The 57,671-nt window shown below is 31.8% G+C and carries 50 protein-coding genes, 2 pseudogenes and 1 riboswitch (1 of these 53 running past the window's edge); of the genes and pseudogenes, 24 read left to right on the plus strand and 28 right to left on the minus strand.

The window, feature by feature from the left end; genetic code table 11:
- Window positions 1-94 precede the first annotated feature (94 nt).
- From ACN0WB_RS08985 to ACN0WB_RS09005, 5 genes and pseudogenes are all read left to right on the plus strand, one after another.
- Window positions 95-514, plus strand: a complete 420-nt coding sequence (locus ACN0WB_RS08985; protein ID WP_417430965.1) for a hypothetical protein — start codon at window positions 95-97, stop codon at window positions 512-514.
- Between the two features lie 2 nt (window positions 515-516).
- On the plus strand, window positions 517-1,191 hold the full coding sequence (locus ACN0WB_RS08990) for a hypothetical protein (RefSeq protein ID WP_417430967.1): 675 nt from the start codon (window positions 517-519) through the stop codon (window positions 1,189-1,191).
- A 15-nt stretch (window positions 1,192-1,206) separates the two neighbouring features.
- Complete coding sequence (locus ACN0WB_RS08995) at window positions 1,207-2,475, plus strand: tyrosine-type recombinase/integrase (RefSeq protein ID WP_417430969.1); 1,269 nt, start codon at window positions 1,207-1,209, stop codon at window positions 2,473-2,475.
- A 211-nt stretch (window positions 2,476-2,686) separates the two neighbouring features.
- Window positions 2,687-3,043 (plus strand): hypothetical protein, encoded by a 357-nt coding sequence (locus ACN0WB_RS09000; protein ID WP_417430971.1) that lies wholly within the window; start codon window positions 2,687-2,689, stop codon window positions 3,041-3,043.
- A gap of 53 nt (window positions 3,044-3,096) precedes the next feature.
- Window positions 3,097-3,456 (plus strand): annotated as a pseudogene (locus tag ACN0WB_RS09005) (transposase); the annotation flags it as partial.
- A gap of 257 nt (window positions 3,457-3,713) precedes the next feature.
- Here ACN0WB_RS09005 and ACN0WB_RS09010 read toward each other — a convergent pair.
- The 5 genes from ACN0WB_RS09010 to ACN0WB_RS09030 form a co-directional block, all read right to left on the minus strand.
- Entirely contained in the window at window positions 3,714-4,079 is a 366-nt protein-coding gene (locus tag ACN0WB_RS09010; RefSeq protein WP_417430973.1) for a hypothetical protein, read from the minus strand.
- 173 nt (window positions 4,080-4,252) lie between these two features.
- Window positions 4,253-11,125: a polymorphic toxin type 23 domain-containing protein gene (locus ACN0WB_RS09015; RefSeq protein WP_417430975.1), complete on the minus strand. Its 6,873-nt coding sequence runs from the start codon at window positions 11,123-11,125 to the stop codon at window positions 4,253-4,255.
- 62 nt (window positions 11,126-11,187) lie between these two features.
- On the minus strand, window positions 11,188-11,655 hold the full coding sequence (locus tag ACN0WB_RS09020) for a T9SS type A sorting domain-containing protein (RefSeq protein ID WP_417430977.1): 468 nt from the start codon (window positions 11,653-11,655) through the stop codon (window positions 11,188-11,190).
- A 4-nt stretch (window positions 11,656-11,659) separates the two neighbouring features.
- Complete coding sequence (locus tag ACN0WB_RS09025) at window positions 11,660-12,712, minus strand: hypothetical protein (RefSeq protein WP_417430978.1); 1,053 nt, start codon at window positions 12,710-12,712, stop codon at window positions 11,660-11,662.
- A gap of 28 nt (window positions 12,713-12,740) precedes the next feature.
- On the minus strand, window positions 12,741-12,950 hold the full coding sequence (locus ACN0WB_RS09030) for a hypothetical protein (protein ID WP_417430980.1): 210 nt from the start codon (window positions 12,948-12,950) through the stop codon (window positions 12,741-12,743).
- Window positions 12,951-13,200: 250 nt separating this feature from the next.
- On the opposite strand from ACN0WB_RS09030, the gene ACN0WB_RS09035 reads away from it, so the two are divergent.
- The 5 genes from ACN0WB_RS09035 (at window position 13,201) to ACN0WB_RS09055 (ending at window position 14,709) form a co-directional block, all read left to right on the plus strand.
- The gene (locus ACN0WB_RS09035; protein WP_417430982.1) at window positions 13,201-13,464 is read left to right on the plus strand and encodes a hypothetical protein; all 264 of its coding nucleotides are present in this window, start codon (window positions 13,201-13,203) and stop codon (window positions 13,462-13,464) included.
- Window positions 13,452-13,574 carry a hypothetical protein gene (locus tag ACN0WB_RS09040; protein ID WP_417430984.1) on the plus strand — a complete coding sequence of 41 codons (123 nt, stop codon included), beginning with the start codon at window positions 13,452-13,454 and terminating at the stop codon, window positions 13,572-13,574. The genes ACN0WB_RS09035 and ACN0WB_RS09040 overlap by 13 nt, the downstream gene beginning before the upstream one ends.
- Window positions 13,575-13,599: 25 nt before the next feature.
- Entirely contained in the window at window positions 13,600-13,866 is a 267-nt protein-coding gene (locus ACN0WB_RS09045) for a transposase (RefSeq protein ID WP_417431177.1), read from the plus strand.
- A 139-nt stretch (window positions 13,867-14,005) separates the two neighbouring features.
- Entirely contained in the window at window positions 14,006-14,452 is a 447-nt protein-coding gene (locus ACN0WB_RS09050) for a DDE-type integrase/transposase/recombinase (RefSeq protein WP_417430986.1), read from the plus strand.
- 26 nt (window positions 14,453-14,478) lie between these two features.
- Window positions 14,479-14,709, plus strand: coding sequence for an integrase core domain-containing protein (locus ACN0WB_RS09055; protein ID WP_417431179.1), 231 nt, complete (start codon window positions 14,479-14,481; stop codon window positions 14,707-14,709).
- A 374-nt stretch (window positions 14,710-15,083) separates the two neighbouring features.
- Here the strand turns inward: ACN0WB_RS09055 and ACN0WB_RS09060 are convergent, their stop codons facing one another.
- Window positions 15,084-15,770, minus strand: coding sequence for a hypothetical protein (locus tag ACN0WB_RS09060; protein ID WP_417430988.1), 687 nt, complete (start codon window positions 15,768-15,770; stop codon window positions 15,084-15,086).
- 281 nt (window positions 15,771-16,051) lie between these two features.
- Between ACN0WB_RS09060 and ACN0WB_RS09065 the strand changes: the two genes are divergently transcribed.
- The 4 genes from ACN0WB_RS09065 to ACN0WB_RS09080 all read left to right on the plus strand — a co-directional run bounded on the left by ACN0WB_RS09065 (window position 16,052) and on the right by ACN0WB_RS09080 (window position 19,261).
- The gene (locus tag ACN0WB_RS09065) at window positions 16,052-16,819 is read left to right on the plus strand and encodes a phosphatase PAP2 family protein (protein WP_417430990.1); all 768 of its coding nucleotides are present in this window, start codon (window positions 16,052-16,054) and stop codon (window positions 16,817-16,819) included.
- 12 nt (window positions 16,820-16,831) lie between these two features.
- Window positions 16,832-17,272: a DUF2147 domain-containing protein gene (locus ACN0WB_RS09070; RefSeq protein WP_417430992.1), complete on the plus strand. Its 441-nt coding sequence runs from the start codon at window positions 16,832-16,834 to the stop codon at window positions 17,270-17,272.
- Window positions 17,273-17,415: 143 nt separating this feature from the next.
- Window positions 17,416-18,792, plus strand: a complete 1,377-nt coding sequence (locus ACN0WB_RS09075) for an alpha-amylase family glycosyl hydrolase (RefSeq protein WP_417430994.1) — start codon at window positions 17,416-17,418, stop codon at window positions 18,790-18,792.
- Between the two features lie 4 nt (window positions 18,793-18,796).
- Window positions 18,797-19,261 carry a hypothetical protein gene (locus ACN0WB_RS09080; RefSeq protein WP_417430996.1) on the plus strand — a complete coding sequence of 155 codons (465 nt, stop codon included), beginning with the start codon at window positions 18,797-18,799 and terminating at the stop codon, window positions 19,259-19,261.
- 4 nt (window positions 19,262-19,265) lie between these two features.
- On the opposite strand, the gene metF is transcribed toward ACN0WB_RS09080, so the two are convergent.
- From metF to ACN0WB_RS09100, 4 genes are all read right to left on the minus strand, one after another.
- Entirely contained in the window at window positions 19,266-20,222 is a 957-nt protein-coding gene (metF, locus tag ACN0WB_RS09085) for a methylenetetrahydrofolate reductase [NAD(P)H] (RefSeq protein ID WP_417430998.1), read from the minus strand.
- 175 nt (window positions 20,223-20,397) lie between these two features.
- A complete protein-coding gene (gene metH, locus ACN0WB_RS09090) occupies window positions 20,398-23,106 on the minus strand; it encodes a methionine synthase (protein WP_417431000.1) in 2,709 nt (902 codons plus the stop codon).
- Window positions 23,096-23,461 carry a four helix bundle protein gene (locus ACN0WB_RS09095; RefSeq protein WP_417431002.1) on the minus strand — a complete coding sequence of 122 codons (366 nt, stop codon included), beginning with the start codon at window positions 23,459-23,461 and terminating at the stop codon, window positions 23,096-23,098. The genes metH and ACN0WB_RS09095 overlap by 11 nt, the downstream gene beginning before the upstream one ends.
- A gap of 22 nt (window positions 23,462-23,483) precedes the next feature.
- Window positions 23,484-24,497 carry a homocysteine S-methyltransferase family protein gene (locus ACN0WB_RS09100; protein WP_417431004.1) on the minus strand — a complete coding sequence of 338 codons (1,014 nt, stop codon included), beginning with the start codon at window positions 24,495-24,497 and terminating at the stop codon, window positions 23,484-23,486.
- Between the two features lie 60 nt (window positions 24,498-24,557).
- A riboswitch (SAM riboswitch) is annotated at window positions 24,558-24,666 on the minus strand.
- Window positions 24,667-24,894: 228 nt separating this feature from the next.
- Between ACN0WB_RS09100 and ACN0WB_RS09105 the strand changes: the two genes are divergently transcribed.
- Complete coding sequence (locus tag ACN0WB_RS09105; protein WP_417431006.1) at window positions 24,895-27,552, plus strand: MGH1-like glycoside hydrolase domain-containing protein; 2,658 nt, start codon at window positions 24,895-24,897, stop codon at window positions 27,550-27,552.
- Window positions 27,553-27,582: 30 nt separating this feature from the next.
- On the opposite strand, the gene ACN0WB_RS09110 is transcribed toward ACN0WB_RS09105, so the two are convergent.
- The 6 genes from ACN0WB_RS09110 to ACN0WB_RS09135 form a co-directional block, all read right to left on the minus strand.
- Window positions 27,583-28,905 (minus strand): DUF58 domain-containing protein, encoded by a 1,323-nt coding sequence (locus ACN0WB_RS09110; protein ID WP_417431008.1) that lies wholly within the window; start codon window positions 28,903-28,905, stop codon window positions 27,583-27,585.
- 228 nt (window positions 28,906-29,133) lie between these two features.
- A complete protein-coding gene (locus ACN0WB_RS09115) occupies window positions 29,134-30,123 on the minus strand; it encodes an AAA family ATPase (RefSeq protein ID WP_417431010.1) in 990 nt (329 codons plus the stop codon).
- Window positions 30,124-30,311: 188 nt separating this feature from the next.
- Window positions 30,312-31,484, minus strand: coding sequence for a DUF4350 domain-containing protein (locus tag ACN0WB_RS09120; protein ID WP_417431012.1), 1,173 nt, complete (start codon window positions 31,482-31,484; stop codon window positions 30,312-30,314).
- Complete coding sequence (locus ACN0WB_RS09125; protein WP_417431014.1) at window positions 31,484-32,275, minus strand: DUF4129 domain-containing protein; 792 nt, start codon at window positions 32,273-32,275, stop codon at window positions 31,484-31,486. Before ACN0WB_RS09125 ends, ACN0WB_RS09120 begins: the two co-directional genes overlap by 1 nt.
- Complete coding sequence (locus tag ACN0WB_RS09130; RefSeq protein WP_417431016.1) at window positions 32,265-33,143, minus strand: DUF4013 domain-containing protein; 879 nt, start codon at window positions 33,141-33,143, stop codon at window positions 32,265-32,267. The genes ACN0WB_RS09125 and ACN0WB_RS09130 overlap by 11 nt, the downstream gene beginning before the upstream one ends.
- A gap of 49 nt (window positions 33,144-33,192) precedes the next feature.
- Window positions 33,193-34,197: a stage II sporulation protein M gene (locus tag ACN0WB_RS09135; protein WP_417431018.1), complete on the minus strand. Its 1,005-nt coding sequence runs from the start codon at window positions 34,195-34,197 to the stop codon at window positions 33,193-33,195.
- Between the two features lie 22 nt (window positions 34,198-34,219).
- On the opposite strand from ACN0WB_RS09135, the gene ACN0WB_RS09140 reads away from it, so the two are divergent.
- The gene (locus tag ACN0WB_RS09140) at window positions 34,220-34,972 is read left to right on the plus strand and encodes an RDD family protein (protein WP_417431020.1); all 753 of its coding nucleotides are present in this window, start codon (window positions 34,220-34,222) and stop codon (window positions 34,970-34,972) included.
- Window positions 34,973-35,116: 144 nt separating this feature from the next.
- On the opposite strand, the gene ACN0WB_RS09145 is transcribed toward ACN0WB_RS09140, so the two are convergent.
- A complete protein-coding gene (locus tag ACN0WB_RS09145; RefSeq protein WP_417431022.1) occupies window positions 35,117-36,091 on the minus strand; it encodes a deoxyhypusine synthase family protein in 975 nt (324 codons plus the stop codon).
- A gap of 327 nt (window positions 36,092-36,418) precedes the next feature.
- Here ACN0WB_RS09145 and ACN0WB_RS09150 point away from each other — a divergent pair, with 327 nt between their 5' ends.
- The 4 genes from ACN0WB_RS09150 (at window position 36,419) to ACN0WB_RS09165 (ending at window position 39,368) form a co-directional block, all read left to right on the plus strand.
- Complete coding sequence (locus tag ACN0WB_RS09150) at window positions 36,419-37,294, plus strand: hypothetical protein (RefSeq protein ID WP_417431024.1); 876 nt, start codon at window positions 36,419-36,421, stop codon at window positions 37,292-37,294.
- 574 nt (window positions 37,295-37,868) lie between these two features.
- Window positions 37,869-38,591, plus strand: a complete 723-nt coding sequence (locus ACN0WB_RS09155) for an SHOCT domain-containing protein (protein ID WP_417431026.1) — start codon at window positions 37,869-37,871, stop codon at window positions 38,589-38,591.
- A gap of 176 nt (window positions 38,592-38,767) precedes the next feature.
- Window positions 38,768-39,073 carry an MGMT family protein gene (locus ACN0WB_RS09160; RefSeq protein ID WP_417431028.1) on the plus strand — a complete coding sequence of 102 codons (306 nt, stop codon included), beginning with the start codon at window positions 38,768-38,770 and terminating at the stop codon, window positions 39,071-39,073.
- 163 nt (window positions 39,074-39,236) lie between these two features.
- Window positions 39,237-39,368 carry a hypothetical protein gene (locus ACN0WB_RS09165; protein WP_417431030.1) on the plus strand — a complete coding sequence of 44 codons (132 nt, stop codon included), beginning with the start codon at window positions 39,237-39,239 and terminating at the stop codon, window positions 39,366-39,368.
- A 72-nt stretch (window positions 39,369-39,440) separates the two neighbouring features.
- Here ACN0WB_RS09165 and arfB read toward each other — a convergent pair whose 3' ends face one another.
- The 5 genes from arfB to ACN0WB_RS09190 all read right to left on the minus strand — a co-directional run bounded on the left by arfB (window position 39,441) and on the right by ACN0WB_RS09190 (window position 47,487).
- Window positions 39,441-39,836 carry an alternative ribosome rescue aminoacyl-tRNA hydrolase ArfB gene (gene arfB, locus ACN0WB_RS09170; RefSeq protein WP_417431032.1) on the minus strand — a complete coding sequence of 132 codons (396 nt, stop codon included), beginning with the start codon at window positions 39,834-39,836 and terminating at the stop codon, window positions 39,441-39,443.
- On the minus strand, window positions 39,829-40,911 hold the full coding sequence (locus ACN0WB_RS09175; RefSeq protein WP_417431034.1) for a long-chain fatty acid--CoA ligase: 1,083 nt from the start codon (window positions 40,909-40,911) through the stop codon (window positions 39,829-39,831). The genes arfB and ACN0WB_RS09175 overlap by 8 nt, the downstream gene beginning before the upstream one ends.
- A 6-nt stretch (window positions 40,912-40,917) precedes the next feature.
- The gene (argS, locus tag ACN0WB_RS09180; RefSeq protein WP_417431036.1) at window positions 40,918-42,684 is read right to left on the minus strand and encodes an arginine--tRNA ligase; all 1,767 of its coding nucleotides are present in this window, start codon (window positions 42,682-42,684) and stop codon (window positions 40,918-40,920) included.
- 83 nt (window positions 42,685-42,767) lie between these two features.
- Window positions 42,768-44,429, minus strand: a complete 1,662-nt coding sequence (locus ACN0WB_RS09185) for a SusD/RagB family nutrient-binding outer membrane lipoprotein (protein WP_417431038.1) — start codon at window positions 44,427-44,429, stop codon at window positions 42,768-42,770.
- Window positions 44,430-44,472: 43 nt separating this feature from the next.
- Complete coding sequence (locus ACN0WB_RS09190; protein ID WP_417431040.1) at window positions 44,473-47,487, minus strand: SusC/RagA family TonB-linked outer membrane protein; 3,015 nt, start codon at window positions 47,485-47,487, stop codon at window positions 44,473-44,475.
- A gap of 134 nt (window positions 47,488-47,621) precedes the next feature.
- On the opposite strand from ACN0WB_RS09190, the gene ACN0WB_RS09195 reads away from it, so the two are divergent.
- The 3 genes from ACN0WB_RS09195 (at window position 47,622) to ACN0WB_RS09205 (ending at window position 49,430) form a co-directional block, all read left to right on the plus strand.
- The gene (locus ACN0WB_RS09195; RefSeq protein WP_417431042.1) at window positions 47,622-48,206 is read left to right on the plus strand and encodes a ribonuclease HII; all 585 of its coding nucleotides are present in this window, start codon (window positions 47,622-47,624) and stop codon (window positions 48,204-48,206) included.
- Window positions 48,207-48,274: 68 nt separating this feature from the next.
- Entirely contained in the window at window positions 48,275-48,769 is a 495-nt protein-coding gene (locus ACN0WB_RS09200; RefSeq protein ID WP_417431044.1) for an RNA polymerase sigma factor, read from the plus strand.
- On the plus strand, window positions 48,762-49,430 hold the full coding sequence (locus tag ACN0WB_RS09205; protein WP_417431046.1) for a beta-carotene 15,15'-monooxygenase: 669 nt from the start codon (window positions 48,762-48,764) through the stop codon (window positions 49,428-49,430). The genes ACN0WB_RS09200 and ACN0WB_RS09205 overlap by 8 nt, the downstream gene beginning before the upstream one ends.
- Window positions 49,431-49,456: 26 nt before the next feature.
- Here the strand turns inward: ACN0WB_RS09205 and rpoN are convergent, their stop codons facing one another.
- The 6 genes and pseudogenes from rpoN to ACN0WB_RS09235 all read right to left on the minus strand — a co-directional run bounded on the left by rpoN (window position 49,457) and on the right by ACN0WB_RS09235 (window position 55,329).
- The gene (gene rpoN / locus ACN0WB_RS09210) at window positions 49,457-50,932 is read right to left on the minus strand and encodes an RNA polymerase factor sigma-54 (protein ID WP_417431048.1); all 1,476 of its coding nucleotides are present in this window, start codon (window positions 50,930-50,932) and stop codon (window positions 49,457-49,459) included.
- Between the two features lie 46 nt (window positions 50,933-50,978).
- A complete protein-coding gene (asnS, locus tag ACN0WB_RS09215) occupies window positions 50,979-52,427 on the minus strand; it encodes an asparagine--tRNA ligase (protein ID WP_417431050.1) in 1,449 nt (482 codons plus the stop codon).
- A 225-nt stretch (window positions 52,428-52,652) separates the two neighbouring features.
- Window positions 52,653-53,195 (minus strand): ribosome maturation factor RimM, encoded by a 543-nt coding sequence (gene rimM / locus ACN0WB_RS09220; protein WP_417431052.1) that lies wholly within the window; start codon window positions 53,193-53,195, stop codon window positions 52,653-52,655.
- Between the two features lie 227 nt (window positions 53,196-53,422).
- Window positions 53,423-53,962: pseudogene (locus ACN0WB_RS09225) on the minus strand (30S ribosomal protein S16); the annotation flags it as partial.
- 327 nt (window positions 53,963-54,289) lie between these two features.
- Window positions 54,290-54,799 carry a nitroreductase family protein gene (locus ACN0WB_RS09230; protein ID WP_417431054.1) on the minus strand — a complete coding sequence of 170 codons (510 nt, stop codon included), beginning with the start codon at window positions 54,797-54,799 and terminating at the stop codon, window positions 54,290-54,292.
- Between the two features lie 83 nt (window positions 54,800-54,882).
- The gene (locus tag ACN0WB_RS09235) at window positions 54,883-55,329 is read right to left on the minus strand and encodes a hypothetical protein (protein ID WP_417431056.1); all 447 of its coding nucleotides are present in this window, start codon (window positions 55,327-55,329) and stop codon (window positions 54,883-54,885) included.
- A 342-nt stretch (window positions 55,330-55,671) separates the two neighbouring features.
- Here ACN0WB_RS09235 and ACN0WB_RS09240 point away from each other — a divergent pair, with 342 nt between their 5' ends.
- Window positions 55,672-57,671, plus strand: partial view of an alpha-amylase family glycosyl hydrolase gene (locus tag ACN0WB_RS09240; RefSeq protein WP_417431058.1) — the 5' portion only. The gene runs 841 nt beyond the window's last position; 2,000 of the gene's 2,841 nt are visible here — the first part of the coding sequence; its start codon is at window positions 55,672-55,674; the stop codon falls past the right edge of the window.

Raw genomic sequence — 57,671 nt, forward strand, 5'->3', positions numbered from 1 at the left:
AGCAAATATAGATATTATTCTATATTTACAAAAATAATAATGATATAATTCAATATTAAATAATATGACAATTACTGAAAGATTACAGAAGTACATGGTACACAGAAACTTAAATGCAAATAAAATGACAGTAGATGCTGGACTGTCTGTGGGATTAATTGGTCGAGCGATAAAAAACGATTCTGGTTTAAATTCTGAAACTATAGAGAAAATACTCATTACCTATACCGATTTAAATCCGGAATGGTTTGTTTCTGGAAATGGAGAAATGATCAGGACAAATAATCAAACGATAAACAGTAACGGTTCAACCAACAGTGTAAACAGTAATATAAATGGAAATATTAGTGGTAACGTAACGATCTCTCACAGCGAGTTTTCCAATATGATCGATTTGCAAAAAGGCTATCAGGAAATCCAGAAGGAATTTGCCGACAGATTAAAGACAAGTCAGGATCAATTAACCGAATGCATGAAGCAAGTTACGATAGTTTTAGAACTTTTAAAAAAATAATAATGAAGAAGATTATAATTTTAAGTTCACTTTTAATTGCGGGAAACTTTTTTGCTCAAAAGAAAAAATCAGCCATCAGCGATTGGAAGAATAAAGATTCTGAGATTGCGAATACAATTTTTTCTAAATCTGGACAAAAGTCAAAATCTTCTGATAACATAAAAAAGGATTTAATAGAATTGCAGAAAATTTTAAAAATTGAAATCATTAATGAAGGAGATTGGGAAAAACTAAATCAAATTTCTTGGTTTCGTTTTGTGAAAATTAATGACGGAAATTTTAACCAGATTATTAATTCTGAAAATTTAGATTTGGTGGCAAATTCTGATATCACAAATAATTGGAAAGATGAGAACGGCAATATTAGTTTTAGATCAATTTCAGAACCTCTGAAAATTTCACAAGAATACAATGGTAAAAAGAATGAAAAAGGACAATTAAATACACCTTTAACTGCAAATGAAATTTATGAAACATCCGCTCCTGTTTCATCCTTTTCCTTCCAAATTTACACCCATCGAAAAGATAACAATTCTACTATTTCCACTAATTTGACCAAAACAATAAATATTTACGAAAATAATATTTTGGTGAAAACCTTTACTTATTCCTATGAAGATTTAAAAAAAGTTGGAGGTATTTCGGTGAAAAATTTCAGTGTAGGTGAATTAAAATAATCTAAAGCAGACTAAATGGAAGTTAAATATCATGCTCAATTTTTACTGGATAAAGAAAAGGATAAACCGACAGCAAAAGTTCGCTTCCGAATAAAATGGAATGAAAAAGTTGTAGCATTTAATCTAGGCTATAGAGTTGATATTGAGAAATGGAGCGTGGAAACACAGCGTTGCAAAACGAATACTACTCACGGAGATAAAAAGGTATCAGCCAGCATTATAAACAAATCAATTCAAAAATTTGAAAAGGTTTGTGCGGATATATTTAACGATATTCAACTTAATAATCTTGATTTAGATAAGGATGGATTTAAGGATCAATTTAATGTGGGAATGGGTAAAATTTCAAAGAATCAAATTTCAAAAGAAAAAACATTCTTTGAAGTGTTCGATATGTTCACATTGGAAGAATCGAGAATGAATATCTGGACGCCTGCAACAGTCGCTAAATTTCAAACAGTAAAAAACCATTTAGTAAAATTCAATCCGGAATTAACCTTTGAGTTTTTTTCTGAAGAAGGTTTATTTAAATATCAATCCTTTTTACAAAAAAATTTAAAATTTAAGAATTCAACTGTTCTAAAACAATTTTCATTTTTAAGGTGGTTTTTACGATGGGCTACCAAAAAGAAAATAAACGTAATAAATGACTACGAGTTTTTTCGTCCCAAATTAAAAACAACCCAGAAGAAAATTATATTTCTAAATCAATTAGAATTAAAAAAATTAAGAGAATATAAAATACCGAAACAGAAAATCTATCTCGAAAGGGTTCGGGATGTATTTCTCTTTCAATGTTTTACAGGACTTCGATATTCTGATGTTGCCAATCTTCGAAAAACCGATGTAAAGAAAAGCACAATTGAAATTACAACTGTTAAAACTTCTGACAGTTTAATAATTGAATTGAATAAATTCAGCAAAGATTTATTGACTAAATATGCTAATTCTTCCCTATCTGAAAATAAAGCATTCCCTGTAATTACAAACCAAAAGATGAATGATTACTTAAAAGAACTGGCGGAATTGGCAGAAATAGACGAACCAATAAGGCAGACTTACTACAAAGGAAATCAACGAATTGATGAAGTGCTCCCAAAACATTCTTTACTTGGCACACACGCTGGAAGAAGAACTTTTATCTGTAACGCTTTATCATTAGGAATTTCACCACAGGTTGTTATGAAGTGGACTGGCCACAGTGATTACAAAGCGATGAAACCTTACATTGATATTGCCGATGAAACAAAAATAAATGCGATGGAGAAATTTAATATGCTTTAAAATTTTGAATATGAAAAATTTTGAATCACTAAAAACATAGCAAATATTGCAGAACCTGTCGCATTTTAAATTTATCTTGCGATATATTTTTGCAACTGAAAAAATGAGAGATTATTTAAAGTTTTAAGATTGTAGTACAAATGTTAGTTTGTGTCATTTTAATTGAAAATATTTTTTGCCCTAAGAACCGCATATTTGTAAAAAATTAAATTTGGGCATCTATACTATTTATCACAGCAATGTAAAACTCTGCTATTCTCTTGGGATTGAAAAACAAATTTTCCTTGAAAATTTTTTAGAAAAAATCCCTAAAACAACCTCCCATTATTGGAAAACAAAAAAAGCAGAAGATTTTTGTGGTTCGGAATATGAAGAAATATCTAATTGTAGTTTACAGAAACTCAAAATTATTGCAGAGATTAGAGCAAAACATTTGCTGAAAGTTTTCGTTTCTTTTTGCAGGCTTTACTTTTTTGTTTTAAATATTTTAGGCGTTAAAAATTTTCAAAATTTGGCTGTCTGTAAATTTGCTTCTTCTCATATCCTAAAATTAAGTGTTTTTTGTTAATAATTTTAGGGTAATAACTTGTCCAGTTTCTAGGGGGACTTACAGTTCCTGGTGTTGGGAAAATTACAGCATTGCTTTTAATATGTTTTACCAATGAGTTTACCATGTTTAAAACACCTAGAGAATTAGCTTGTTATTGTGGTGTTGTACCATTTGAACATACTTCTGGGAAAAGCGTAAGAGGTAAACCCAAAGTCCATTTTATGGCAAATAAGAAACTAAAGAAGCAACTTCATATGTGCGCATTATCAAACATTGCACACAATACAGAAATGAAAACCTATTTTGACAGAAAAGTTAAAGAAGGAAAAAATAAAATGTTGGTTTTAAACAACATAAGAAATAAAATTGTGCATAGAATTTGCGCTTGTGTTAGAGAAAATAAAATGTATGAGCTGAGAAACGTAGCCTAAATTTTATAACTTTACAAAGTCAAAGCGAAGCGGAAACAGGCTCTGTTGGGGAACAACCTGCGAGGAATAAACTTTGATGCCGACGAATAATAAAAGGAAGGTTAAATTCCTTCCTTTTACCTTTATTATTCAGAGGCTTTATATGCCTAAGAAAACCCCACAAAGTTTTTGCAGATTTATTTGGTTATGACATAGTAATCGGGTCTATACCAATTCTATAATTTCTGTAGCCAAAGCAAGGAGCGTCTAATATATTATTACCAATCGGGTTTATATTGCTTCCAATCTTCGGGAATTTTTTCGGATTTTTGATACACATAACAAATATACTCAGAGGGGTTAAATAACAAAGTATTTCCTTCTTCAAGTAAATACAGTTTATCTCCCTCTACTTTCAAACGATAAGTTCCTTTAAATAGATTCCCATTTTGGTCTGCAAATTGAGAATCAATTTTTATAATATTATTATTCAAATAAACAATTCCTCTTTTCCCAGAAATTTGAGGATTGGGATTTACCATTCCAAAACTGAAAAACCTAACTCGACCATTTTCATAAAACTGTATTTTTCTATCTACATCTGATCCAATATCTCTAATTTTATTAAAATTTTTATCTGCCATGTAGAAGTCAATTTTTTTATAAAAACAAGAGATGTCTATTGATTTGAAAATTATAGGGTTAAACTTATCAATATTTTTAAATTTTTTAGTCAGCACTTTTGTTCCATTTTCTAAGCGCTTTGCTTGTGCACATGAATGAATAAAAACAGAACTAAACAATATTATTATAATTCTTACCATGATGTAAATTTATTTCTTGTTTGATATTGAAAATATGACTTCATTCCTCCAGATAATACTTGGAAGCCAGGTTGTGGAGAAATCCATTGATGAGCTAAAACATTTTGAATAGGGTGTCTTACATGCCTATCAGAATCTATACCTATTCTATAATTTCCCCATCCAATATAAGCTGCCCCCAATCTATATCTTGGTCCAATTTCTTCTACTAATCCATATTTTAGTTTTGCTCCATATCCCCCATCTATATAATCACCCCAATTATTAGCTCTACCTAGTTCCATTCCTATCATTGTTGGGTAATCATGACCTAAGTTCTCATAATAGCTATTACTATATCTTTCTCCTGTAAATAAATTAAATCCAGCATGAAAGTCTCCAATATTTACAGTCATTGCGGCTGTTCTCCATCTGTCATTGTTATCTCCTAAATGAGTACCACTTGGTCCAGAAGCGAAAGGACTACCATCATTTTCATAGGTTAAAGAAAAATCTCCGCTTCCTAAACCTATAATTCCAGTTTGTTGAGGATGTAAACCACTCCATTTGTTGGTTCCCAAGCTCATACTAAAAGCTTTACTGCTATAACCAAGCATTGCAGATTTTCTGTATTCCCAACCACTTGCTCCACTTCCTGCATGTCCTCCATAATGCATTAAACCAAAACCTCCAGATATTGAAAAATCTCCTGCATGAAAAGTAGCACTAATATTTGCGCCAAATCCCCATCCATTTCCTATTGCTATACTTGGTGAAATACTGAAATCAAAATCTTCAATGCTAATGTTCATAGGTGGTATGACACAGGAAATTGCCGTATTAATGGCAGAATTTCCTACAAAATTCCACATTACCGAGGAAACTTTTCCGCTTGCTAATCCTGCGGTATTATAACTTATCCACCCCATTATTGCAAACTGAAAACCTGCCTTCACAGCACTCCATCCCCATTGACCTGTCATTATACCATGAGAAACATAGCCTATTACAAAACTAGCGGCCGCAACTATTAAATCATCGATTCCAAACCATTCTCCATTGGAATCACTATATATCAAAGGATTATTTAAGACATACCCGTACTTGTTATAGTTTTGGGTATTGGTAGGATCCTGTATGTTTTCATCTGCGTTTAAGAACCTGCGAAGTAAAGGATCATATAATCTACCATTCATATGGATGATGCCCACTTCGGCAAAATGCTCATGTGAGGTGTAACCACGGTCTATTAATAACGCCGTATTATCAATAATATTTTTATCGGTGATAATTGCACCGGTGCCTATTTTGAGGTGGGTGAAATTACCCCAGGCATCATAATGCCTTTGCTCTAAAGCATTGCCGTTTTCATCTGAGACCGCTAAGATACTGCCCAGATAATCCTTGTGCAGAAACTTATACGACCCCTTCGTCTCCGTGTAATTTTTAATAAAGACGATGTTGCTGTCATAAGGTGTACCTCCTATGTAAAGCAGATGCTTTTCTTTGCCCGTCACATTGTCCTTTAAGATCTCATAACTACCGTCTTCACTATAAAACTTTGTAAATTTTCCCTCCTGGTCGGCAGCAAAATTACCGCCATACGTTACACGCTGTCGCATAGCCGTAAGACCATACTGGAAGGCTACATCTCCTTTTATCCCATCTATAAATATCGGATCATTATTCTCGTTATAAGAAATAGTCTGGATAAGATCGTTATTATAATTTGCAGTTCCAGCCGCATTCAATACTACACTCGAAGGGCGATAAAGCGAAGTGGTGTTTTCAAACTTAATAGTTCCTACCTGGTCATTTGAAGTAATTCTTCCTTTTATATCATAAACGTTGTTAGACAATACACCAGTCTTGGGATTTGTCCAGTTGAGAAGCCTGTTATTATCATCATAGGTAAAAGACTCGGAAAGATTAAAATCCCCACCTCGCGTTCTGTGGGTAAGTTCATTTTTAATGGCGTTAAACGTGTAGCCCATTTGCAGAACCGTGTTGCCACCAACGGTTTTTGTGTGGGACGTGTTTATTAAAAAATAATTGGCATCATAAAGATTATTAATAGTAGTACCACCCAGTTTTGCGGATTTAACCAAACCTTTGGCGTTCGTCTCATCTAACTGCCATAATATTTTTCCTGAAGTTTTATCTTTTACTTGGTAAAGATCTCCACTCCAAGAAGAATAAACATTTTCTATAGTAACCTTGGTGAGGATACCGGAAGAATATAAACTTTTTTCGTAAGAAGAGACGCGCGCTTTATCATCATAGGTGATGCCTTTCTGCATAAAGTATTTGCCGTTGCTGCTCTCACCTGAAGAGATTGTTTTACCCTGGCTGTCAAAATTGATGTATGAACTGAAAGCCTCACCTTTAGAAGTTCCGGATTTACCAATGACCCTGCCTTTATCATCATAACTAAAAGCGATGACTTTATTGGTAGAAGTCCCGTCAGTGGAGGTTTCTTTTTGGGTGATTAATTGCCCTAAAGAATTATAAGTATATTCTTTGGTTCCTTTCGGACTTTTGATTTTTGAAATGGTTCCGAAGTAACCTTGGTAGGTATATTCGTACACACCGTTTGAGGGATCGTCAAATTTAATTTTATTACCCCAGGCGTCGTAAGTAGTCTTTACACTATTGGTGTCATACTTGGCTTCGGTCTGTTCGCCGGCGGCGTTATATGCAAAAGTAATGGTTCCGCCCTTGTCGGTGGTACTTACAACATTCCCAAGCGCATCCGTAGTTTTAGTATTGGTTCGGTTATAGCCATTCAATTCTTTTACAGAAGTGGTTTTACCCGAAACCGAAGTTTCCATTTTCTTTCCGTTAAAAGCGGTTGCTGTTGCCTTTCCGGGGTAAACAGTGTCATCATAGGCGATCACGTTCCAGCGTGGTGTTTCTGAACCTTCAAAATAAGGCTCTGAATCTTTGGTTTTTCTGCCCAAAATATCAAACTCAACCGATTTAGAAGTATAAACCCCTTGCACAAAGCCTTTGGTGGTAGATTTGTAATTTTGACCTAAATTATTGGTATAGGTTATTTTCTGATCATTGTCAGGTGAGTATTCGGTTACTTTAGTGTCACCATTCCCTAATTTTTCATAGGTATAAGAAGTGGTACCACTGAGATTATTTTTTGTTGTCAGTAATTTCCCCCAGGCATCATAAGTGTTTGTTAATTTATTTAATAGAGGATTGATTTGAGTTAGAACCTGGCCCCAATCATTATAGGTGATATTGGTTTCCAAACCAAGATTGTCTGTGGTCTTGGTAACAAATCTTCCCTGTGGCTCGTACGTGCTTTTGATAGTCTGTTTATTTGCATCGATACTATTACTTGATACTTTTTGGGTAATATTCCCGAAGCCATCGTAGGTGTACTTTTCCTGTAACCAGCCGGTATTATCCCTATTCCAGGTTTTTTGTGTATCTAAAAGGTTATTAGCATAGGTGTAATCTACTTTTGCAGATTTAGTATCTCCATAAGCCACCATTGTCTCAGTCTTAGACTGGGGACGACCCACAAAATAGTCTTTTCCAACTCCTGTTAGATTATGCGTGTAATCTAAAGTTGTTGTTTTTATACCATATCCACTATTAATATTTGAAATGGTCTTGTTTGGAAGATAATAACTACCGTACTCTACCGTGTCGGTAGTCGTATCGTTTGTGATAAAGTTTTTCGAAGTTGTAGATGTTGGAACAATTGCGGTAACAATTTTTGTTTTGTTGGCGTCTGAAATAGTTCCCGTCTGAACTACATTATTAAGTAGTTTATCCGTTTTGTAGGTGGTTGATTTAAATGATGTTAACTGTGTATTGTTAACAGATAGATCTGTTGGAAATATTTGGGATTCAATGTTAGTATGAATCGACCATTCTTTTACAGGAACGCCCTCATTTAGTGGGTCTATTTCTGCGCCACTCCATATCTTTGTATTCTCAAATCCTGCCGCATACCAAGAAGAACGGGCAGTCTGCCGGAAACCAATCATACCACGTCCTTGAAGATGCGTAATCATTCCACGATAACGGAAATCCTGTAATCTTATAAGTGGTGTACCATTAACCGTGATATTTTGCTGAAGTTGTGATACTGCAAAGGACTGAGAAACTTTATCCAATTCAACATAAGGATATTGCTCTTTTTTTACAGGTGCATAAAAATTAGGATTTACAGTTGGATCTAGTTCTTTATAATCTATTTGTGTATTGATGCCACCTTGCGTAACAGAGTTTATATTTTTGTCATTTGAAAGACTATAATGGTTATAACTAATAATTTTTCGGTCATTTGCATCGGTCAAAGAATTAGAAATAAAATTAATTTTAGAAACAGTATTATTTATTCTAAAATTACCATATACAGGTGTCATTTGTGTTCCACCTTTTAAATTTGTAAAAAGAGTTGTCATTTTATATGACCATCTGAATTGAGGATTAGTAGGATTATACTGAAATTCAGAATACTTCCAAAGTATTAAATTACTAAATCCGCTTCCTTGATAGTTATAACCAGCATAAAAATTTACAAAATCAGATTTTCCATCATTATCTAAATCAACCATACCCGGGTAAGTGTAATCTTGATAAGTATTTGAAGGGTTATCATTCTTGTAATAGGAAGCAAAACCTTGTAAAAATTCTGATAAACCTGCACCATTATTAAGATATATTGACCAACCTTGGTTGTAAACAGAACTCTGTGAACCTTTATTTAACGGTGCTAAAATTTCAATGTTTCTGTCTCCGTTCAAATCCCCAAATTGAATTGCGTCTGTATATCCTTTAACTAAAAAAGTGTTTTTTAATGCAACCACATAATTATTGTTACTTTTCTTTATTGAATATTGAAAAACATCATTTAATGGAGTTGAAACTGTTTGTTGTACAACTTCTCCAGTTAGCCCTTGTTTAGTGTAGAAACTGACCGATTCATTTGTTTCTTTTGCTTTAATTGAGATAATATCTTGTACACCATCATTATCAAAATCCAAAATAGAAGATTTTGCAAGAATATCTTTATCTGTTGGTGGTAAAATAGTATGTATGGTATTTGCAATTAAATCACTATTATCAATTACAATAGTTCTATAGCCGAGATTATTACAAAGCCATGTCGTTTTAAGTGGATCTTCAACTATTACTCGTTGATAACATTTGGCATCAGCGACAGAGAAGATAAGTTCTGAAAGCCCATCTGAATCTATATCAACTTCTTTAAAATCGATTGGTTGAGATTTTTTAGACTCTGATATATAATTATAACTTGGTGGCGTAATTGAATATAAGTTGTCATCAAAATTAATTTGGCTTGCATTAATTGTTTTTGTATATTCGAGTACCAAGGGATTAGTAGTAGTGTTCAAGACAGACGAATCACTTTTAATAGAATAATAGTTTAATTCTAAATTACCAGTTGTATGTGGATCAGAATTATTATTGCTTGTAATAATAAGACCTTGTTTAGGTTTAATATAATTATCAGCAGGCTTAATATTAAATGTTAATAAAGTTGAGGTTAAGTATGCGCTTGATGGTCCCAAATAAACATAAGGGGGAGCGGTATTATTAATTGCATCAAAATATATGTAATCGCCTTCAGGTTTTCCATTTTGTGCAGGTTGTCTTAATATAAAATCAATAAAACCATCCCCGTTGTAATCACCTGATGTTATGACATTTTGAAAATCTCCAAATGGTTTTTCGCTAGTGCTTGTAACTAAAGATTTTGTAGTAAATGTGATAGGATTTGCTGATTCATTCTGTGAGTTGAATTCCTGTACGCTTTTTACAAATTGATAGCTAAGTGTATTCGTGGTGTCATTATTAATATTTGGACTTTCATAATTAACCACATACTTTTTAAACTGTGCTCCATTTGTGCTAACAAGAACATTTTCCAGTAATTTGTCTTGAATAAATTCAACTCCATTTACAAAAGATTGTTCTTTTAAAATTCTTGCAGAATAATTAAATTCTATTTTATTGAAATTTTGACTTCCTGCGACAGTTTCATTTGCACCCCATTGCACATTTGAAATAACTGCTACATTATTACTTTGGGTATAGTTGTAAGTTATATAATTCCCCTGCGCATCTTTCCATTTTACAATATTATATTCAATGGGCGTTCTGGCTGTGCTTGCACCAGTAGTTGTTGCGCCATACCAAGCCTGCGATCCGTCTTCAAAGGTAACTTCCCAATATTCCGGACCCGTCCATAATTGACCGGTAATTGAACCTAAAGATTTTATTAAAACATTTGAATATTTTTCAGTTGTATAAGTTGCCCCAGATTTTCCGTAAGTTGCAGGGCTATCACTTTTTAGAATAAGTCTTTGTCCGTTAAAAGAATAATAATCTGAATAATCCAGATTTATTCCAGCAACCTCGCCATCCTTCTCAATGGTTTTTCCCATTCGAGAGATACTGGAAAGTCCCGATATACTCCAACCATAACCCGCAATTCCATTTCCCGACCCACTTGTGTACACCAAGTTAACCTGTGGTGCCACACTTTTTATTCCCGGTGGAAGGGCAATTGGTAAAGTGTACTGTAATTGGCCTCCACCCGTCACATCAATATTTCCCTGGGTATCGTGGAATTTATTCGTTGGCGTGTCGGTTGTGCCAGAAGGATTAGCACCTCCTGCTCCAGAATCAACCGGACTGCCTCCAGTATCAGTAGACGCACCTATTTTAGCAATAAAGGGATTTGATGTGGTAGAAACGGCTCTAAAACCTGGAGTTAAAATAACAGCCTGTGGATCCTGAACCGTTCGCGTAGTTGTTTCAGTCTGATTAAGAATGGTTTGGGCATTGCAAAGCAAAGAAAGTGCGGATGCAACGAGGAAGTATATTTTTTTCATACAGGATAATAAGTATGTTATTTTTTAATGCTCTTAAAAAGAAATAATTAGAGAATTCTAAATTATTGTTTGATGATATTTTTTGAAATCACGCGGCCGTCCGTCAGTTGAAATCTCACGATGTAAACCCCCATGTAATAACCGGTCATATCAATTTCGACTTTTCTGTTAAGTTCGGGTTTGTTTTCCCTTTGGAATGCCCAGTGTACTGTGCTATGCTCGTACAAACTTACATTTTGAATGAGGCCATCTACTTCCTCTGCCCATTCAATTGTCAAAATTGTTTTTACCGGGACTGGATAGATATTTACTTTGGAGAGAAAAAGATCATCTTCATTCACTTGCGGCGTTGCGCTTGTTTCAACAAGTGGCGTCTTATTCTCTCCATTCGTAATCCGGTTTGCATTGATATCTGTTCCCCTGTATTTCTGGTTTCCTGCTTCATCATATTTGAAGTAAACCTCAGTTTGTGAATAAGCCAATATCCCTATAAATAAGGTAAATATGCTAAGTGGTTTTGTTTTCATCATATTTTTATTTTGATAGAAGTTGCTGTAATTTTTGTTCCAAAGCTTCTATTTTTTCAGATTGAAGCCTCAGCGTTTTATTTTCTTCTTGAAGTTCTTTTATTTGCTTATTCTGCTCTATAGAATACAAAGTCAGTTCTTCTATTTTTTGAAGAAGTTTTATTTGAAATTCCCCCACATTTACGCCCTCTTTTTCCATTTCTTTGGCTGAAGCGATTTCTGGTAAATGTTTTTTCTCTTTGATGTGTTTTTCTACTTCTTCTAATGTTGGAAGTTGGTAATCTTCTTCAAATACAAAATCTGCCGTGGGTGTGGTGGTCACTTTTATCTCTTTGGCTTCTAGTTTGGCAGCAATTTTCACATTATCAGAAAATGCAGCTTTTCCTTTAACATCCAAATTATATTCTGGGTTATCTGTTCCAATTCCAACCATTCCATTTTTAAGTGTTAATTCATTCATATATTTACTGTAGTAAGAACTTAAAATCAATGAGGATTTTGAATTCACCCCTGAGGCAAACTCGAGGGAACTTTTAATTCTTGCTCCAGGACTATCACTAGCAAAAGATGTAAAATAAATGCTACTGCCCGCTCCACCAATATTCGTGATGTTTCTTAAAACAATATTTCCACTTACATCTAACCTCTCGGTTGGTAAATTATTTCCTATCCCAACACTTCCATTAAAAATGGCTGATTTATCCACAGCATTAAATTTGACGATAGGAGTGGAATAATTACCAATAAAAAAGAAATCCAAATCATTTGCAGGTCCATGAGCACCAAACCCTCCAAAATTTGTTAATGCATCCGGACTAGAAAAATAATATCCCCTCGTCCAAGGGGCTGAGTAAGCTAACAATGATGTTCCAGCTATGGGGAGATCTTTATCAACTAAAAATTTATTTTGAACATCAAATGTTGCTATAGGTTGAGCATTTACTCCAACATAATTGGTTCCATTTGTTACTGTATTAACATTTCCGTTGGGCGTAAAAATTTGTGCATTAAATATTGTGAAACACCCTATGTTTAGAAATAAAAGAAATATTTTTTTCATGTTTATTGTTTATAATTATCTTATTAATTTATATGAAATTTAATTTTGAGTATAGTTGACGGAAATACAAAGTCTGGATATAGCTTCCCGAAACTAAATATTGTCCATCAATAGTAAGAGAAATGGGCGCGAGAAAATCTTGCGAGGAAGATTGAATGTTTTTCTGCCAAAGCACGTCTTGTGACTGCAAGCCTATTGTACCGATAAAAATAGAAAGGCAATAGTAAAGTTTTATCATGAGCAGATAATTGTTTTATTGAAGGCGCAAATTTAAGAATTTTTTATGATTAAACTTGATTTTTTAACAAAATTTAACAAACGAGGGTCATTTTTTATGAAATTGGGGTTAATTGCAAAATTGCATTTGGAAATCTGTTTACCAATATCCAAATAGTAGTCTAATTAAAAGTTTACCAGTAGTGCATTATAAAAGGTTATTCATAATACGATAAAATCTTATATTGTATTGATTACCAATCGGATACACTATGAATAACCTAGATGCAATTTACGATTTTATTATAAATGAATTAAGAAAATTGTCGAAGAATGAAAACTTTTATTTTAAACCTATTAAACCTAAACTTTCTGATTTAGAATTGACTGCTATAAATATTTCCGCAGAATACCTGTCCATAGATTCTGAATATCAATTGTTTAGATATCTGGAAAATTCAAAATTGAAAAATTTGATTGAGAGAGCGTTTATAATCGGAGAAAAACAAAATTATTCTCTCATATGGAGAATATAAGAAAATCGATAGTTGCAAAATTTAATGAAAGTGGAACTGCATTTATTGTTGTAATGACCTTCTCCCGAAAAACAGCAACAATTAAAAGTAGAGATTTTTCGATAAAATAATTAATTTTAAACAAAGAAAAATCAGATAAAAAAGAGCAGATTTACAGAAAGTCAGATTGTTTTCGCCTTGAAACAGACCGAGACGGGAGTAAAAGTAGAAGAAGTATGCCGCAAAATGGGCATCAGTGAGGCAACTTTTTACAATTGGAAGAAGAAATTCGGAGGATTTAGCATAACGGAACTTCGCCGTTTACGTCAGCTGGAAGAAGAGAACAGCCAACTCAAAAAGCTGGTAGCGGATCTAAGTTTGGATAAGCAGATTCTTCAGGATGTTCTGAAAAAAAAGTTCTAAAGCCGGTTCAGAGGCGTGAACTGGCGAAAGGAATACAGCAGGATTACCGGGTTTCTCAGCGAAGAAGCTGCCGTTTGGTATTTTTACAGCACAGTGTTTATTATTACCATCCACACCGGAGAGATGACACGGCTCTGAAATGAGGCTCATAGAACTATCCAACATTCGTGTGCGCTACGGCGTGCAGCGTTTACATATTCTCCTGAGACGGGAAGGATGGAAAGACAATCACATAAGGATCTACAGAATCTATTGTGAGGAAGGTTTGAATCTGAGGAGAAAACGAAACAAAAGAGTAAAATCTGCACGCTCCAGGGTTCCTACCAATGGCATTGCTTCTAATTTACACGAATGCTGGAGCATGGATTTTATGAGCGATGCCTTGTTTGACGGCAAGAAATTCAGGATCTTAACTTTAGTGGAAAATTATAGCCGTAAATCTTTAATTCTTCATTCCGGAATCTCCATTAAAGGAGAGGATGTTGCAGAAATATTAAAAAATGTTACCTTTGAGCAGCAAGCCTGTCCCAAGCGAATTAAGATTGATAATGGACCGGAGCTTATCAGTAAAGCATTGGACAGATGAGCTTATGAAAGAAAAATAGAATTGGAATTTTCCAGACCGGGAAACCTACGCATAATGCATTTATAGAGAGTTTTAACGGATCATTAAGGGATGAATGCCTTAATGTGAATTGGTTTTTACCGCTGGAGGATGCACAGCAAAAGTTGGATGTGTGGAAAGAGGATTATAACAGCTACAGACCTCATAGCTCATTGGGAAATTTAACGCCAAACGAGTTCATTGAAAATAGTCAAAAAATACAAATTTCTCTACTTTAGACTGTTCCATATATCGGGGGGAGGTCATTTAACCAAAAACTCTACTTTTGAGTGTATCTAAGAAAGAGGAGATTACACTCCGCTTAAAGTTCACATCTTTTCTTTTTTCTTTCATATATTATTTTACTCAAAACTGAAATATTGATGCGGTATAATCTAAATTGTAATTAGTCCCTACTTCCAAAATCAGGGACTAAAACAGGGATTGTTTAATGGTTTTTATAATGGTTTACGATTGTTCAAATTTATTTAAGTTGCTTATTTTCAGCGAAATGATGTTTTAAAATGGTTTATTGGTTTCTACAATTATTCCCTCCAACTCCACAAAAAAACCACTTTATAAAAGTGGTTTTTTAATTTTAATGGTGATTAAATTACAAAATCTCTGCTAATTTTTGTAAATCTTTCGAGTCAGATAAGTCCACTCTATTATTTTTAAAATATTGAGTAATTATCTCTTTCTTTTCTGGATACATCTCGATTAGTTTTTTCTTATTAGAAGGCATTTCCACTATTTCTGCATCTCCTTTTTTAATGAAATAAACTGGTTTATCTTTAGAGAAATTTGCATTAGCCGCTTCATCATAAGACGTTCTTGCTGGTTTTGCTTTATTATAAGTAATGTGCTCCTTTCTATAAATTTTAACTGTGGGCTTATCAATTATTTCATATAAATAACCTGTAATTTTAGTATTATTATAATTATAAGTTACTAATTTCAAATGAAGATTTAACGCTTCAAAATAAATATCAGAAAATTTTGGTAATTTTAATAGTGCTAAATTTCCATTTTCGGTTTCATATTCCACTTCATCGTTATTTGCATTATACCGCATTTTTGTAGTTCCTTCTACTCCCTTCACTTTTGCATCCATGAATGGATAAGCATAAGGTGTTCCATCAATATTTTCATTATTATTCAACAATTTATGTCCTTCTATCCCGGAATAAATTCCGTCTATTTTATTTGTTGGAAAAGGTGTGGGAAGGTCACGTGGTTTCTGTGCTATATTCTTACTAAAAGTAAATATTAAAAGGGGAATAATCAATAATTTTCTCATTTTATTTTGTTTTATTTTGTTTCACTTTATTTATTACAAATATAATTTAATTTTTAAATGATTTACAATTACTTCAAAACGAATACCAAGAAGCCAATACATTCATTTTAATTTATTTAAAATTAACTTCAATATAGTTAGAAAAACTGAGTTATTTTTTTATTGTACAATCTTTTATTTTAATATATCTTAGAACAAAATATGATAGATATAAGTTATTTAAAAAGTGCTTCTAAAAAGTTGAATATATTAAGCAATTTAATTTTTTATAATTAAAGTTTATGTATCGAAAACCATTTAAAACAGAAACTAAGAAATTTAATTCGATTATAAAATCGAGCGCATTACTGTTTATTTTAATTTTTAATACCGGATTTTCTCAAAAAAATTATCCAAAAGACAGCTCAAAAATTCAAGAAAAAACTTTAAAAATAAAACAATTTATTTTTCCTGCAACTTTGGTTACCGCTGGTTTTATCTCATTATCAAATCCAAAACTAAATGAATCGATAAAAAATAATATTCAAGAAAAAAATTCCAATTTTCATACAACAATTGATAATTACACAGAATTCATTCCTGGGGCAGCTGTTTTTGCACTAAATGCTTTTGGCGTAAAAGGAAAACACAACTGGAAAGATGCAGCATTAATTTACGGAACCTCTCTTGCAATTACAGCCACTGTTGTTTTTTCATTAAAATCTATAACACGCGAACAACGTCCAGATTTTTCTGATAATAATTCTTTTCCATCAGGTCATACTGCAATTGCTTTTGCTTCCGCCGAATTTCTTTGGCAAGAATATAAAAATTCTCCGTGGATTGGTTTTTCAGGTTATACAATTGCAATTGCAACAGGTGTTTTGCGAATGTATAACAATAAACATTGGTTTGGTGACGTACTTGCAGGTGCAGGATTTGGAATTGCTTCTGCGAAACTGTCATATTATTTATATGATAAAATTTTCATAAAAAAAGGTTGGAGTTTTACATTTTATCCAATTTACATTAATAATATCGCAGGATTTTCTTATGTTTATCGTTTTTAAAATCCCATTTGTATGTACAAACAAATTACTTTACTTTTTTTATTAATCTTTTTCTGTGCATCTTCTCAAATCAATAAAGATGATGTTTTAGGTAAATGGATGGCGACTGACAAAACCGTCGCTGTTCATATTTATAAAAACGGGAATGATTTTAAAGCAAAAGTAATTTGGTTTGATGATGGTTTTCCTAATGATAAAGTAATGAATTACCAAAAAGATTCTCTCAACCCAAATCCTAAATTAAGAACGAGAAAAGTAATTGGTTTAGATGTTTTGCAAAACTTAAAATTTAACGATAAAAAACAAATTTGGGAAAATGGGAAAATTTATGATAGCTCAAGTGGAAAAACTTGGGATGCTTTAATGCACTTAAACAAAGATGGGCAACTTTGTGTTCGCGGTTATTGGAAATGGGCATTACTAGGAAAAACCATCTATTTCAATAAATTTTAGTGCTTATATCTAATCGGAAATTAAACCGAATTTTAGATATTTCAAATTTGTTACAAAAACTTTAAAACTAAAACCATTAATTCTTCAAAATTTGGTGTTCGATTTGGTTTTTAAATTTTCTTATATTTATTAAAATTAAGACAATGAAATATTTCACAGTTTTTTTTATAATATTTTTTAATTTTTCTTTTATTAATGGGCAGATTAAAGACGATTTAAAAAATTATCAACCAAAACCTTTCGTCAATCTCACACATCCAGAATGGAGCAAAAACGCTACAATTTATGAAGTGAATGTCCGACAATATTCAAAAGAAGGAACTTTCAAAGCCGTTGAAAATGATTTACCGCGAATCAAAAATTTAGGAATTGACATCATTTGGTTAATGCCAATTCATCCAATTGGTGAGAAAAACCGAAAAGGAAGTTTAGGAAGTTATTATTCTGTAAAAGATTTCCATGGCATAAATCCAGAATTTGGGACGATGCAGGATTTTAAAAATTTGGTTAATAAAATTCACGAAATGGGAATGCACGTAATTATTGATTGGGTAGGAAATCATTCTGCATGGGACAATCCTTTAGCAAAAGAGCATCCAGATTGGTACACAAAAACCAAAGAAGGAAATTTCCAACCAACGCCGTGGTATGATTGGAATGATGTAATTGATTTTGATTATGACAATCCAGAATTGCGAAAATACATGACGGAATCTTTAAAATTTTGGATTACGAAAACCAATATCGATGGTTTTAGATGTGACACCGCAGGTTTTATGCCGACCGATTTTTGGGACGAAGCACGAAAAGAATTAGACGAAATAAAACCCGTTTTTATGCTTGCTGAATGGGAATCTCGTGATCTTTTGAAAGATGCTTTTGACATGGAATATTCTTGGAGTTTGTATGAAAAAATGAAAGATGCAACCACAAGAAATAAAGGCATTGCAAATTTGGTAGAATATCTCGCACACGACGTGAATACTTTTCCCCGAAATGCTTACAGAATGACTTTTGTAGAAAACCACGATATGAATTCTTGGAACGGAACGCCACAAAAAAATTTCGGTGCAGGATTAGAAACGGCAATGGTTTTTGCTGCAACTGTGAATGGAATGCCGCTTGTTTACAACGGACAAGAAGCTGGATTGGATAGAAGTTTAAAGTTTTTTGATAAAGATCCAATTGTTTGGAAACCTCATCGAAATTTTAATATTTATCAAAAATTATTTAAATTAAAACACGAAAACCACGCGCTTTGGAACGGAAAATATGGTGGCGAAATGATAAGAGTTGTAAATGATAAACAAGATAAAATAATTTCGTTTTATCGTGAAAGTTCTGGCGATGCAGTTTTGCCGATATTTAATTTTTCAAAAGAAACGCTTACTGTAAATTTAAATAGCGCTTATTTTAAAGGAATTTATACTGAACTTTTTTCAGAAAAGAAATATAATTTAGGGGATGAAACTTCCTTGACAATGAAACCATGGGAATATTTAGTTTTAGTAAAAAATTAAAATTATGAAATATTTAATTCTATTTTGTCTCTTTTTTTTAATTTTTAATTCTTGTAAAAAGGATGAAAAAATCAATGAAAATAGTGTGCAAAAAGATTCATTAGTGATTAAAAAAGATTCTGTTTCTCTTGAAAATCCTCCTCTAAAAGTGGAACCTTTAGACATTTCTGCAGAAGTTGGAAAAACTATTTTTAGCCAAGACAAAAACGTTTTATTTTATTTTAACACCAGAACTAATTCTGGAGAAATTAAATTGAATGGCAAATCTTATAATTTAGACATGCTAAATTTCATCGATAATAATTATTATATTTCCGGAGACTATATTAAAATTTCTGCTAAAGATGGAAATTTTCAAGAAATGACAAGTGATTGTCTTTACGGTAATTTCCCTGAAGTAAAAGTGGAAGTTGGAAAGCAAGAATTAATTTTAAAAAACATTTCAGTTCAAGATTGTCCTGCTTATTAAATTTCTAAAAAACCTCTTTTAAAATCCTTTCTAAAGTTTCACTTTTTCCCATTGAATAATAATGCAAAACGGGCACGTTATTTTTCATTAAATCTTTGCTTTGTTCAATGCACCATTCAATCCCGATTTCTTTTGCAGCTTTATTATCTTTAGATTTTGCCACGCCAATTACCAAATCATTCGGTAAATCTACTTTAAAACGATGCGGAATCATACTTAATTGATTTTTGCTCACCAAAGGTTTAATCCCCGGAATAATCGGAACTGTAATTCCTGCAGCGCGACAATTTTCTACAAATTCATAATATTTTTGATTATCAAAAAACATTTGCGTAATAATATAATCTGCACCTGCATCTACTTTCTTTTTCAAATGATGCAAATCTTGCTGAAAACTGGCCGCTTCCATGTGTTTTTCTGGATAACCTGCAACGCCAATCGCGAAATTTGTAGCACTGCTATTTTCTAAAGTTTCATCTAAATATTTTCCCTGATTCATTTGTGCAATCTGCTCCACTAAATCTTTTGCAAAAACATGTCCATTTTTTTCCGGTTTAAAATACGTTTCTGTTTTCACGGCATCACCTCGCAAAGCAACTACATTTTGAATACCTAAAAAATCAACTTCTATCAAAAAATTCTCTGTATCTTCTTTGCTAAAACCACCGCATAAAATATGTGGAACCGCATCTACATGATATTTATTTTGAATCGCGGCACAAATTCCGACAGTTCCCGGTCGTTTTCTAACGACTCTTTTTTCTAAAAGTCCGTCGCCGCGCTCAATATATTCATATTCTTCTCTGTGATAAGTGACATCAATAAACTTGGGATCAAACTTCATTAAAGGTTCAATTGCATCAAAAATAGATTGTATATTTTGACCTTTTAAAGGCGGTAGAATTTCAAAAGAAAAAATGGTTTTGTCTTTTGATTGGTTGATGTGGTCTGTTATTTTCATATTTATAAGTTCGAGCAAAGCAAAGCATTTTTAGCTTTCTCAAATTTTCAGTTTTTTAATTTATAATTTTTTAAGAGCTATTGGACTACGTAGAAAACAATTTAATTATTTTTACTTGTAGCTTTTTTAAAAAATTCACTTTTCATTTTCACCTTTTTACTTTTACCTTAAACTTTTATTCAGCCAAACTAGAACTCAGCCATCGTTTAGCATAATCAAAATCTACATTTTTGCGATTCACATAATCTTTCAATTGGTCTTCTTTTATTTTTCCTACACCAAAGTATTTCGCTTGCGGATTGGCAAAATAATATCCAGAAACTGCGGCAGTTGGAAACATCGCCATACTTTCCGTCAGTTCTAAACCGATATTTTCTTTTACATTTAATAATTCCCAAATTGTTGGTTTTTCTAAATGATCTGGACAAGCTGGATAACCTGGAGCAGGACGAATTCCTACATATTTTTCTGAAATTAAATCTTCATTTGGTAAATTTTCGTTTGCAGCATAACCCCAAAATTCTGTGCGGACTTTATAATGTAAAAATTCTGCAAATGCTTCCGCGAGTCTGTCGCCCAAAGCTTTTACAATAATTGCATTATAATCGTCACCTTTTTCATAAAAAGTTTGTGCAAATTCTTCACATCCGAAACCTGTTGTTACAGCAAATGCACCGACATAATCTTGTTTTCCAGATTCTCTTGGTGCAATAAAATCACTTAAAGCAATATATTTTTTTCCGGCAGATTTTTTTAATTGTTGTCTTAAAGTATGAAATTTCTTAAATTCTTTTCTGTTTTCATCAAAAACTAAAATATCATCTTCGTTGTTAGAATTAGCTGGGAAAATTCCGAAAACACCTTTTGCAGTGAATTTCTTTTTAGAAATAATTTCTTCTAATAAAACTTTTGCTTCTTGGTAAATAATTTTGGCTTGTTCTCCCACCACTTTATCTTCTAAAATCTGTGGAAATTTACCGTGCATTTCCCACGCTCGGAAAAACGGCGACCAATCCATAAAAGGTAATAACTCAGCTAAATCTTGGTTTTCAATTACTTTTACACCTAAGAAATTAGGTTTTGTAATTTCTTCATTTTTCCAATCAATTTCAATTTTCTCTTTTCTGGCAGTAGAAATTGATACATATTCTTTCTCAATTTGACGGCTCAAGAATTTTTCTCGAAAATCAATATAATCCAGTTTTAAATCTGAAATATATTTTTCATTATCTTCACTTAATAAAGCGCTTACAACGCCAACTGCGCGAGAAGCATCATTTACGTGAACCACAGTTTGATTGTATTTTGGAAATATTTTCACAGATGTATGTGCTTTAGAAGTTGTAGCGCCACCGATTAATAAAGGAAATTTTAAGTTTTGTCTTTGTAATTCGTCCGCAACATGAACCATTTCATCTAAACTTGGTGTAATTAAACCACTTAAACCAATTGCATCTGCATTATTTTCAATCGCTGCAGCAATAATTTTTTCCGCAGGAACCATCACACCCAAGTCTATTATTTCATAATTATTACAACCCAAAACAACGCTCACAATATTTTTACCAATATCATGAACATCGCCTTTTACAGTCGCCATTACGATTTTTCCATTGGGTTTCGCTTTTTCATCTTTTAAGGCCTCAATAAATGGTTGCAAATACGCAACTGCTTTTTTCATTACACGCGCAGATTTTACAACTTGCGGTAAAAACATTTTCCCACTTCCAAAAAGATCTCCAACAACGCCCATTCCGGTCATTAAATTAATTTCAATTACATCTAATGGTCGTTCAGAAAGTTGTCTGGCTTCTTCTACATCTTCAATAATAAAACGATCCGTTCCTTTTACCAAAGCATGTGTAATTCTATCTTGTAAAGGATTTTTGCGCCATTCTAATTCTTCAACAACATCCTTTTTTACAGATTTTACTCTTTCCGAATAATCTAAAAGTCGTTCTGTGGAATCTTCTCTTCTATCGAGCATTACATCTTCTACCAACTCCAATAATTCTTTTGGAATATCATCATAAACCGTCAATAAACTTGGATTTACAATTCCCATATTCATTCCCGCTTTTATAGCGTGGTAAAGAAAAACGGAATGCATTGCTTCGCGCACATTATCATTTCCTCTAAAAGAAAAAGACACGTTAGAAACGCCTCCGCTCACAGAAACGTGAGGTAAATTTTCTCTCACCCATTTTGTAGCATGTATGAAATCCAGAGCATTTTGTCGATGTTCTTCCATACCAGTTGCGACAGGAAAAATATTTAAATCGAAAATTATATCTTCGGGTGAAAAATGAACTTCATTAACCAAAATATCATAACTTCTTTTGCAAATCTCAATTCTTCTATCGTAATTATCGGCTTGTCCCTTTTCATCAAAAGCCATTACAATAACTGCGGCACCGTATCTTTTGATTTTTTTTGCGTGTTCAATAAATTCTTTTTCACCTTCTTTTAAACTGATGGAATTTACGACACATTTTCCCTGAACAACCTGTAAACCTGCTTCTAAAATTTCCCATTTTGAAGAATCTATCATAATTGGGATTCTGGAGATATCCGGTTCTGAAGCAATTAAATTTAAAAATTTAACCATGCAATATTTTCCGTCGAGCAAACCGTCATCAAAATTGACGTCCAGAATTTGCGCACCATTTTCAACTTGTTCACGCGCAACATCTAAAGCATCTGAAAATTTTTCTTCTTTAATTAATCGAAGAAATTTTTTGGAACCTGCTACATTAGTACGTTCTCCAACATTAATAAAGTTGGATTCCGGAGTTATAATTAAGGGTTCGAGACCAGAGAGTTTTAAATATTTAGTTGTCGGTTGTCGGTTGTCGGTTGTCAAATCTATTGTATTAATTTCCATTATTTAAATTTTTATAATAGTTTATAAAGCCGTTTATTAACTTTTTGCATAATAATATTTGACTTGAGATTTCTGTAATTTGTAAATCAGAAATATACTTTTGATCTAATGTTAAATAAATCTGAGTTTCCAATTCATAAAGGGATCCTCTTGAAATATGTAAAAATTGAATCGTATCATTTGAAGTCCTTCTTCCACAGCCTTCTGCAATATCTGAAGGAACAGAAACTGCGCATCTTCTTATTTGGTTCGTTAATCCAAAAAGTTCTTCTTTAGGAAATGTTTTTGTCTTTTCGTAAACTAAATTTCTTAACTTTCTTGCTTCCTTCCAAACCTCTAAACTGGTAAATTCCATAAACTTTTTATTAAATAAATTTTTAAAAACTGACAACGGTCAACTTTCTTGGTTCATAATCTTTCACTAAATCTGCAATTGCTTTAATGTGTTCTGGTGTTGTTCCACAACAACCACCGATAATATTTATTAAACCTTTATCAACAAATTCGCGAATTTGTTCTGCCATAAATTCTGGCGATTCATCGTATTGTCCGAAAGCATTTGGTAAACCTGCATTTGGATAAGCAGAAATAAAAAATTCTGAATTATTGGAAAGACTTTCTAAATATGGAGTGAGTTGTTTTGCACCTAAAGCGCAATTAAAACCAACACTCAATAGATTTAAATGAGAAATTGAAATTAAAAATGCTTCTGCTGTTTGACCGCTCAATGTTCTACCGGAAGCATCTGTAATCGTTCCAGAAACCATAATTGGAATTTTGAGATTTCTTTCTTCTTGAATTTCATCAATAGCAAAAAGTGCAGCTTTTGCGTTTAAAGTATCAAAAATAGTTTCTACTAAAAGTAAATCTGAACCACCGTCTAAAAGTGCTTCTGCTTGCTGTTTGTATGCAATTCTCAATTCCTCGAAAGTAATAGCACGAAAACCAGGATCATTCACATCAGGCGATAAACTCGCAGTTCTGTTAGTTGGTCCAATTGAACCGGCCACAAATCGAGGTTTTTTAGGGTTTTTTAAAGTAAATTCTTCACAAACTTTTTTGGCAATTTTTGCCGATTCAAAATTCAGTTCGTAAACTAAATCTTCCATTTGGTAATCTGCCATTGCGATGGTCGTTCCAGAAAAAGTATTGGTTTCGATAATATCTGCGCCGGCCGCTAAATATTTTCGATGCACCTCTGCTATTGCTTTTGGTTGCGTTAAAGACAGTAAATCGTTATTTCCCTTTAAAGAAAATTCCCATTCTTTAAAACGTTCGCCGCTATAATCTTCTTCTGTAAATTGATAGCGTTGCAGCATAGTTCCCATTGCGCCATCTAAAACTAAAATACGTTTTTGAAGTTCTGTTTGTAGTAATTGTAGAGAATTCATTTTCAATTTTTAATAATTTATAAAATTGAAAATGATATCAAGAATGATAGAAATAGATTGTTGTCATCTGCTTCCGCTAAAACGGAATAGAACGTAGCACCTTTTCTTAAAAAAAGATAGGTTGCTAAGGTTTCAAAGGGTCTAATCCCTCCACCTTTCTGGATAACATTTTCAATATTTAAAAGAACAAATCTGTTGCAAATATAGTAAGTATTTAATTAAAATTATAATAGATTAAATTAAATAAGTTAATTATTCTAAAAATAAATTTAAATCCTATAATGACTCAAAGTGATAAAATAAGAAGTAATTATCGAACTTAAAAGGAATTTTAATTCTATTAAAAATCAGTAATTTTGTAAAATATTTTTAGAAATTAATCGACTGGAAAAAGCTTATGAAAACTGAAAATGAAAGATTAAAGAATGACGAATGGCGGGAATGGGGACCTTATGTAAGTAACAGACAGTGGGGAAATGTTCGTGAAGATTATAGTCATGATGGAAATGCTTGGGAATCTACAAGTCATGATGAAGCAGAAAGCAAAGTTTATCGATGGGCAGAAGAAGGAATTGCAGGAATTAGCGATTCTAAACAATTATTATGCTTTGCATTTTCTTTCTGGAACAAAAAAGACAAAATGGTAAAAGAACGCTTTTTCGGCGTTTCTAACTACCAAGGAAATCACGGTGAAGATGTAAAAGAATTATTCTATTATTTAGATAATACACCGTCTCACAGTTATATGAAAATGGTTTATAAATATCCAATTAACAGATTTCCATACGAAGAATTAATTGAAGAAAATGAGCGAAGAAATAAAACTGAACCAGAGTTTGAATTAATCGATACCGGAATTTTTAATGATAATAAATATTTTGATATCTTTATTGAATATTGCAAAGTAGATCCAGATGACATCTTCATTCGAGTAACCGCTTGTAATAGAAGTAACGAAAATGCTCCCTTAGTAATTTTACCTACAATTTGGTTTCGAAATAATTGGATTTGGGGTTATAATGATTATAAACCTCAACTAAAAAAATCAAAAAAAGACGTTATAGATATTTTACATGACAGTATTTCTATAAAAAAGTTTTACGCAAGAAATCCTGGTACAGAAGCACTTTTTTGCGAAAATGAAACCAATGTTTCCAAAATTTATAACTTACCACAAACGCCCGGTTATTTTAAAGATGGAATTAATGATTTTATTACCGATGGAAAAGAAACCGTAAACCCAGAAAATATCGGAACAAAAGCTTGTTTTCATATTGACACAGAAATTGCAGCAGGAGAATCTAAATCCTTTGACTTCCGACTTTCTCCGCACGAAATGAATGATGCATTTTATGATTTTGATGAAATATTTGAAATCAGAAAAAACCAAGCCAATCATTTCTATGAAGATATGCAAAGAAATATTCCAGATGAAGATGAGAGAAATGTTCAACGACAAGCGTTTGCAGGACTTCTTTGGAACAAACAATTTTACCATTACAATATTTCAAAATGGTTGAAAGGTGATCCAAATTTAGAAGCACCAAGAAATTTTGATAGATTTGTTCGCAACACAGAATGGAAACATCTGCACAATAAAGATATTATTTCAATGCCCGATAAATGGGAGTATCCATGGTACGCAACTTGGGATTTGGCGTTTCACTGTGTTTCTTTTTCAATGATTGATGCCGGTTTTGCTAAAAACCAATTGGCTTTAATGACAAAAGAATGGTACATGCATCCAAACGGACAAATGCCTGCTTATGAATGGAATATGAGCGACGTAAATCCACCCGTTCATGCGTGGTCTGTTTTTCGAGTTTTTAAAATTGATGAAAATATTAATGGAAAAGCAGATATCAAATTTCTAGAAAGTGTTTTTCAAAAATTATTATTAAATTTTACTTGGTGGGTGAACCGAAAAGACATCAAAGGAAATAATCTTTTTGGTGGCGGATTTCTTGGTTTAGATAATATCGGTGCCTTTGACCGAAATATGGAGTTAAAAAATGGTGAACATTTAGACCAAGCCGATGGAACCAGTTGGATGGCGATGTATTCTCTAAATATGATGCGAATCGCGATGGAATTGGCAGTGCAGAACGACGTTTACGAAGATATGGCAATCAAATTTTTTGAACACTATCTTTATATTGCAGATGCAATGGAACATATCGGAGAAGGAAAAAATGGACTTTGGAATGAAGAAGACGGTTTCTTTTACGATGTTCTACAACTTTCTGACGGCGATAGTATTTCATTAAAATTAAGAAGTATTGTGGGTTTAATTCCAATGTTTGCTGTGGAAGTTATTGATCACGAAATGATTGAACGACTTCCAAAATTTAAAGAAAGAATGGATTGGGTTTTGAGAAATAAACCAGAACTCACAAAATTAGTTTCACATTGGGAAGTAGAAGGCGTTGGAAAAAAACATCTTTTAAGTATTTTACGAAAAACCAGATTAACCAAAGTTCTCCACAGAATGCTTTGTGAAGAAGAATTTTTAAGTGATTACGGAATTCGAGCCATGTCAAAAATTTATGAAAAAAATCCTTTTGTTTTCACTGTACATGACCGAGAATACGTGGTGCATTACACTCCCGCAGAAAGCGACAGTTCAATGTTTGGTGGAAACAGTAATTGGCGAGGACCCATTTGGTTTCCAATCAATTTTCTTATTGTAGAAAGTTTACAAAGATTCCATTATTATTATGGCGATAATATTCAAGTGGAATTTCCTACACACAGCGACCAATATTTTAATTTAAATGAAATTTCAGAAAAAATAAGTAAGCGTCTTTGTAATTTATTTCTAAAAGATGAAAAAGGTAATCGGCCATTTAATGGCGGTGTAGAAAAATTTAACCAAGATCCTTATTTTAAAGATTATATTTTATTTAATGAATATTTTAATGGCGATACCGGAAAAGGTTTAGGCGCGTCACACCAAACTGGATGGACTTCTACCGTTGCAAAAATGTTACAACCAAGAAATCTTTTGAGTGGTTTGAATAAAGAAAAAATAATTCCCGATTATTTGGAAAATTAGTTTTAAAAAAAATATTAAATTAATTATTTCTTACAAAATCCCCCTCGCTTTAATCTCCAAATATTTATTAATTACTTCAATATTTAAATTTTCTGGTGCTGTATAAATACTGTAAATACCATATTTTCTCAATTCTTGAATAATCAATTTCTTTTCAAATTCAAATTTTTCTGCGATAATTTCATCATAAATTTCCTGCATATTTTCAGGATTTTTGTGGATGAGTTCTTGCAATTCAGAATTTTTAAAAAAGACAACTACCAAAACGTGGTTTTTTGCAATGCCTCGCAAATATTTCATTTGCCGATTTACAGCGTCCAGAGTTTCAAAATTAGTGAAAAGCAGCAGCAAGCTTCGTTGCGAAACCGAATTTTTTAAATCTTGATACAATCGGTTGAAGTCACTTTCGTAAAAATTGGTTTTAATATTATAAAGTGCTTCAGAAATTTTGCGCAATTGTCCGTTTTTATTTTCAGCTGCAATTTTATTCTCAGTTTTTTTAGAAAAAGTCATCATTCCTGCGCGATCCGATTTTTTTAAGATAATGTGGCTTAAAGCCATTGTTGCATTTATAGAATAATCTAGCAAACTTAGTCCATTAAAAGGCATTTGCATTGTTCTTCCTTTGTCAATTAACATAAAAATCCGTTGCGCTTTTTCATCTTGAAATTGATTCACCATCAATTGATTTCGCTTTCCGGTCGCTTTCCAATTGATGGTTCTAATATCATCTCCCGGAACATAATCTTTGATTTGCTCAAATTCCATCGTATGTCCAAGTTTTCTAATTTTTTTTATTCCACCCAATAAAAATTCATTTTGCAAAGCCATCAATTCGTATTTTCGAAGATGAATGAATGACGGATAACTCGGTAAATTCTCATCTTTCTGGAAAGTAAAACGGCGGGAAACGAAACCTAATTTAGTTTGAACAAATACATTTAAATTTCCAAAATTATATTCGCCGCGTTCTTTTGGCGTGAGAAAATAGTTTAATAAAATATTTCGATTTGGCAGAATTTCTTTTAAAATTAAAAAATCGCGGATTTGAAATTGAAAAGGAATTTCATCAATGATTTTGACTTTAATCGTGAAGTTATAGTTGTTTTTTACATCTAATTTCACTTCGTTTTCATCGCCGTTTGAAAGTTTCTCAGGTAAAACACGAACCGCAGAAATGGTTTTTTCTGGATTAAATAAAAATAAATAATCTAATATAAAAGCCAAAAAAGTTAATATTAAAAAAAGATGCGCCACAACTAACAAAGCTGGAAAGAAAAAACCTAAAACATAGAGAAATCCCACACCGCAAAGCATGAAAAATAAACGGTTATTTAGGAATAGATTTTTCATTTTTTTATAAGTATTTTTCACGCAAAGCCACAATGTTGATACGCAATGTTCGCAAAGATTTTTTTACGCAAATAGATTTACAAAAGCCTAATTAATTTTATATTAATATTTATTTCCAATTTTGTCATTCCGTAGGAATCTAAGCACTTTTTTTGCAGCGGTGAGATTCCTGCAGAATGACAAAGCGATGTTCTTCACACTTTTACTTTTTTCATTTTTCCTTAAATATTATCTCGGAATTTCAATACTTTCTAAAATCTGTCTAATTATTTCATCTGCAGTCAAACCTTCCATTTCGCGTTCCGGCGAAACCATAACTCTGTGGCGTAGAACTGCAAAAGACGAATCTTTAATATCTTCTGGCGTTACAAAATCTCTTCCACGGATTGCCGCAAATGCTTTTGAGGCCTTTAATAAAGCCAAACTCGCTCTTGGAGAAGCGCCTAAATATAGAAACTGATTTTCTCTGGTGTTCACAATTATTTTTGCGATGTATTCTAAAAGTTGAGGTTCAACGACTATTTCTTTTACCAAATGTTGATAATCCGAAAGTTGTTGTGCAGAAATCACAGAATTTACAACAGATGTTTTATCATCCAATTTACTTTCATGCTGATTTTTTATGATTTGAATTTCTTGATCCAAATCTGGATAACCGACATTTATTTTAAATAAAAAGCGGTCAAGTTGCGCTTCTGGAAGTCTGTAAGTTCCTTCATGCTCAATAGGATTTTGTGTAGCCACAACTAAAAACGGTTCGTCCATTTTATATTCCGTTCCGTCCATCGTGATCTGGCGTTCTTCCATCACTTCAAAAAGTGCAGCTTGCGTTTTTGCAGGAGAACGATTAATTTCATCAATTAAAACAAAATTGGAGAAAATCGGTCCTTTTTTAAATTCAAACTCAGAGTTTTTAATATTAAAAATTGAAGTTCCCAAAATATCAGACGGCATCAAATCTGGTGTAAACTGAATTCTGCTAAAATCTACGGCAATTGTTTTCGCCAAAAGTTTCGCCGTAATTGTTTTCGCAACGCCCGGAACACCTTCTATCAAAACATGTCCGTTGGAAAGCAAAGCCGCCAAAAGATGTTCTACCATTTTTTCTTGGCCTACAATTACTTTCGCGATTTCGTCTTTTACCAATTGTAAATTATGACGTAATTCCGTCATTTCTAATCGGGATTCAAACTGCGGATTTATATTTTCTTCTTCCATAATTTTGGATTTTTTATTTTTATTTACTTTGATTCTGTCTAATTTTTAACGCAAAGTTCGCAAAGAGTTTTACTTCTAAACTGCTTTTCACTCTTTTGTTAAGTTCGCAAAGACGTTTCACTTAGCAGAGTTTAACATACAACTTAATTTTCTTATCACCTTTATGAATCTTAATGGTTTAATTCATTTTATTGTGGCAAAATTTCATCTAAAATTTTATTTAAAGTATGCAAATCTTCTTTCATTACAGAAGAATATGGATCTTGGCTTTTTTTAATTAAAACCAAAACTTCTTTAATTTTTTCTAAATTTTTACCCGTTTTTAAATGTATTTTTTGAGCAAAATTCTCATCCAATTCTTTAGTGTCAATCATTAAATCTAATCTTACACGATGCAGAAAATATCGCGATTTCTTCGCCATCATATCATGAAAATCGCCTTCCTGTAAATATAAATTCCCGATGCTTTTTACAAAATCTACAGAAGTATTTTTAAGAGGTTCAATGATTGGGACAATTCTCTGTTTTCTTTTAACATTAAAAATAACAAATAAAATTAATCCAACCCAAAGCAAATACCACGCATATCGTAAAGCTGGATTTGCCAAAATAAAACGAAGCGGCGAACTTGCAGCTTCCGAATCTGCAGATTTTGAATCTACAAACCAAACCGTTTTTCTCTGTGGTAAATAAGAGAATATGTCTTCTATATATTTTTTATTTTCTGGTTTTAAAAGATAATAATTAGTTAAAACCAAAGGTTCAGAATGTAAATAAACATGACCTTTTCCGTAATTTATTTTAATAAAATTGGCTTGTAATTCACTTTTATAATAATCTGATTTACCTAAAATTTCATTTTCTGAACTTAAATAATAAAAGCCATTACTGGAAGGAAATTTATCAATAAAAACAGTGTCATTTTTAAATTTTGTATCGGTTAATTTCAGAACATTTTTATCTTCGTAATTAACGACCGTTGTTAAAAATTTTAATTGTTTTTCTAAAAATTTCGGGAAATGTTGATTGATTATAATGGCATCTGAACCTTTATTAACTTCCGCTAATAATTTTTCGGCAGAACTTTTGTCTAAATTTTGCTGAATTAAAAGAATATTATGCGGTAATATTTTGGTATTTTGTCCATAAAATGCGAAAGGAGATTTTTCAGATTTTGTAACTTCATTATTCAATAGCTGATTAATTTCGTGGTCGAAAACATACAAACCAAACGGACTTTTTTGATTAATATCAAAATTCTTCCGCCAATCGATTACTTCTTTTTTACTCAGCTCTAAAACGCCGAGTAAAACAGCGATTACAAGAAATAAAACAGCATATATTTTAAAAGTTTTACTCATTAAAATTTGGTGATTAGAAATTTTTCTTTGTAATATTCATAATCATTTTGGGAGATTGAAAACTCGCCGTACCAAACGTAATCAAAAATATAAGCCAGTTCTAAAAATTGGTTTTTTGAAGTTTCATCTTTTAATTCGGAAACATAATCTTGGTTGGTTTTTTCGGGCATCCAAATAATTTTATTTTTATCTGAAAGAGATTTTAAAACCGATAAAAAACGGTATCTAATTGCAGAACGAAAGTTTTTTTCAATTTCAAATTTTTGAATTAATTCTGGAAAATTTATCTCATGAATATTATCAATAATTTCACCAGAATTAGGCGCTAATTTTTTATTTTTCTTACCAAAAAAGAAATTACCGCTTTTAGAATTAAGATATTTAATTAAATAGTAAAGAAGAAAACCCAAAGCAATAACGCCTAAAATCCGCAAAATATTTAAGGTATATCGATTCGCAGTTAATGGATCTAAATCACCAAAAATTTTACTTAGAATTCTACTTACATTTCTCTTAATTCGTTCCCATAAAGATTCGTGAGGTTTTAGAATAGAATAATCAAAATCTTTTCCTTTGTATTTTCTTTGAAAATTATCCCTGAAATTTCTTGGGTAAACCGTGTTTTCGGTTTTATAATTTCTTTTTAAAAGAGAATCTGCAGGAAGCATTTCTTTTTTAGATTGGTGCAAAGTATCCAAAACTGTTTTCACATTCTCAGGTAAAGTACCTTCCTGCGCCGAAAAACTGGAATAAAAAATAAAAAAAGTAAAGAAAATAAATTTAAATTTCATTTACACCAATGCTTTCAATTTCTGTAAAATCTTCGTTTCTATGTAAATCTAATCGGCTGTCATAATAAATTAAACCGGCATTTATGTAATTGGCGTTCATCAAAACAAAAGAGCAAAGAATAGAAATAGCGTAAAAAACAAAAAATAAAATTCCCATTCCGCCATTAAAAAAATTCTTCATTGCTTCGGGCTCATTTTGTGTGGGAACGGTAAGAACTGAAACGCCCATTATAACCATCGGAATAAAAATTAAAACGCTGGAAACGGTTTGTACAATCATATACATTACCAGAGATGACGCCCAATATTTCCAAAAAGGTGATTTTATTCGTTTGTTTGAATAAGAAAATTGCGCTTTAAAACCATAACTTAAAGAAGCAAAAAATCCATTATTGGTATTAAAATAATGAAAAAGTGTAAGATTTACCACATTTGCTAAAGCTGGGAAAAGTAAAATTAATAGAAAAAATCCAATGATAATGAACATTAAGAAAAATGAAATGGTCATTAAAATCGCAGTCAATGGAAGCATAATTATAAACATTCCGACTACAAATTTTATAAATTTCCAAATGTGTTTTTTAAAATCTGCCAAAAGTTGATTGGATGTAATATTTGGATCTCCAGTTTCCGCAAGTCGCTTCATATAAAGCACGGGAAAAGTGTAAATTAAAAACACACAAGCCAAACCAAGCAGTAAAAACAACAAGCCAAAAACCACCATTACTCCTGAATTTTCTTGAAAATATTGTTCAAAATAATAAGATTGTCCTTCTACATTTCCGGAGAAAATTTGAGCAAAAATACTTTTATATCCTACAACATATAAAACCACTAAAAGCAAAAGCAAAGTGCCGTTTAGCGCCAAATAATTTTTAAAATAATTTTTGCCATAAATTTTAAAAAAATTAAAGGTATCACTTATCAGTAAACTGAAATCTCTCTTCTGGTAAAATTGCATTTTGGTAAAGTTTTTTATAACGAATTCTGGAATATATAAAATAATAATAAACAATAATTGAAAGCGTGCCGAAAATTATAATTAAATTTAAAAAAACGGGCATTTGCAAAGCATATCTAGTTATGAAACCTTCGATAAGTCCTGCTACAATTGTAAAGGGAACGGTAGAAAGAAAGATTTTAAAACTGTCTTTAAATCCAATTTTAAAGGAATTAAAACGGCTCAAAGTTTTGGGAAATAAAATGGAAGCGCCTAAAATTAAACCCGCCATAGTTTCAATTACCATACTGAAAATTTCGAAAACGCCGTGTAACCAAATTCCGCGAGCGCTATCTAAAAGTGCGCCTTGTGTTTGGAAGAAATATTGAAACGCACCGAGCATTACAGAATTTCGAAGAAGTGCATATAAACTTCCGACGCCGCCGAAAATTCCATAAATATACATTTTGGAACCGACCATTAAATTATTAAAAATAATTCCAAAAGCGGATCCCCAATTGGTTCCACTTCCATAAACGCCGACTGCATTTCCTTTTTTAATATTTTCAATCGTCATATTTACATAAGAATCTCCCAAAAGTAAACGTGGGAAATCTTTATCATAAAAGGAAGAAATAAATCCAATTGCTGTGAAAAGTATAAAAAAAACAAAGGCATAAAACATATACCTTCTGTATTGATAGACAAGTAGCGGAACTTCAGTTTTAAAAAAGTGTAAAAACCGGTTTTTCTCGATGCGCCTCGTTTTGTAGATTTGCTGAAAAATTTGCGAAGAAAGATGGTTTAAATAAATTAAAACTTTACTTTTAGGATAATAAGTTTGCGCAAAAGAAAGATCATTTACAAGATTGATATAAACTGAAGAAAGATCATCGGGATTTTTTTTAATTTTTCCACTGATGATTTGCTCAATTCCCAACCATTTTTCTTTATTTTGTTTGATAAACGCAACCTCTCTCATATCTTCTGCTAAAATATAAAATATGTCGCAAATTGCAATCAACACTTCTCAAAATGTTAATATTAATTTCACAACAGCAAGCGTGGGTGAAAGAATTTTAGCATTTTTTGTAGATATGGCAATCAAAATTGCTTATACTTTAGTAATTTTTTATTTATTTTTTAAACTCTTACATCTCGATGCTTTTCTTTCTGGTTTAGATGAATGGTCAAAAGGAACCATCATTATTCTTCTACTTTTTCCGACAATTATTTATACTTTGGTTTTAGAAAGTTTAATGGAAGGTCAAACTTTTGGAAAAAAATTATTGAAAATAAGAGTGGTGAAAATCGACGGTTATCAAGCGGGTTTTAGCGATTATTTAATGCGTTGGTTTTTCCGTTTAATTGACGTTTTCACCAATTCTGGCGTGATTGCATTAATTACAATTATAGTTTCTAAAAACAACCAAAGGTTGGGAGATATGGTTGCAGGAACTGCGGTGATTACTTTAAAAAATAAAGTGAATATTTCACACACGATTTTAGAAAATTTGAAAGAAGATTATATTCCAACTTTTCCAACAGTTGTTTCTTTAAATGATAATGATATTAGAATTATTAAAGAAAATTTCCAGAAAGCTATGAAAATTGATGACCGACAACTGATGACGAAACTCTCCAATAAAATTAAAGATATTTTAAAATTACAAATCGATCCGCGAGATTTTACTGAACGACAGTTTATACAAACGATAATTAAAGATTATAATTTTTATACAGGAAAAGAGGTTTAAAGCGATTTTAGGTTTTAGGTTTTAGGAAATTAGTAATTGGTAATTGATAATAAATAATAAAAATTCCGTTCAAAATTTTGAACGGATTTTTTTAGTTTATTTTTCGAAAATCTCAAATCTCAAATTTCAGTTCTCAAATCTCTTTTAAGAATTCTCCAAAATATAAGAAAACATCAACGGCGCACAAATCGTGGCGTCACTTTCTACAATATATTTTGGTGTGTGAATATCTAATTTTCCCCAAGTGATTTTCTCGTTAGGAACTGCTCCAGAATAAGAACCGTAAGAAGTTGTAGAATCAGAAATCTGACAGAAATAAGACCAAAAAGGAATATCCGTCATTTCCATATCTTGGTATAACATTGGAACCACGCAAATTGGGAAATCTCCCGCAATTCCACCACCAACTTGGAAAAAACCAACACCTTTTCCGCCAGAATTTTTTGGATACCAATCTGCTAAATACATCATATATTCAATTCCAGATTTCATTGTGGAAGGTTTCAATTCACCTTTGATACAATAACTGGAAAAAATATTTCCCATCGTAGAATCTTCCCAACCTGGAACTACAATTGGCAGATTTTTTTCCGCCGCAGCAAGCATCCAAGAATTCTCTTTTGGGATTTCATAATATTGTTCTAAAACGCCGGATAAAAGCATTTGGTACATATATTCGTGTGGGAAAAAACGATCTCCTTTCGCTTCTGCATCTTTCCAAATTTCAACAATATGTTTTTGCAAACGTCGGAACGCTTCCTCTTCCGGAATACAAGTATCTGTAACTCTGTTTAAACCTTTTTCTAATAAATTCCATTCATCTTGCGCCGTCAAATCCCTGTAATGTGGCACTCTCTCGTAATGCGAATGCGCCACCAAATTCATTAAATCTTCTTCTAAATTTGCGCCAGTGCAAGAAATAATATCCACTTTATCTTGACGAATCATTTCCGCTAAAATTTTTCCTATCTCTGCAGTGGACATTGCGCCCGCTAAAGTAATCATCATTTTTCCGCCATCTTTAAGATGCGCCACATAACCTTTTGAAGCGTCTACCAAAGCCGCAGAGTTGAAATGCAGATAATATTTTTCTATAAATTCCGTAATCGGTTTGCTCATTTTTTTAAATTTTAACAAAGATAATATTTTAAAATTTTGGGAGCAAGACGGTTTTCGCTTCTTTGAAATATTATACACGCCTCCGTTACAATCTGTCATTGCGAGGAACGAAGCAATCTGTCGAACTTTCACGCACGCAATAACAGGATTTCCTCTGCAATCGGGGCTAGAATTTTGGGTTGTTTTTCTTTCGACGGGAAGAATTGGTTTTCGTATTTTAAAGTTTAGGTTAGAAAAAGCCTATATTTTTAATGATAATTATTTTTTATATTTACTATATGTAAAGTATGACGACAGTCAAACATAGCTAACTAAAATTGGCTAAATATGTATAAGTTATCTGCAAGCAAAATGAGCGTCAAAAAAATAAAATTTGAATTTAAAAAAAGAATCTTCAATAACAGATTCAGTATTCCTTTATTCATCTCAATTATTGGTCTTCCAATAATATTATTCAGAAACGGAGTTTTTGATTTAACTAATCTTCCAATCTTTTTTGTGATATTGGGAAATGTTATTTATTTCTCACTTACAAATGTTTATACTATCAAAATTTTTGAAAATACTACAGAATTTAAAAATGTATTTGGCAAAACTAAAATAATCCCAAACAATAAAATCACATATTCAGAAACCTACTTTGCGGGAAAAGATACGATGAATAATAAATTTCAAACGCTGAAACTTGAAATTAAATTTCTTAGTAAAAGAGTGACATTATTTAAAAACGAAGAAGAAAATTACGATTCTTTTATTAAATATTGTAAAAAAAATTACTCAAGATTTCCCGATAAAACAATAAATTATTGGAATTACTTTATTCCTACATTAATATTTAGTTTTGGAATTTATTTTTTTATTTTTACTCGAAATTCATTTATAAAACAAAGTGAAGATAACCTAACGCAAATTCAGAAATATGGATATGTGAAAATTGTAGGAACTTTTAAGGATTATGAAACGATTGGTAGAAATATTAATGAAGTTTGGTTTCATTTGTATGAATATCCAAAATTTGATTTTTCGCCAATTGATTTTTCAAAAAACAAGTCTAAATATTATAATTTAAAGAAAAATGGAGAAAAAACTATAATTTACATTTCACCTAATGAGTACAAAAAGAAAATTATACAAAATATTCCACTAAAATTTTATGATAAATTTTTTCAGTATAACGAAATTACTGCATATAAAGTTGAATAGTAATTGACCCGATGGCGCGGATTTATAATCTGTGACAAAATTAAGAAATGATAAGCATAAAACATTTCAAAAAAATTTCTCCAAAGAAAACAAAACAAAAAATTACTAATTTTACTTTAAAACAAATTATAGTCACGGATTATAAATCCGCGCCATCGGGTAGAATTTCGAGTAGTTTTTCTTTTGAAGGGAAGAAAGTTTCGATAAAAAATTATTTCTCTCTTTACGGTTTTCCGTAATTTTCATTAAAACTATTTTGTTATATTTGATTTATTAATAAAGGATGGCATTAGTCAGACCAAGCCACCCAAAAATGGTTGTATAGGTCTGATTTTGTCAGACATATATACAAGTTGGAGAAAAATCGCCCTTTGGGACGATTTTTCTCCAACGTCCGGCCCGGTTGCGCCGACCGTCGGGAAACCATCGTTGCTTTCGCACGACGTTTTCCCAACAGTCGCCTTTGACGCATTCCGAAAAAGAAGTCTCCAACTTCCCTTTCAGAACGACGACAAAGCCGAGCCGGACGTTATACGACAGCGTAAAAATACCACACCAAAGAAAAAGTAGAAAAATGAATACAGATTTATCAGATTTAGAAAAACTTAATGAGTTAAAAGAAAAAGGAATTTTAACAATTGAAGAATTTGAAAATAAAAAAAAACAAATATTAGATTCATCTTCTACTGGACAAAAATATCAAAATCAAATTCAAAATATTAAAGATGTTCCTGCAAAGAAAAAAAGTGGTTGTTTAAAAATATTTTTAATAATAGCAGGTCTATTATTCTTTATTGGTGTAATCGGCGCCATTATTTCACCTAAAACAGAAAAAATAAATACAGAAAGTACTAATGAAGATTTCTTACTATCAGAAAAGGTAAAAACACAAGAACAGAAAATCGATTCAGCTAAACTACAAAACAAAAAATTTAACGAATTAAGTGTAGTTGAACAAGTTTCGAAGCTAGAAAAAGAACTTGAAAATAAAAATTTAACCAAAATTCAAAAGGAGGAAATTAATATCGAAATTAAGAATATCAAAGAATTAGAGTTCGCAAAAAAAAATATTTCTGCTTGGGATGGATCCAATCCAAAACTGGAAAGAACTATAAAAAAAGCAATGAATGATCCAGATAGTTATGAACACGTTTCAACTACTTTTGCGTATAAAAAAAATGAAGTAATTGCGACCATGATATATCGTGGAAAAAATTCCTTTGGCGCAAAAGTTTTAGGTAAGGCGACTGGAACATTTGACTATGATGGTAATCTTTTAGAAGTGAAAGATAATTAACTGAAAACACCGCTGCCGCACGATTGCATCGTGTGGTCAAAATAATTCAACAAAATACTTTTATTTAATTATTTTCTAATTTTTAAGAATGACCACACGAAAGGATTCGTACGGTAGCGAGGGAACGACGACAAAGCCGAGCCGGACGTTATTAAAGTTAAATTCTAAATTTGAATATGAATCCCCTTTTCAAAGAACAAGTTTTTGAAATCATAAAATTAATCCCAAAAGGAAGAGTGACTTCTTACGGTGCGATTGCAAAAGCGGTAGGTTTACCAAATTATTCTCGACATGTGGGAAATGCTTTGCGAAATTATGAGGAAAATTTTCCGGCGCATCGGGTTTGTAATTCTTCGGGTTTTATCACCGCAAGTTGTTTGGAAAAATTTATTAAAAAATTATCCGAAGAAGGCGTAGAAGTTAAAGGCAATAAAATTCAGAATTTTAGAAAAATCTTTTGGAATCCTTTGGAAGAATTGTGATTAAATTCAAACTTTCAAGGTTTTCACCAAGCAAAAAACTTTGACTAAGTACAATCACATTTCGGAAAACTTTGGCAAAGTGGAATACAGAAAGTTTTTGATAAAAAAACAGATTCTTCACTTCGCTTTGCGCCCTTCTGAAATGGTAGATTCGTCGTAGTCAATGACAAAAAACTTTGCCAAAGTACAATCACATTTCGGAAAACTTTGGCAAAGTGGAATACAGAAAGTTTTTGATAAAAAAACAGATCTTCACTTCGCTTTGCTACCTTCTGAAATGGTAGATTCGTCGTAACCAATGACAAAAAACTTTGCCAAAGTACAATCACATTTCGGAAAACTTTAGCAAAGTAAAACCTAGGAGATTTTAATCTCCGCGGAAATTTCGATTGACTTTTTTCTCCGATAGTTTTTTCTTATCGTTTAAGCGTTTTTGGATTTTTGCTTTTGAAGGTTTTGTTTTCAGTCTTTTTTTGGGAATAACTAAAGCCGAATTCACTAAATCCAAAATTTTCTCTGTGGCTAGTTTTTTATTTTGAAATTGCGTTCGTGTTTCCGAAACTGTGAGTTGTAAAATGCCTTCAGAATTGATTCTATTGATTAATTTGTCATAAATTCTAGATTTTTGAAAGCCAGAAAAAAATTGACTTTCTCCGCCTTTCCACATTACGGTGACTGCGGTTTCTACTTTATTCACGTTTTGTCCGCCCGCACCGCTACTGCGGGAAGTTTTGTAAAATAATTCTGTGGAAAAATCAATCATTATTTTCGATTGTTTTTTTAATTTCAAATCTCAAAATTTTTCCAGTTTCTGAGCGTGGAAATTCTTTTAAAAATACAACTTCTTTCGGTTTGTGATTTTTGCTCGGGAAATTTATCTCTTTTAATTTTTCTAAAATCTGATTTTGCTTTTCTCCTTCAATTACTAAAACCAATTTTTCTCCTAAAATCTCATCTTTAATTCCAACAAAAATAAGTTCATTAGGAATAGATTTTTTAACTAATTTTTCTAAAACTTCAGGTGAAATTTTTAAACCTCCAGAATTAATAATAAAATCTGCACGACCAATAAATTTAAACTGATTTTCATTTTTTATTTCTACAATATCGTTGGTTTTTAAAACTTCAGAATTTAACATTGGTGCGAAAATTTGCAAACAATTTCTTTCATCTTTTGAAATTTCAATATTATTAAAACGTGAGATTGCTTCGTTTCTCGCAATGACAGTGAAATAATTTTCGTTAATTGGAAAAATTTCCTTTAAAGCAATGTGAGAAAGCGTTTCGCTCATTCCATAGGTTTCGTAGATTTGAGATTTAGTTCCGCTCAGTTCGGCTTCGCCTCGTGTGAGATTTGAGATTTGAGATATTTTAAATTTTAAATGCTCTGAAACTTTTGCACCACCGATAATTAATTTTTTGATAAGATGAATTTTATCTAAAGAATTTTCAACTTGCAAAGGCGTCATTGCACAAAAATCAATTTTTTTTGAGAAATTTTTTAGTGGTTTTAAAGAAGAATTTTCTACATAAATTTTCAATTTTCTTTCAATGGCTCTTACAATCATCATTTTCCCAGAAATATATTCAATTGGCAAACAAAGTAAAGCAGAATTTCCTTCTTTTAAATTTAAAAAATCACAAGTCATTTTTGCAGAAATGCACATTTTCTCTCTCTCAACTTGAATGATTTTGGGCATTCCTGTAGAACCGGAAGTTTTTACTGAAACATATTTTTCTTCCGAAAACCAAAGTTTTATAAAATTGACAACTTCGCACTCAAACTCATTTTTGGGAGACAGTTTATCAAGATTAAAATTTTGAAAATCGATTTGCATAAAATCTTACATTCTATTTACAACGCCAATTCCAAGTAAGAACAAACATTTTTTGATGGTTTTTGCCGTAATTGATGATAGTTTTAACTTAAATTGTTTCTCATTTTCATCTTCCAGATTCATAATATTATTGTTCTGATAAAATGAATTATAGGTTTTTACCAATTCATAAACATAATTTGCAACTTGCGCCGGACTTAAAGTTTCCGCAGCTTTTGCAACCGTTTCTTTATAATTTGAAAGTTGAAGTATGAGTTCCTTTTCAAAAGAGTTAATTTCAATATCAGGACTTATTTGTTGATTTTCATTATACTTTGCTTTGCTTAAAAGCGATTGAATTCTAGCAAAAGTATATTGAATAAATGGACCTGTATTTCCTTGAAAATCGATACTTTCTACCGGATTGAAAAGCATTTTCTTTTTGGGATCAATTTTTAACATAAAATATTTCAATGCACCTAAACCAACCGTTTTGTAAGAATTTTCTTTTTCTTCTGGAGATAAATTTTCTAGTTTACCTAATTCTTGTGCTTTAGATTTGGCGGTTTCAACCATTTCATGCATTAAATCATCCGCATCAACAACAGTTCCTTCGCGGGATTTCATTTTACCTTCTGGTAATTCTACCATTCCATAAGATAAATGATAGAGATGATTTGCCCAAGAATAGCCTAATTTTTTTAAAATTAAAAATAGAACTTGGAAATGATAATCTTGCTCATTCCCCACTGTGTAAATTAATTTTGAAATATTATTTTCTTTAAATCTTTGAACTGCGGTTCCTAAATCTTGCGTCATATAAACGGAAGTTCCATCAGAGCGCAAAAGTAATTTTTCACCTAAACCTTCATCAGAAAGATCGCACCAAATAGAACCATCTTCTTTTTTATAAAAAATATTTTTGTTTAAACCTTCTTGAATAATGTCTTTCCCTAAAATATAGGTTTTACTTTCATATTGAACCTGATCAAAATTGACACCTAAATTTTTATAAGTTTCTTCAAATCCTTTGTAAACCCAAGAGTTCATTTTCTCCCATAATTCTCGAACTTTTAAATCATTTTTCTCCCATTTTAAAAGCATTTCTTGAGCTTCTAAAATTAATGGTGCTTGTTTTTTCGCAGATTCTTCATCTAATCCTTTTGCGACTAATTCTGCAATTTGTTTTTTATATTCTTGATCAAATTTTACATAAAAATTACCAACTAATTTATCTCCTTTTAAATTTTCAGATTCTGGTGTTTCCTCTTGACCAAATTTCTCCCAAGCCAACATTGATTTACAAATATGAATTCCTCGGTCATTAATTACTTGCGTTTTGATAACATTATATCCATTTTCACTTAAAATATTTGCTATAGAGAAGCCAAGCAAATTATTTCTAATATGTCCTAAATGGAGTGGTTTGTTCGTATTTGGAGAAGAATATTCAACCATTACATTTTCAGACCTATTATTAATAGTATCCAATTCTGAATCAATAAAATTTAATTGATTCAAGAAATAGCTTTCTTTAATATTTACATTTAGAAAACCTTTTACAACAGTGAAGTTTTCAACAAAATCTGTTTTAATCAAAAGTTCATTTCCTAAAAGAAGTCCCACTTCTTCTGGTTTTTTCTTGGCAATTTTTACTAATGGGAAAATAACAATAGTATAATCTCCTTCAAAAGTGGTTTTATTGTCTTGAACTTCAAGTTTTATATCTTTTACTTGAAAAAGAGAAATTATTATTTCTTCAATACATTTTTGAAGTTGTTCTTTAATATTCATAGTTTAAAATTTCGCTGTACAAAGATAAGGAAATAAAAAAACCGCCCGAAGGCGGTTTAAAAAAAATTTAAATATAACTGAGTTTAAAATTTATCCCAGAATAATTTATTTTCAGGTTTGTCACCTCCAATCTTAGCTGCAGCAGCTTTAACATTTGCCGCGTTTAAAACATATTCTTGATCAGAATAAGGCATTCTTACTGGAACACCAGCTGTTTTAGAGTTAGTTGGATTAACAAAAACTGGGAAATCTAGTCTTCTAGAGAAATTCCATTCAGCAAAAGAACTATTATGTAGAGCAATATAAGCTTCTTCACCAATCGATTTTTTCCAATTTGCTGCGTCATAAGGATGAACTAATAAATAAGTAGCAGCATCTGTACTAGAAACACCATGCTCAGTCATTGAGTTGGTAACTGCTTTTGCGTACCAAGATGCAGCAGTTCCACCTCCTACATTATAATTTCGGGCAGCTGCTTCTGTAATCATAAACAAAACTTCTGTATAGCTTAAAAGACTAGCTGCTGCCTTTGGTTGTAACCAAGTTTCATAATTATAGTGTGTATAATTTGGAAATGGATTTAAGCTACCAAATTTACCTCCCACATAATAATCAAATGTTAAAACATCTTTTACTGCAACTGTTCCTACGTTATCTACAGTAATCGTTTTTCCATTTATGGAACTAACTTTTCCAATTAAAGTAGCTTTTTCTGTCGTACCCTTTTGAGTATCAGTAGGCTGATAATTATAAACTTTTGATCCAACATGTACTGGGATAATCCCATTTGCATCGGGAGTAGTTACTAACGCATCAGTTAATGTAATACTTGTAGTTGTAGATGGCGTTACTGGTGGTGTAATTGAAGCTACCTCATTTGGAGTAATATTTTCGATGAAATAATTAGTGCGTCTAGGATCCATTTTAGCATTCATCATATCTACAACTAATGTGGTTGGTACAAAATCTTTTCTTCCTGATGCTATAAAATCATCAAAGAAAGGATTAGAAAATGTTCCGCCTGGAAATGCTAATGAATATGAATCTACAATTGAAGTCATAACACCACTTGCAATTGCACTTTCTGCGGCAGATTTTGAAGTTGCTGGATCTACATCTGCTAAATTAAGCGCAAGTCTTAATTTAATAGAGTTAGCCACTTTTTTCCATTTCGTCATATCTCCGCCATAAACCAAATCTTCAGCATAACCTGATCCTGCTGTAATAGTAGGAATTACAGCATTAATTCTTTTGAATAAATCTGTGTAAATGGCTTTAGCATCATCATAAGCAGGTGCAAACTGACCTTGATCAGCTTGTAAAGCTTGAGAATAAGGAACATCTCCAAATGTATCTACTATATTTTCCCAAGCGCTAATTTCAGCAATTTCTATAGAAGCTAATTTATTGGCATCGGCTCCTTCGGTTGCTAAATTCTTTCTAGCTTGTTCATAATTATTCAAAACGCCATTATACATTCTATTAAATGTATTACGTGGTTGATTTCTAGTAACTATGTCATAGTTAGTTTCATCAGTATATGTAGTTTCAGCCCACATTTGGGTAAAATACACATAGTTATTATTATTTACATTTCCCGTGTAAGTATAATAAAATTGCTGTTGTTGACCTTTAGCAAATAAATTACCAGATGGCAACGAGGTTGGGTGTTTCGGATCATTGTTCAGCCCTGTAAGATCACTTGTACAAGAAGACAAGGTCATAGCTGCGACTACCGTTCCCAATAATATTTTTGATATATTTTTCATTTTTTAAAAAAATTATTTATTAAAATTTAACGGTTACATTAACTCCAAAATCTCTTGTAGTTGGAAGTGAACCAATACTTAAACCATAAGTTCTGATACCACCACCTACTACTGCTTCTGGATCTGCATAAGGTAAATTTTTGTGAATTATCCACAAGTTTCTACCTACTAAAGATATTTTAGCATCTGTAAGGAAAGTACCTGCAAGAAGAGATTTCGGCAAAGTCCAACCAATGCTTGCTTCTCTTAATTTTACAAATGAACCATCATATACAAATCTTGCAGCAGGCATTCTATAATAACCATCTAAAGATCCAAAACCAGAAGGGTTTGCTGTTACCGTTTGGTTAACTTGCCCGTTTGGATTTACACCCGGCCAAACAATACCATTTTCTCTCACGCCGTTGGCTGCAGTTTCAGGATATAAACCAGTAGCTAAACCATAATACATATCGGTAGAGAAAATATCACCTCCATGTCTTACATCAATTAGGAAAGATAATGAAAAGCCTTTGTAATTAAAGCTATTTCTAACACCTCCTACCCAATCTGGTGTAGTGTTACCAATTACGTGCTTATCAGCTGATTTTAAATATCTTCCTGTAGTTGCACTAATTACTGGTTGCCCATTAATGTATTGATAATCTTGTCCAATTAATGCACCCCAAGCTTCACCTTCGGTAGCATTAAGAGAAACACCTCCTTGGAAAGAATTTAATAAATAATTAGATACATCAGAAACTCCATTGTGTAATAATGTAATAACTTTATTCTCATTTTTAGACCAGTTGGCATTTATTTCCCAAGTGAAATTTTGGGATTTAATTGGGATTAAACCTAACTGAACCTCAATACCTCTATTCTCAATTTCCCCTGCGTTAACAGAAGCAGCAGTTAAACCACTACCAACAGAAATTGGAAGACTTGGGATAATTTGGTTAGTTGTATTAGTTTTATAAGCAGCGACATCTAAAGTAACTCTATCTCTTAAGATTCTAACTTCAGTACCTACTTCAATCTCTTTTGATCTTTGTGGTTGCAAATCAGCATTTGGCAAGCTAGTTTGGTTACCAAATAAACCTACATTACCGAAAAGACCGGCAGAAGCATATTGGTTAGCTGTTAAATAAGCACTTGCAGTTCCACCTACTTCTGCGTAGTTGGCTCTAACTTTCCAGAAGCTTAACCAAGAAGGTTTAATTAATTCTGATAAGATTAATGAACCTGTTACAGAAGGATAACCGTAAACGTTATTTCCTTTTGGTAAAGTTGAACTTCTATCAACTCTATAAGTTCCATCTAAATAAAAGATTTTGTAAAAATCAAATGAAGCTGTTGCAAATAATGAGTTAGACTCCGTTGTTTGCTCACTTTCAGATGGTGCTAAAGTTGCACCTTTAGAGTTTCCTAAAGCGTATAAACCTGGAACTACTAAACCACCTTCAGTAGAGTTATAAATAGAATTGTAATAGTTTCTTCTAACATTACCTCCTAAAACTCCACTTACGTTAATTTTATCAGTAATATCAAACTTATAGTTTGCTAATAAATCGTAATTAATTTCATTTTGCTCAATATTAGTTCTTGCATAACCAGAACTTGTTCCATTTCCTGATTGACCAAAAGACTGTGCAATTGAACCTACCGCTAATCTGTTTTCTGCATATAAATAGGAGTTATCCAAAGACACTTTACCCATTAAAGAGAAATTTTTAGAAATATCATAAGTAACGGAAGCATAACTAAATGATCTTGTTCTTCTATCAGTAGTTTGATTTTCTAAAGCTTGGAAGTAAGGGTTATTCCAGAAAATAGCTGTTCCATCTGCGGCACTGTTTCTATTCCATGAAATATTTTGGTGACCACTTTGCTCATAAGCTCTTTTTTGTTGCAATACATCAACGTTTACTTGCCACCATTCTCTGAAACCGGTCAAGAAATTGTCAGAATAGTTTGTAGTTGCTCTACCTTTAGTATTTTGAAGTGTTAAAGTTGAAAAAACAGAAGCATGTAATTTGTCTGTTAAATCATAATTAATTTTAGTAGAGAAAGTATTTTTATTAATTTTAGAACCAGGCATTAAACCGTTTTGTTGTAAATTATCAAAACTAAGACTAATATTTTTTCCTTTAGTTCCTTTATCTAATGAAATACTATTTGAGAAAGAAAATGGAGTATCAAAAAATTTGATTGGACCATTTTTCGCAGCTACCCAAGGAGTTGCTTTTTTATAATTGGGAGATGTTGGGTCAAAATAATCCCATGCATAAACCTGTAAATTTGGATCAAATTTTGGTCCCCAAGAAGCATCTTCCGGAAAATTCACATAGTATAAACCTCCAGGACCTGTTCCCGTATAGAAATCATTTGCTAGATTACCTGTTGATCCACCATAACCACCACCATATTGATTTTGGTATTCTGGGAAAGTAGATTTATCAATTTGGCCACCTTGTACTGAACTTGACAAAGTTACACCCCAAGAACCATCTTCTTTACCTCTACCATTTTTAGTAGTAATAACGATTACACCATTTAAACCTCTTTCACCATAAAGAGCAGATGCAGCTGCACCTTTCAATACGTTAATAGAAGCAATGTCGTCCTGATTAATATCAGACAATGCATTACCATAATCCACATTAGAAGCTGTACTATAAGTACTTGAATTATTAACAGGAGACCCATCAATTACGATTAGTGGATTACCTCCTTGTAAACTTTTAACACCTCTAATTAATAAATTAGCAGAACCAGCAAAGTTATTTGTGGTGTTTACTTGTAAACCTGCAATTTTACCAGATAACTGGGATGCAATGTTACCTGTATTTGTTGTCCCATCAGAAAGCACATCTGCTTTTATTTCCTGAGAGGCGTAACCTAGAGATTTTTTTTCTCTTTTAATACCCAAAGCTGTCACTACAACGCCTTCGATATCTTGGGTTTTAACTGTGTCATTTTTTTGTTGTGCATTTGCTACTACAAATGTTGAACTCAAAACCACGGCTAAAACGCTTGTTGTTAGTTTCTTCATATCAAATTAAATTTTTCATTGTCACAAATTTGCAAAACTTTTACAAGATGACCAAATATTTTGTTAAATAATTCTTAATAAATTTGCCAGATTATCTATCTAATAATTTAGAGTATTAAAAACTTAAGCTTTTTATGGAATTATTAAAAAATCACACCAATAACTATTTAGAAGCCGGTTGTGATGAAGTGGGACGCGGTTGCTTATGTGGTCCTGTTGTTGCAGCCGCAGTTATTTTAAACAAAAATTTTAAACAAAATTCTGTTAATGATTCAAAATTATTAACATTTAAAAAAAGATTAGAACTAGATGATTATATAAAGAATAATAGTTTAGACTTTGCAATTGCAGAGATTTCATCTACAATTATTGATGAAGAAAACATTTTAAATGCAAGTATTTCGGCAATGCATAAAGCGCTAAATAATTTAAAACAAAAACCAGAATTCATCATTGTAGATGGAAACAAATTTAGATCTTATCAAAATATTCCGCACGAGTGTATTATAAAGGGTGATCAAAAATATCTCAGTATTGCAGCGGCATCTATTTTAGCGAAAAATTACAGAGATCAATTAATGATAAATCTACATGAAGAATTCCCACAATATGGCTGGAATAAAAACATGGGATACGCAACCAAATTTCACAGAGAAGCATTAATAAAATTTGGACCAACTATTCATCATCGGAAATCTTTTCGGCTTATTTTTGATTAAAAAAAAAGAAAATTAAGCGATAGATATAATTCGTCTTTTCTTATCTTCGTAGCTTTAAAAAATAAAAATTGACCGCCAAAGAGCAAGAATTTTCCCAATTAATTAATGAAAATCAAGGTTTGATTATCAAAGTTTCTCGGCTCTATACAAATACTTTGGAGGACGAGGAAGATTTATTTCAGGAAATTGTGTTACAATTATGGAGAAGTTACGACACATTTAAAGGTCAATCTAAAATTTCTACTTGGATGTATCGAGTGGCTCTAAACACGGCGATTACAATTTTCAGAAAAAAGAAAAAATCACCAGAAACAGACGAATTGCAAGATTTCCATCAAAAAAATATTTTAGAAGATGATAATGAAAAACAATTGCAAATCTCTGCTTTGTATAGAAATATAAAATTATTACCAAAAATAGAACGTGCGATTGTAACTATGTATTTAGATGATTTACCTTACCGCGACATTGCAGAAAATCTCGGAATTTCTGAAGTGAATGCTCGTGTAAAAATGAATCGTCTAAAAAAAGTTTTAAAAGAATTAATGGAAAAAAATGTCTGATTTTAACTTAGATAATTTTAAGAAAACTTGGCAAGAACAAGAAGTTCAACCAAAATATCAGCAAACTGAAATCGCTCAAATGTTGCATAAAAACTCACGCAATTATGTGAAATATATTTTTTGGATTTCTCTTGCAGAATTTTTTGTCTTCTTTAGTCTAGGTATTTTATATATTTTTCGTTCAGAAAGCGACCACAGTTTTTTTAATATTTTAAAAAAATTAGGAGTAAATGAAACGCCGCAGTTACAACAAAGTTTTGAACAACTTTATTTCAGTTTAAAAATTGTGAGTTTATTAATTACTGCTTTTTTTGTGGTGCAATTTTATCTCAATTATAAGAAGATAAAAGTTCAAGATAATCTGAAACTTTTTATACTACAAATTGTGAAATTTCGGAAAACTGTAAATGCCTTTATTATTACTAATATTTTTCTACTTATACTTTTCACAGTAATTTTAACGGCCTATATTTTTCGAATTTTTTCTGAACAAAACATTTCATTAACGCATCCTACGTTAATTGGTTTTATTGTTGGTTTGAGTATAACAACTTTGTTTAGCGTAGGTTTAATTTGGCTTTATTACAAAATTGTATATGGAATAATTATGAAAAAGCTAAGTAAAAACTTAACTGAATTACGGAAAATTGAAGAAGAATAAGTTTAAAAACTTTTATCTTCTTAATTTTAAAGTTCCTTTCTCAATCGCGCTACAGGAATACTCAATTGTTCCCGGTACTTCGCAATCGTTCTTCGTGCAATATTATAGCCTTTTTCTTTTAATAATTTCACCAAAGCATCGTCTGTATGCGGTTTCCTTTTATTTTCTTTATCAATAATGTCCATCAAATGGGTTTTTATTTCTTTCGTAGAAACTTCTTCACCATCATCATTAGTTAAACTATCTGAAAATAAACTTTTTAAATATAAAATTCCGTTTGGTGTGTCTGCATATTTACTTTTTACAACCCTTGAAATTGTAGAAATATCAAAACCTGTAATATCTGCAACATCTTTTAAAATCATTGGTTTTAAAGATTTATCATCTCCCGTTAAAAAATAATCTTTTTGAAGACTGATAATTGCATTAATGGTTTGTAACAAAGTATTTTGCCGTTGGTTTATTGCATCGATATACCATTTTGCGGCATCTAATTTTTGCTTAATGAAAAGAGCGGCTTGCTTATGTTCTTTAGAATTTTTGTCATGAGAATAAGTATTCAAAATATCTTTATACTCACTAGAAACTCTTAAACTAGGTGCATTTTTACTATTTAAAGTTGCAATAACTTCTGCGCCTTTTTTCCCTTTTTCATTTATTTGAATTAAAAAATCAGGGATAATTTCTTGGTTAATTGTAACGGTTTGTGTGTCGTAATTCCCTCCAACTCTCGGCGAAAGCTTTCCAATTTCTTCTAAAGCTGCTTTTAGATCCTCTTCTGTAATCCCAAATTTCTGAATAATTTTTTGGTAATGTTTATTAGTTAAAGCATCAAACTGAGTTTGCAAAATATTGGCAGCTAAAGATATCGTCTTATCCTCTGTCACGCGTTTTTCAATTTGTAAGAGCAAACATTCTCTCAAATCTCTCGCTCCAACTCCAGGTGGATCTAATTTTTGAACGTAATTTTCTAAAATTTCAGTTACTTTTTCTGTCGTAGTATAAAGTCCACGTGAAAAAGCCAAATCATCTACAATTGCTTTTATTTCTCGGCGCAAATATCCATCATTATCAAGATTTCCTATGAGATATTCTGCAATATTTAAATCTTCATCATCAATGGCGCTCAATCGAATTTGTTCTAAAAGATAATCATAAAGTGATTGTCCTTCGGTTAAAAGTGCTTGACTATCAAATTCTTCATCATCGGCAGAATAATTATTTGAACTGGTTTTATAGGCAGGTTCATCATCAAAAATATATTCATCTACATCAAAATCGGTATCTATACTTTCATTTCCTTCATCGCTAAAATCTTCTTTTTCTTTAAAATCTTCTTCTTTGTTTTCATCTTTCACTTTTTCCAAAGCAGGATTTTCTTCCAGTTCACGTTCTAATTCTTCTTCAAATTCCATCGTATGAAGCTGAATAAGTTTCATCAACTGTATTTGTTGAGGCGCTAATTTCTGCCCCATTTTTAATTGAAAATTTTGTTTTAACATATTTTAGTTTTCACTTTTAAAGTGATTTAGTTTAAATGTAAATTATCTAAAACTCCGCATTTTTGGGCGTTCTTGGGAAAGGAATTACGTCGCGAATGTTTGTCATTCCCGTTACAAAAAGCACCAATCTTTCTAATCCCAAACCGAAACCAGAATGTGGAACAGAACCAAATTTCCGCGTATCTAAATACCACCAAAGTTCTTTTTCATCCACATGCATTTCTTGCATCCTATTTTTTAAATAATCAAAACGCTCTTCTCTTTGAGAACCTCCGATAATTTCGCCAATTCCTGGAAATAAAACGTCCATTGCTGCAACCGTTTTTCCATCGTCATTTTGACGCATATAAAATGCTTTGATGTCTTTCGGATAATCAAATAAAACCACAGGACTTTCAAAATGCTTTTCGACTAAAAAACGCTCGTGTTCCGATTGTAAATCTGTTCCCCAAGATTCAACCGGAAACTGAAATTTTCCTTTTTTATTCTCTTTAGAATTCATTAAAATCTCAATGGCTTCTGTATAACTCACTCGTTTAAAACGTTTTGAAAGAACGTTTTCTAATTTTTCTATTAAACCTTCTTTTGCTCTATCTTTTTCAGGTTTTTGTTTTTGCTCTTCGGCAAAACGTTTATCAAGAAATTCTAAATCATCTTTACAATTATCTAAAACATACTGAATCACATATTTTAAAAAATCTTCCGCCAAATCTATATTATCTTCTAAAACATTGAATGCAACTTCTGGTTCTACCATCCAAAATTCGGCTAAATGTCTTGTAGTGTTAGAATTTTCTGCTCTAAAAGTCGGGCCAAAAGTATAAACTCTTCCCAATCCCATCGCCGCAGTTTCTGCTTCAAGTTGACCAGAAACTGTTAAATTTGTTTTTCTTCCAAAAAAATCTTGCTCAAAATCTATTTCTCCTTCTTCGGTCTTTGGCAAATTATTTAAATCAAAATTACTCACGCCAAACATTTCGCCTGCGCCTTCTGCATCTGCTCCAGTTATTACCGGAGTATTTAAATAAAAAAATTGATGCTGATTAAAATATTGATGAATCGCAAAACTCACCGAATGGCGAATTCTAAAAATGCTCCCGAAAAGATTGGTTCTAAAACGCAAATGTGCTTGTTCACGAAGTTTCTCCAAGCTATGTTTCTTCGGTTGTAGAATCGTGGTTTGCATTTCTTCGAAAAAATTATCACCAAGAATTTCAATTTTTTTTGCTAAAATTTCAATGCTTTGTCCAGCTCCTTGACTTTCTACCAATTCGCCCGTTACTTTCAAAGAAGTTGCGGTGTGAATATTTTTAATTAAATCTTCACTGAAATCCTCAAAATTGACAACTATTTGTAAATTATTAATTGTTGATCCATCGTTCAAAGCAATAAAACGATTGGAGCGAAATGCTCGAACCCAACCTTTAATAACAATATCGTGGTGAATTAATTTTTTATAATCTCCGAGAAGTTCTTTAATAGTTGTCTTTTCCATTAGTTTTTTAAAATATTTTAAATCTTCAATTTAATGCGTTTTGTTTCTTTAAATGAAGGATTACAAATATAACAAAAAATGGCGTAATTCTTGATGAAGAGGATTTTTTTCAAAGAAAAATTACCTTAAAGTAAGTTGCTAAAATGAAAGATAAAAGTTTTTATGAAAAAAAGATTTTAGAAAAAAATAGATTTAAAAAACGTAATTTTTTAAAAACAATTTATATTATTCGTCTTTCTTAGAATCAATCAAATACACATCCAAAAGTCCTTCTGGAACCTGCATTTTTATGAATTTTTCTTCGCGGTTGACTTCCAAAATCCAATCTTTAATTACTGGAATAATGACTTCTTTTCCGTTAAGATTTAAAATGAAATAATGCTGCGTAATTGAATCATTTATTTCTTTGATAATCCCGCAAGTTTGGTCATTTTGATCTTTAATTTCAAAACCAATTACTTCGTGATAATAGAACTTTTTGCCTGAAAGTGGTGGTAAAGTTTCCATGGGAAGGAAAACATTTCTACCAATACTTTGATCCACCAAAGCTTCAGTAGAATTTTTAAAGGAAAGATTGAGTGTATCTCTTTTGGAATAACCCAATTTATCAATAAAAAAAGGAACCAATAATCCGTTGATTTCAACGAATATTGATTCCAAATTTTTGTAAAATTCTGGTTGGTCTGTATCCAATTTCAGGATTACGTTTCCAGCCAAACCGTGTCTACGAGTGATTTTGCCTAAAAAATAGCAATCTTCTTTTCGCATCACAGACTAATTTATTAAGCTTTTGCTTCGTCAGTTCCTTCTTCTTCTTTGTCAGAATTTCCGGTAACCGCATCTGCTACTTTTGCTACAGTTTCTTTCACACTTTCTACAGCGTCTTCAACAACTGCTACTGCTTCACCTATTTTATTAGCTGCAGTTTCTGCGATTGTTTTTTCTTCCGCTGGAGTTTCCGCAACAACCTCTTCTGCAGGAGTATTTGCTGCTTCTTCAGCCGCTTTTTCTTCTGCTAATTTTGCGTCAGCTGCTGCTTTTTCTTCTGCCAATTTCGCATCGGCTTCAGCTTTTGCATCTGCTTCTAGTTTTGCTGCTGCATCTAATCTACCTTGGTTTACTTTAGCTTCTGCTTCTAAAGCTGCTTTTTTAGTTTCTGCTTTAGATTTTGATAAGTTAGATTTTTTTCCCTCTACTTGTTTTGCTTTTTGCTCTAACCAAGTATTGAATTTTTTCTCTGCTTCAGCTTCATCAAATGCACCTTTTGCAACTCCACCAAGAAGATGTTTTTTGTACATTGCTCCTTTGTAGGAAAGAATTGCTCTGGCTGTGTCTGTTGGTTGCGCACCATTGTTCAGCCATTTTACAGCTGCATTTACATCTAATTCAATAGTTGCTGGATTGGTAACTGGGTTATAACTCCCGATTTTTTCAATCATTCTACCATCTCTTCTTGCTCTTGCGTCTGCTACTACAATGTGGAAAAAAGGTTTGCCTTTTTTACCGTGTCTTTGTAATCTAATTTTTACTGACATATAATTTTAAGTTTTTGGGAACTCGTCCCGTTAATTATTAAGTGCGCAAAGATAAGAAAAAATTAGATTTTACAAACATTTAATTTTTAAATAAAAATTCAGGAAGTTTTAAGTACAAAAAGAACAAAAGCTTTATGATTTAAGATCTTAAATATTCCTCTTTAAAGTTAAAATAAATTTGATTGTCATTCCGAACGAAATGGAAAAAAGTGAAATGGAGTGAAGAATCTTTTAATATAAAACAGAAACGTCATTTATAATTTTAATAACATAAATAGAAAAGATTCTTCGCTTCACTTTGTTCCGCTCTGAATGACAAAAATAAATTTAAATATTTCCTACATAAAATAAACCAATACATTTTTGATTTTCTTCTAAGTTTAAAAATTTCCCGAGTTCTTCTTTTACCGCAGGTGTGCTCCAATAACAGCCAATTTCTAAAGCAGTACAAGTAAGATACATGTTCTGAACAGCCATTGCCGTTGCAGCAATTTCTTCCCATTCGGGTAAAAGTCCGCTGAAGTTTACAGAAATAGTAATAATAGCAGCAGAAGCATTAACTTTCCTCTGAATGTCTAAATATTTTTTTTCTAAAAAGTGTTCTTCGGAAACTGAATTTTTATAAATCTCTGCCATTTCTTCACCCAGAACCTCTTTATCTAATTCTTGAAAAACCTGAAAACGCCATGGTTTGGTTTTCTTATGATTTGGTGCAAATTGTGCAGAATATAAAATTTCATCAATCGTTCCTTCTTTTAGTTCACCGGGTAAAAAGTCTTTTGGATAATGACTTTTTCGGTCTTCAATAATTTTTTTAAGTATATGTATATTTTCCATAAATAATTTCAGAATACAAAAATAGACAAAAGAAAACTTTCTTTGGATTTCTAATATAGTTCTAAAATCACTATTTTAGAATATCAAATTACATTTTCTATAGTTTGAGAAATATTATTTAATACGAAAGAGTCGCCTGCTTTCTTTCCCTTCATAATCTGCGCCATCGGACTTATTTCGGATATGGCATAGAAACGATCTCCATTAAAAAAGAATTCTCCTAAACCAACTGAAATATAAAATCTCGCTTTATTGGTAATAACGATTGCACCTAATTTTATGATTTCAGTAGATATATTGTTCACTTTTGCCATATCCGTTCGTAATCCATTCAAAAACGATTGTTGTTTTTGCATATGATAAATTTCCGCTTGCATTTCTTCTCGTATAGAATCATATTTTGCGGTTTTCTTTACTTCTCGACTTGCCTCTAAAGTAAATTCTAAAAAGCGACTTTGCCTTTCAATTTTCTGTTTTATAATGTTTAGTACAAAGTCTCTGATTTCATTTTTTATAAACTTCTGTTTCATATTTTAAATAAAATTAAAGATAATATTTCTGTATTTAACTTTTTAGTTATTAATAAACTTAAAATTTCAATTTCTAAATTTTGGAAAGAATAGTATTTTAAGCTTTTCATTTAAAAAAATTGTAAAAAAAAATTGTAAGAAAAAGATAGAAATCTTGAAGCAAAAGTGATTTTTCGCAAATTACACCTACCAAAAGAAAACTTTTTTATGGATTTTTGAATAATAAAAATTTGCAAACAAAAAAACTTAAATTAATTTCTCAAAAAGAGTAATTAGTTAAATAATTTTTTTCTTTTATTCATTCAACTTTTTATATATATATTTACCTTTAAAATTAAATTTATGCATAAAAAATTATACACATTTGTTTTTGTATTTTTTATACAAATACTTGTTTTTTCACAAAAACAGAATATAACTTATAGCTTTACTCCAGCTACTTTTAATGAAGACCAAAGTGTAACACTTACTGTTCCTGGAAGTGCAATAAACCAAGCAACATGGGGAACAAAAGATCTTTATTTGTGGGCTTGGTCTTTTGATACAGCAACTGGAACACAAAAAGATTGCCCCACAAATGGCGCTTCATTTAGCACTTCTACTGCCACAAATAAATTTACCTACCATGCAGGTGCAGATAATTACACTTTTACATTTGTACCAAATACCTTTTTTGCCAGAAATGGAATTAATAAAATGGGATTTTTGTTAAAAAATCTCGGAGGAACGGTTCAAACTATTGATTATTTCCAAAATATTGGTGCATTTCAATTTATTAATCAAAATCCAAAAAGTGGAAGTGTCACTTTTGTTTCTACGGGCGGAAGTTATCCCATTCAATACAAAACATCCATATCTGCAAATTGGGTTTTAAAAGCAAATGGAAATGTGGTGGATACAAAAACAGGAACAAATACATATAACAATTATGGTTTTACCGTAAATGGAGATAATAATATGGAATTAACTGCTACAAATCCGGTAGATAATTCGGTATTAACTTCAACATTTAGTCTAGGAAATACACCTGCGGTACAAACTGCTGCAATTCCTGCTTATATAAAACAGGGAATAAATTATGATCCAGCGGATGCTACGAAAGTTGGTTTAGCACTTTATGCTCCACTTAAATCTTATATTCATGTGATTGGAAGTTTTAATAATTGGGCTGTAAGCAGCAATTATTTAATGAAAAGAGATACTGCAAATCCAGATTTATATTGGATAGAAATTACAGGACTTACTTCACAACAAATTTACACTTTTCAATATAGAACAAGTGATGGTGTGAAAGTCGCGGATCCATATTCACCAATGGTTTTATCACCAGATGATGATCCTTATATTTCTGCAACTACTTTTCCAAATTTGCCTACTTATCCTGCGGGACAGAAATTTGATGTTTCAATAATTCAAACTGCAAAACCAGCTTATAACTGGACGGTAACTAATTTTCAGAAACCTTCAAAACAAAATTTAATTGTTTATGAAGCCTTAGTAAGAGATTTTACGGCAGAGAGAAGTTGGCAATCTATGATTGATAAAATCCCTTATATAAAAGGATTAAATGTTAATGCAATAGAATTAATGCCAATTATGGAATTTGATGGAAATAATTCTTGGGGTTATAATCCTGCTTTTCATTATGCATTAGACAAAGCTTATGGAACTCCAGAAAAATTCAAAGAATTTGTAGATAAATGCCATCAAAATGGAATTGCTGTGATTTTAGATATTGCACTAAATCACGCTACTGGACAATCTCCATTGGAGAGAATGTGGATGGTAGATGACGGAACTGGATATGGACCGGTAGCTGCTAATAATCCGTATTTTAACCAAACTGCAAAACATTCTTATAGTGTTTTCTATGATTTAAACCACTCAAAAGCTGAAACAAAATATTATGTAAACCGCGTTTTAACTCATTGGATAAATGAATATAAAGTAGATGGTTTCAGATGGGATTTAACTAAAGGATTTACGCAAGCTTGTTCTCCTTCAGATGAAAGTTGTACAAATTCTTACCAACAAGATCGTGTAGATATTTTAAAAGGATATGCAGATGATCAATGGGCGGTAGATCCCAACTCTTACGTAATTTTTGAACATTTAGGAACTGATTCTGAAGAACAACAATGGGCAAATTATAGAATAAATGAAGGAAAAGGAATAATGATGTGGAATAAAATGACGGATGAATACGGTCAAAATACAATGGGATATTCAACAAATAGTGGAATTTCTCGTGCAAATTACACCACTCACGGTTTTACAGACAGAAGAAATATTGCTTATGGAGAAAGCCATGATGAAGAAAGATTAATGTTTAAAGACTTTTC

It is taken from the genome of Halpernia sp. (assembly GCF_048269545.1).
GTDB lineage: Bacteria > Bacteroidota > Bacteroidia > Flavobacteriales > Weeksellaceae > Halpernia.

Excerpts from the sequence above, each read along its gene's own strand:
- ACN0WB_RS08985 (WP_417430965.1), top strand. The coding sequence starts at position 95 with ATGGTACACAGAAACTTAAATGCAAATAAAATGACAGTAGATGCTGGA.
- ACN0WB_RS08990 (WP_417430967.1), top strand. The coding sequence starts at position 517 with ATGAAGAAGATTATAATTTTAAGTTCACTTTTAATTGCGGGAAACTTT.
- ACN0WB_RS08995 (WP_417430969.1), top strand. The coding sequence starts at position 1,207 with ATGGAAGTTAAATATCATGCTCAATTTTTACTGGATAAAGAAAAGGAT.
- ACN0WB_RS09010 (WP_417430973.1), bottom strand. The coding sequence starts at position 4,079 with ATGGCAGATAAAAATTTTAATAAAATTAGAGATATTGGATCAGATGTA.
- ACN0WB_RS09015 (WP_417430975.1), bottom strand. The coding sequence starts at position 11,125 with ATGAAAAAAATATACTTCCTCGTTGCATCCGCACTTTCTTTGCTTTGC.
- ACN0WB_RS09020 (WP_417430977.1), bottom strand. The coding sequence starts at position 11,655 with ATGATGAAAACAAAACCACTTAGCATATTTACCTTATTTATAGGGATA.
- ACN0WB_RS09025 (WP_417430978.1), bottom strand. The coding sequence starts at position 12,712 with ATGAAAAAAATATTTCTTTTATTTCTAAACATAGGGTGTTTCACAATA.
- ACN0WB_RS09030 (WP_417430980.1), bottom strand. The coding sequence starts at position 12,950 with ATGATAAAACTTTACTATTGCCTTTCTATTTTTATCGGTACAATAGGC.
- ACN0WB_RS09035 (WP_417430982.1), top strand. The coding sequence starts at position 13,201 with ATGAATAACCTAGATGCAATTTACGATTTTATTATAAATGAATTAAGA.
- ACN0WB_RS09040 (WP_417430984.1), top strand. The coding sequence starts at position 13,452 with ATGGAGAATATAAGAAAATCGATAGTTGCAAAATTTAATGAAAGTGGA.
- ACN0WB_RS09050 (WP_417430986.1), top strand. The coding sequence starts at position 14,006 with ATGAGGCTCATAGAACTATCCAACATTCGTGTGCGCTACGGCGTGCAG.
- ACN0WB_RS09060 (WP_417430988.1), bottom strand. The coding sequence starts at position 15,770 with ATGAGAAAATTATTGATTATTCCCCTTTTAATATTTACTTTTAGTAAG.
- ACN0WB_RS09065 (WP_417430990.1), top strand. The coding sequence starts at position 16,052 with ATGTATCGAAAACCATTTAAAACAGAAACTAAGAAATTTAATTCGATT.
- ACN0WB_RS09070 (WP_417430992.1), top strand. The coding sequence starts at position 16,832 with ATGTACAAACAAATTACTTTACTTTTTTTATTAATCTTTTTCTGTGCA.
- ACN0WB_RS09075 (WP_417430994.1), top strand. The coding sequence starts at position 17,416 with ATGAAATATTTCACAGTTTTTTTTATAATATTTTTTAATTTTTCTTTT.
- ACN0WB_RS09080 (WP_417430996.1), top strand. The coding sequence starts at position 18,797 with ATGAAATATTTAATTCTATTTTGTCTCTTTTTTTTAATTTTTAATTCT.
- metF (WP_417430998.1), bottom strand. The coding sequence starts at position 20,222 with ATGAAAATAACAGACCACATCAACCAATCAAAAGACAAAACCATTTTT.
- metH (WP_417431000.1), bottom strand. The coding sequence starts at position 23,106 with ATGGAAATTAATACAATAGATTTGACAACCGACAACCGACAACCGACA.
- ACN0WB_RS09095 (WP_417431002.1), bottom strand. The coding sequence starts at position 23,461 with ATGGAATTTACCAGTTTAGAGGTTTGGAAGGAAGCAAGAAAGTTAAGA.
- ACN0WB_RS09100 (WP_417431004.1), bottom strand. The coding sequence starts at position 24,497 with ATGAATTCTCTACAATTACTACAAACAGAACTTCAAAAACGTATTTTA.
- ACN0WB_RS09105 (WP_417431006.1), top strand. The coding sequence starts at position 24,895 with ATGAAAACTGAAAATGAAAGATTAAAGAATGACGAATGGCGGGAATGG.
- ACN0WB_RS09110 (WP_417431008.1), bottom strand. The coding sequence starts at position 28,905 with ATGAAAAATCTATTCCTAAATAACCGTTTATTTTTCATGCTTTGCGGT.
- ACN0WB_RS09115 (WP_417431010.1), bottom strand. The coding sequence starts at position 30,123 with ATGGAAGAAGAAAATATAAATCCGCAGTTTGAATCCCGATTAGAAATG.
- ACN0WB_RS09120 (WP_417431012.1), bottom strand. The coding sequence starts at position 31,484 with ATGAGTAAAACTTTTAAAATATATGCTGTTTTATTTCTTGTAATCGCT.
- ACN0WB_RS09125 (WP_417431014.1), bottom strand. The coding sequence starts at position 32,275 with ATGAAATTTAAATTTATTTTCTTTACTTTTTTTATTTTTTATTCCAGT.
- ACN0WB_RS09135 (WP_417431018.1), bottom strand. The coding sequence starts at position 34,197 with ATGAGAGAGGTTGCGTTTATCAAACAAAATAAAGAAAAATGGTTGGGA.
- ACN0WB_RS09140 (WP_417431020.1), top strand. The coding sequence starts at position 34,220 with ATGTCGCAAATTGCAATCAACACTTCTCAAAATGTTAATATTAATTTC.
- ACN0WB_RS09145 (WP_417431022.1), bottom strand. The coding sequence starts at position 36,091 with ATGAGCAAACCGATTACGGAATTTATAGAAAAATATTATCTGCATTTC.
- ACN0WB_RS09150 (WP_417431024.1), top strand. The coding sequence starts at position 36,419 with ATGTATAAGTTATCTGCAAGCAAAATGAGCGTCAAAAAAATAAAATTT.
- ACN0WB_RS09155 (WP_417431026.1), top strand. The coding sequence starts at position 37,869 with ATGAATACAGATTTATCAGATTTAGAAAAACTTAATGAGTTAAAAGAA.
- ACN0WB_RS09160 (WP_417431028.1), top strand. The coding sequence starts at position 38,768 with ATGAATCCCCTTTTCAAAGAACAAGTTTTTGAAATCATAAAATTAATC.
- ACN0WB_RS09165 (WP_417431030.1), top strand. The coding sequence starts at position 39,237 with ATGACAAAAAACTTTGCCAAAGTACAATCACATTTCGGAAAACTTTGG.
- arfB (WP_417431032.1), bottom strand. The coding sequence starts at position 39,836 with ATGATTGATTTTTCCACAGAATTATTTTACAAAACTTCCCGCAGTAGC.
- ACN0WB_RS09175 (WP_417431034.1), bottom strand. The coding sequence starts at position 40,911 with ATGCAAATCGATTTTCAAAATTTTAATCTTGATAAACTGTCTCCCAAA.
- argS (WP_417431036.1), bottom strand. The coding sequence starts at position 42,684 with ATGAATATTAAAGAACAACTTCAAAAATGTATTGAAGAAATAATAATT.
- ACN0WB_RS09190 (WP_417431040.1), bottom strand. The coding sequence starts at position 47,487 with ATGAAGAAACTAACAACAAGCGTTTTAGCCGTGGTTTTGAGTTCAACA.
- ACN0WB_RS09195 (WP_417431042.1), top strand. The coding sequence starts at position 47,622 with ATGGAATTATTAAAAAATCACACCAATAACTATTTAGAAGCCGGTTGT.
- ACN0WB_RS09205 (WP_417431046.1), top strand. The coding sequence starts at position 48,762 with ATGTCTGATTTTAACTTAGATAATTTTAAGAAAACTTGGCAAGAACAA.
- rpoN (WP_417431048.1), bottom strand. The coding sequence starts at position 50,932 with ATGTTAAAACAAAATTTTCAATTAAAAATGGGGCAGAAATTAGCGCCT.
- asnS (WP_417431050.1), bottom strand. The coding sequence starts at position 52,427 with ATGGAAAAGACAACTATTAAAGAACTTCTCGGAGATTATAAAAAATTA.
- rimM (WP_417431052.1), bottom strand. The coding sequence starts at position 53,195 with ATGCGAAAAGAAGATTGCTATTTTTTAGGCAAAATCACTCGTAGACAC.
- ACN0WB_RS09230 (WP_417431054.1), bottom strand. The coding sequence starts at position 54,799 with ATGGAAAATATACATATACTTAAAAAAATTATTGAAGACCGAAAAAGT.
- ACN0WB_RS09235 (WP_417431056.1), bottom strand. The coding sequence starts at position 55,329 with ATGAAACAGAAGTTTATAAAAAATGAAATCAGAGACTTTGTACTAAAC.